Annotated in this window: 54 protein-coding genes and 1 pseudogene (2 of these 55 cut by a window edge); 37 read left to right on the top strand and 18 right to left on the bottom strand. The window is 37.5% G+C overall.

Annotated features, from left to right (window positions below; genetic code table 11):
* Positions 1 to 1,545, bottom strand: partial view of a TonB-dependent siderophore receptor gene (locus ACS125_RS12810; protein WP_443272488.1) — the 5' portion only. 555 nt of this gene lie to the left of the window's left edge; the window shows 1,545 of its 2,100 coding nt (coding positions 1–1,545); its start codon is at positions 1,543 to 1,545; its stop codon lies beyond the left edge, outside the window.
* Between the two features lie 220 nt (positions 1,546 to 1,765).
* On the opposite strand from ACS125_RS12810, the gene lpxB reads away from it, so the two are divergent.
* Complete coding sequence (lpxB, locus tag ACS125_RS12815) at positions 1,766 to 2,941, top strand: lipid-A-disaccharide synthase (RefSeq protein WP_443272490.1); 1,176 nt, start codon at positions 1,766 to 1,768, stop codon at positions 2,939 to 2,941.
* On the opposite strand, the gene ACS125_RS12820 is transcribed toward lpxB, so the two are convergent.
* Positions 2,938 to 3,585: a CerR family C-terminal domain-containing protein gene (locus ACS125_RS12820; protein ID WP_144730493.1), complete on the bottom strand. Its 648-nt coding sequence runs from the start codon at positions 3,583 to 3,585 to the stop codon at positions 2,938 to 2,940. The genes lpxB and ACS125_RS12820 overlap by 4 nt on opposite strands.
* Positions 3,586 to 3,703: 118 nt before the next feature.
* Between ACS125_RS12820 and ACS125_RS12825 the strand changes: the two genes are divergently transcribed.
* From ACS125_RS12825 to ACS125_RS12840, 4 genes are read left to right on the top strand one after another with little or no spacing between them, the layout of a single operon-like run.
* Entirely contained in the window at positions 3,704 to 4,723 is a 1,020-nt protein-coding gene (locus ACS125_RS12825; RefSeq protein ID WP_144730490.1) for an HlyD family efflux transporter periplasmic adaptor subunit, read from the top strand.
* A complete protein-coding gene (locus tag ACS125_RS12830) occupies positions 4,716 to 6,479 on the top strand; it encodes an ATP-binding cassette domain-containing protein (protein ID WP_443272494.1) in 1,764 nt (587 codons plus the stop codon). Before ACS125_RS12825 ends, ACS125_RS12830 begins: the two co-directional genes overlap by 8 nt.
* 10 nt (positions 6,480 to 6,489) lie before the next feature.
* On the top strand, positions 6,490 to 7,614 hold the full coding sequence (locus ACS125_RS12835; protein ID WP_443272496.1) for an ABC transporter permease: 1,125 nt from the start codon (positions 6,490 to 6,492) through the stop codon (positions 7,612 to 7,614).
* A 4-nt stretch (positions 7,615 to 7,618) separates the two neighbouring features.
* Complete coding sequence (locus tag ACS125_RS12840; protein ID WP_443272498.1) at positions 7,619 to 8,737, top strand: ABC transporter permease; 1,119 nt, start codon at positions 7,619 to 7,621, stop codon at positions 8,735 to 8,737.
* 35 nt (positions 8,738 to 8,772) lie between these two features.
* Here the strand turns inward: ACS125_RS12840 and ACS125_RS12845 are convergent, their stop codons facing one another.
* Positions 8,773 to 9,642, bottom strand: coding sequence for a DUF2797 domain-containing protein (locus tag ACS125_RS12845; RefSeq protein WP_443272500.1), 870 nt, complete (start codon positions 9,640 to 9,642; stop codon positions 8,773 to 8,775).
* Between the two features lie 39 nt (positions 9,643 to 9,681).
* Here ACS125_RS12845 and ACS125_RS12850 point away from each other — a divergent pair, with 39 nt between their 5' ends.
* Both ACS125_RS12850 and ACS125_RS12855 read left to right on the top strand, forming a co-directional pair.
* Complete coding sequence (locus ACS125_RS12850; RefSeq protein WP_016138231.1) at positions 9,682 to 10,143, top strand: DUF6231 family protein; 462 nt, start codon at positions 9,682 to 9,684, stop codon at positions 10,141 to 10,143.
* 99 nt (positions 10,144 to 10,242) lie between these two features.
* Entirely contained in the window at positions 10,243 to 10,836 is a 594-nt protein-coding gene (locus tag ACS125_RS12855; RefSeq protein WP_151962738.1) for a YidB family protein, read from the top strand.
* 110 nt (positions 10,837 to 10,946) lie between these two features.
* Here ACS125_RS12855 and ACS125_RS12860 read toward each other — a convergent pair whose 3' ends face one another.
* The 3 genes from ACS125_RS12860 to ACS125_RS12870 form a co-directional block, all read right to left on the bottom strand.
* Entirely contained in the window at positions 10,947 to 12,053 is a 1,107-nt protein-coding gene (locus ACS125_RS12860; protein WP_238611212.1) for a porin, read from the bottom strand.
* A 255-nt stretch (positions 12,054 to 12,308) separates the two neighbouring features.
* Positions 12,309 to 12,722, bottom strand: a complete 414-nt coding sequence (locus ACS125_RS12865) for an HIT family protein (RefSeq protein ID WP_111853820.1) — start codon at positions 12,720 to 12,722, stop codon at positions 12,309 to 12,311.
* A 17-nt stretch (positions 12,723 to 12,739) separates the two neighbouring features.
* Positions 12,740 to 13,009, bottom strand: coding sequence for a YARHG domain-containing protein (locus ACS125_RS12870; RefSeq protein WP_004792570.1), 270 nt, complete (start codon positions 13,007 to 13,009; stop codon positions 12,740 to 12,742).
* An 862-nt stretch (positions 13,010 to 13,871) separates the two neighbouring features.
* Here ACS125_RS12870 and ACS125_RS12875 point away from each other — a divergent pair.
* Positions 13,872 to 14,336, top strand: coding sequence for a hypothetical protein (locus tag ACS125_RS12875; protein WP_443272504.1), 465 nt, complete (start codon positions 13,872 to 13,874; stop codon positions 14,334 to 14,336).
* A gap of 154 nt (positions 14,337 to 14,490) precedes the next feature.
* Here ACS125_RS12875 and ACS125_RS12880 read toward each other — a convergent pair whose 3' ends face one another.
* Together ACS125_RS12880 and ACS125_RS12885 are read right to left on the bottom strand one after the other, a co-directional pair.
* On the bottom strand, positions 14,491 to 15,363 hold the full coding sequence (locus ACS125_RS12880) for an NAD(P)-dependent oxidoreductase (RefSeq protein ID WP_443272506.1): 873 nt from the start codon (positions 15,361 to 15,363) through the stop codon (positions 14,491 to 14,493).
* A gap of 10 nt (positions 15,364 to 15,373) precedes the next feature.
* On the bottom strand, positions 15,374 to 16,459 hold the full coding sequence (locus ACS125_RS12885) for an alpha/beta fold hydrolase (protein WP_443272508.1): 1,086 nt from the start codon (positions 16,457 to 16,459) through the stop codon (positions 15,374 to 15,376).
* Positions 16,460 to 16,594: 135 nt separating this feature from the next.
* Between ACS125_RS12885 and ACS125_RS12890 the strand changes: the two genes are divergently transcribed.
* The 5 genes from ACS125_RS12890 (at position 16,595) to ACS125_RS12910 (ending at position 20,876) form a co-directional block, all read left to right on the top strand.
* A complete protein-coding gene (locus tag ACS125_RS12890; RefSeq protein WP_443272510.1) occupies positions 16,595 to 17,782 on the top strand; it encodes an O-succinylhomoserine sulfhydrylase in 1,188 nt (395 codons plus the stop codon).
* A 194-nt stretch (positions 17,783 to 17,976) separates the two neighbouring features.
* Positions 17,977 to 18,210 (top strand): hypothetical protein, encoded by a 234-nt coding sequence (locus tag ACS125_RS12895; protein WP_004792560.1) that lies wholly within the window; start codon positions 17,977 to 17,979, stop codon positions 18,208 to 18,210.
* 281 nt (positions 18,211 to 18,491) lie between these two features.
* Entirely contained in the window at positions 18,492 to 18,821 is a 330-nt protein-coding gene (locus ACS125_RS12900; RefSeq protein ID WP_443272512.1) for a YbaB/EbfC family nucleoid-associated protein, read from the top strand.
* A gap of 9 nt (positions 18,822 to 18,830) precedes the next feature.
* Entirely contained in the window at positions 18,831 to 19,427 is a 597-nt protein-coding gene (recR, locus tag ACS125_RS12905; protein ID WP_009387101.1) for a recombination mediator RecR, read from the top strand.
* A gap of 324 nt (positions 19,428 to 19,751) precedes the next feature.
* Positions 19,752 to 20,876 carry a ribonuclease D gene (locus ACS125_RS12910; RefSeq protein WP_443272515.1) on the top strand — a complete coding sequence of 375 codons (1,125 nt, stop codon included), beginning with the start codon at positions 19,752 to 19,754 and terminating at the stop codon, positions 20,874 to 20,876.
* A gap of 454 nt (positions 20,877 to 21,330) precedes the next feature.
* Here ACS125_RS12910 and ACS125_RS12915 read toward each other — a convergent pair whose 3' ends face one another.
* Entirely contained in the window at positions 21,331 to 22,014 is a 684-nt protein-coding gene (locus ACS125_RS12915; protein ID WP_443272517.1) for an FMN-dependent NADH-azoreductase, read from the bottom strand.
* Between the two features lie 117 nt (positions 22,015 to 22,131).
* On the opposite strand from ACS125_RS12915, the gene ACS125_RS12920 reads away from it, so the two are divergent.
* From ACS125_RS12920 to ACS125_RS12930, 3 genes are all read left to right on the top strand, one after another.
* The gene (locus tag ACS125_RS12920) at positions 22,132 to 22,983 is read left to right on the top strand and encodes a LysR family transcriptional regulator (RefSeq protein WP_443272519.1); all 852 of its coding nucleotides are present in this window, start codon (positions 22,132 to 22,134) and stop codon (positions 22,981 to 22,983) included.
* 97 nt (positions 22,984 to 23,080) lie between these two features.
* Positions 23,081 to 23,347 carry a hypothetical protein gene (locus tag ACS125_RS12925; RefSeq protein WP_004792549.1) on the top strand — a complete coding sequence of 89 codons (267 nt, stop codon included), beginning with the start codon at positions 23,081 to 23,083 and terminating at the stop codon, positions 23,345 to 23,347.
* A 179-nt stretch (positions 23,348 to 23,526) separates the two neighbouring features.
* Entirely contained in the window at positions 23,527 to 23,862 is a 336-nt protein-coding gene (locus tag ACS125_RS12930) for a hypothetical protein (RefSeq protein WP_443272521.1), read from the top strand.
* A gap of 68 nt (positions 23,863 to 23,930) precedes the next feature.
* Here the strand turns inward: ACS125_RS12930 and ACS125_RS12935 are convergent, their stop codons facing one another.
* Positions 23,931 to 24,095, bottom strand: a complete 165-nt coding sequence (locus ACS125_RS12935; protein ID WP_002113596.1) for a hypothetical protein — start codon at positions 24,093 to 24,095, stop codon at positions 23,931 to 23,933.
* Positions 24,096 to 24,565: 470 nt separating this feature from the next.
* Here ACS125_RS12935 and ACS125_RS12940 point away from each other — a divergent pair, with 470 nt between their 5' ends.
* The 8 genes from ACS125_RS12940 to ACS125_RS12975 all read left to right on the top strand — a co-directional run bounded on the left by ACS125_RS12940 (position 24,566) and on the right by ACS125_RS12975 (position 31,981).
* Positions 24,566 to 24,871, top strand: coding sequence for a YcgL domain-containing protein (locus tag ACS125_RS12940; protein WP_004792546.1), 306 nt, complete (start codon positions 24,566 to 24,568; stop codon positions 24,869 to 24,871).
* Positions 24,864 to 25,250, top strand: coding sequence for a hypothetical protein (locus ACS125_RS12945; protein WP_443272524.1), 387 nt, complete (start codon positions 24,864 to 24,866; stop codon positions 25,248 to 25,250). The genes ACS125_RS12940 and ACS125_RS12945 overlap by 8 nt, the downstream gene beginning before the upstream one ends.
* Before the next feature lie 29 nt (positions 25,251 to 25,279).
* The gene (locus ACS125_RS12950) at positions 25,280 to 26,131 is read left to right on the top strand and encodes an AAA family ATPase (RefSeq protein WP_002113662.1); all 852 of its coding nucleotides are present in this window, start codon (positions 25,280 to 25,282) and stop codon (positions 26,129 to 26,131) included.
* Between the two features lie 15 nt (positions 26,132 to 26,146).
* The gene (locus ACS125_RS12955) at positions 26,147 to 27,334 is read left to right on the top strand and encodes a vWA domain-containing protein (protein WP_443272526.1); all 1,188 of its coding nucleotides are present in this window, start codon (positions 26,147 to 26,149) and stop codon (positions 27,332 to 27,334) included.
* Between the two features lie 37 nt (positions 27,335 to 27,371).
* The gene (gene trpB, locus ACS125_RS12960) at positions 27,372 to 28,577 is read left to right on the top strand and encodes a tryptophan synthase subunit beta (RefSeq protein ID WP_443272528.1); all 1,206 of its coding nucleotides are present in this window, start codon (positions 27,372 to 27,374) and stop codon (positions 28,575 to 28,577) included.
* A gap of 237 nt (positions 28,578 to 28,814) precedes the next feature.
* On the top strand, positions 28,815 to 29,819 hold the full coding sequence (prmB, locus tag ACS125_RS12965; protein ID WP_004792537.1) for a 50S ribosomal protein L3 N(5)-glutamine methyltransferase: 1,005 nt from the start codon (positions 28,815 to 28,817) through the stop codon (positions 29,817 to 29,819).
* A gap of 12 nt (positions 29,820 to 29,831) precedes the next feature.
* Positions 29,832 to 30,923 (top strand): chorismate synthase, encoded by a 1,092-nt coding sequence (gene aroC, locus ACS125_RS12970; protein WP_004792535.1) that lies wholly within the window; start codon positions 29,832 to 29,834, stop codon positions 30,921 to 30,923.
* Between the two features lie 332 nt (positions 30,924 to 31,255).
* Positions 31,256 to 31,981 (top strand): hypothetical protein, encoded by a 726-nt coding sequence (locus ACS125_RS12975; protein WP_443272531.1) that lies wholly within the window; start codon positions 31,256 to 31,258, stop codon positions 31,979 to 31,981.
* A 242-nt stretch (positions 31,982 to 32,223) separates the two neighbouring features.
* Here ACS125_RS12975 and ACS125_RS12980 read toward each other — a convergent pair whose 3' ends face one another.
* Positions 32,224 to 33,453 (bottom strand): GGDEF domain-containing protein, encoded by a 1,230-nt coding sequence (locus ACS125_RS12980; protein WP_005304984.1) that lies wholly within the window; start codon positions 33,451 to 33,453, stop codon positions 32,224 to 32,226.
* 320 nt (positions 33,454 to 33,773) lie between these two features.
* On the opposite strand from ACS125_RS12980, the gene ACS125_RS12985 reads away from it, so the two are divergent.
* Positions 33,774 to 34,526 (top strand): TenA family transcriptional regulator, encoded by a 753-nt coding sequence (locus ACS125_RS12985; protein WP_443272533.1) that lies wholly within the window; start codon positions 33,774 to 33,776, stop codon positions 34,524 to 34,526.
* A gap of 48 nt (positions 34,527 to 34,574) precedes the next feature.
* Here the strand turns inward: ACS125_RS12985 and ACS125_RS12990 are convergent, their stop codons facing one another.
* The gene (locus tag ACS125_RS12990; RefSeq protein ID WP_443272535.1) at positions 34,575 to 35,714 is read right to left on the bottom strand and encodes a transcriptional regulator; all 1,140 of its coding nucleotides are present in this window, start codon (positions 35,712 to 35,714) and stop codon (positions 34,575 to 34,577) included.
* A gap of 156 nt (positions 35,715 to 35,870) precedes the next feature.
* Positions 35,871 to 36,857 carry a lipoyl synthase gene (gene lipA / locus ACS125_RS12995; RefSeq protein WP_238611224.1) on the bottom strand — a complete coding sequence of 329 codons (987 nt, stop codon included), beginning with the start codon at positions 36,855 to 36,857 and terminating at the stop codon, positions 35,871 to 35,873.
* Positions 36,858 to 37,218: 361 nt separating this feature from the next.
* Between lipA and ACS125_RS13000 the strand changes: the two genes are divergently transcribed.
* Genes ACS125_RS13000 through ACS125_RS13025 form a run of 6 tightly spaced genes read left to right on the top strand, consistent with a single transcriptional unit; the run spans position 37,219 to position 44,065 of the window.
* Positions 37,219 to 38,181, top strand: a complete 963-nt coding sequence (locus ACS125_RS13000; RefSeq protein WP_004792523.1) for a thiamine pyrophosphate-dependent dehydrogenase E1 component subunit alpha — start codon at positions 37,219 to 37,221, stop codon at positions 38,179 to 38,181.
* Positions 38,182 to 38,194: 13 nt separating this feature from the next.
* Positions 38,195 to 39,214, top strand: a complete 1,020-nt coding sequence (locus ACS125_RS13005) for an alpha-ketoacid dehydrogenase subunit beta (protein WP_004792520.1) — start codon at positions 38,195 to 38,197, stop codon at positions 39,212 to 39,214.
* 1 nt (position 39,215) lies between these two features.
* The gene (locus tag ACS125_RS13010; RefSeq protein ID WP_443272538.1) at positions 39,216 to 40,751 is read left to right on the top strand and encodes a 2-oxo acid dehydrogenase subunit E2; all 1,536 of its coding nucleotides are present in this window, start codon (positions 39,216 to 39,218) and stop codon (positions 40,749 to 40,751) included.
* 10 nt (positions 40,752 to 40,761) lie between these two features.
* On the top strand, positions 40,762 to 42,165 hold the full coding sequence (gene lpdA / locus ACS125_RS13015; RefSeq protein ID WP_443272540.1) for a dihydrolipoyl dehydrogenase: 1,404 nt from the start codon (positions 40,762 to 40,764) through the stop codon (positions 42,163 to 42,165).
* 26 nt (positions 42,166 to 42,191) lie between these two features.
* Entirely contained in the window at positions 42,192 to 42,977 is a 786-nt protein-coding gene (locus tag ACS125_RS13020; protein ID WP_443272542.1) for an acetoin reductase, read from the top strand.
* 29 nt (positions 42,978 to 43,006) lie between these two features.
* Complete coding sequence (locus tag ACS125_RS13025) at positions 43,007 to 44,065, top strand: 2,3-butanediol dehydrogenase (RefSeq protein WP_443272544.1); 1,059 nt, start codon at positions 43,007 to 43,009, stop codon at positions 44,063 to 44,065.
* 47 nt (positions 44,066 to 44,112) lie between these two features.
* On the opposite strand, the gene ACS125_RS13030 is transcribed toward ACS125_RS13025, so the two are convergent.
* Both ACS125_RS13030 and ACS125_RS13035 read right to left on the bottom strand, forming a co-directional pair.
* Complete coding sequence (locus ACS125_RS13030; protein WP_289353370.1) at positions 44,113 to 45,024, bottom strand: bestrophin family protein; 912 nt, start codon at positions 45,022 to 45,024, stop codon at positions 44,113 to 44,115.
* A 69-nt stretch (positions 45,025 to 45,093) separates the two neighbouring features.
* Positions 45,094 to 46,362 carry a sigma-54 interaction domain-containing protein gene (locus ACS125_RS13035; protein ID WP_443272547.1) on the bottom strand — a complete coding sequence of 423 codons (1,269 nt, stop codon included), beginning with the start codon at positions 46,360 to 46,362 and terminating at the stop codon, positions 45,094 to 45,096.
* Between the two features lie 191 nt (positions 46,363 to 46,553).
* On the opposite strand from ACS125_RS13035, the gene ACS125_RS13040 reads away from it, so the two are divergent.
* The 4 genes from ACS125_RS13040 to ACS125_RS13055 all read left to right on the top strand — a co-directional run bounded on the left by ACS125_RS13040 (position 46,554) and on the right by ACS125_RS13055 (position 50,940).
* A complete protein-coding gene (locus ACS125_RS13040) occupies positions 46,554 to 47,249 on the top strand; it encodes an MBL fold metallo-hydrolase (protein WP_443272549.1) in 696 nt (231 codons plus the stop codon).
* 12 nt (positions 47,250 to 47,261) lie between these two features.
* Positions 47,262 to 48,917 carry a TIGR01244 family sulfur transferase gene (locus tag ACS125_RS13045; RefSeq protein ID WP_443272551.1) on the top strand — a complete coding sequence of 552 codons (1,656 nt, stop codon included), beginning with the start codon at positions 47,262 to 47,264 and terminating at the stop codon, positions 48,915 to 48,917.
* 117 nt (positions 48,918 to 49,034) lie between these two features.
* Complete coding sequence (locus tag ACS125_RS13050; RefSeq protein ID WP_004792504.1) at positions 49,035 to 49,826, top strand: sulfite exporter TauE/SafE family protein; 792 nt, start codon at positions 49,035 to 49,037, stop codon at positions 49,824 to 49,826.
* A 109-nt stretch (positions 49,827 to 49,935) separates the two neighbouring features.
* Positions 49,936 to 50,940 carry a homoserine dehydrogenase gene (locus ACS125_RS13055; RefSeq protein ID WP_443272553.1) on the top strand — a complete coding sequence of 335 codons (1,005 nt, stop codon included), beginning with the start codon at positions 49,936 to 49,938 and terminating at the stop codon, positions 50,938 to 50,940.
* Positions 50,941 to 50,971: 31 nt separating this feature from the next.
* Here ACS125_RS13055 and ACS125_RS13060 read toward each other — a convergent pair whose 3' ends face one another.
* Complete coding sequence (locus ACS125_RS13060) at positions 50,972 to 51,889, bottom strand: DMT family transporter (protein WP_238611232.1); 918 nt, start codon at positions 51,887 to 51,889, stop codon at positions 50,972 to 50,974.
* A gap of 166 nt (positions 51,890 to 52,055) precedes the next feature.
* Between ACS125_RS13060 and ACS125_RS13065 the strand changes: the two genes are divergently transcribed.
* Positions 52,056 to 52,910, top strand: coding sequence for a helix-turn-helix domain-containing protein (locus ACS125_RS13065; protein WP_151962760.1), 855 nt, complete (start codon positions 52,056 to 52,058; stop codon positions 52,908 to 52,910).
* Positions 52,911 to 52,928: 18 nt separating this feature from the next.
* Here ACS125_RS13065 and chrA read toward each other — a convergent pair whose 3' ends face one another.
* Both chrA and ACS125_RS13075 read right to left on the bottom strand, forming a co-directional pair.
* The gene (chrA, locus tag ACS125_RS13070) at positions 52,929 to 54,275 is read right to left on the bottom strand and encodes a chromate efflux transporter (RefSeq protein ID WP_443272556.1); all 1,347 of its coding nucleotides are present in this window, start codon (positions 54,273 to 54,275) and stop codon (positions 52,929 to 52,931) included.
* Between the two features lie 182 nt (positions 54,276 to 54,457).
* Complete coding sequence (locus tag ACS125_RS13075; protein ID WP_151962762.1) at positions 54,458 to 55,744, bottom strand: MFS transporter; 1,287 nt, start codon at positions 55,742 to 55,744, stop codon at positions 54,458 to 54,460.
* A gap of 526 nt (positions 55,745 to 56,270) precedes the next feature.
* Here ACS125_RS13075 and ACS125_RS13080 point away from each other — a divergent pair.
* A pseudogene (locus ACS125_RS13080) lies at positions 56,271 to 57,671 on the top strand (TonB-dependent siderophore receptor) (it continues 808 nt past the right edge of the window).

A 57,671-nucleotide genomic window follows, 5' to 3' on the forward strand; every position in this document is an offset into this window, starting at 1 on the left:
TAATTCATAGCTTTCACCCTCTACTGGTACAGCTGTTTGCTTAGTAGAAAGATCGATAACAGTTTGCGGCCTAAAAATAGAGGTGTAACTCATATAACCTGTGTATTCAGGAGTAAAGTTATATGTGATACCAGCATATGGAGAAACTTTATTCTTTTTATATTCTACAGTGTCGATTACAGTGTAATTGGCACCTAAGATAAATTTGAGATCCTCACCTAAATGAAGGCGAGTCGCACCATAAACAGACTTCATTGTTCTTTCTTCAGGGGCAGCAGAATTGAATTCTCCCCAGATTGGTTCCTCAGGGGTCCAGCTTGGTAAGTCAGTAGTAATAACACCTAAACTACTGCCATAAGAATAAACACTTTGAGCACTATATTTTGACCAGTTATAACCAATATTTGCTTCGTGTTGTTGCCCTAATAAATTAAAAGTACCTTGAATATCTGCATTAGCAGTAGTTTCTTTAAATTTTTGATTATAAATCTCTGGATAGAGCGAAATACCAGATGTATTGTCAGTATCAGAAGGAGAGCCACTGAGATAAAGCATTTTATCTTTAACATCTGATTTTTTTAGGTTATATCCTAATCTTAACTTCCAGTCTCCCCATAATTTTTGTTCAATATTGGCAAAATAATTATCTATTTCCCAATCATAGTATGTCCATGACGGTGCATAATTATAGTTACGAGAATAACTTAATGGTTCACCTTTGGAGTTAACCAAGGGTAGAGCACCCCATTGAGAACCATTAGCGTATTGACGAGTTTTCGAATATCCTGCTGAAACATTTGTGGTGTCTGTAACGTCAGCTTCTAAAATTCCTTGAAATCCATTTTTTTCTTCTGAATAGCGGTCTAGATAAGAATCACCTACTTTCTCATAACCTACAAGACGTCCTCGTACTCTTCCATCTTGTGTAAGAGAACCAGAGATATCCGCTTCATAACGTTGTGTATCCCATGAACCATAGCTCACCCCAGCATTTGCTTGAAATTCTTTAGTGGGACGTTTACGGATATAGTTAATTGTAGCGCCAGGATCCCCAAGGGCATTTGTTAGAGCATCAGCACCTTTGACAATTTCAACACGATCGTAGAAATAACTATCTGCATCACTATTGTTGTAATTATAGCTGTCAACTTGAGGGATACCGATTCCATCAACTAAAATGTTTGAAATATCAAAACCACGAGCAGTATAAGTTGTTCGGTTTGTTTCTAATCCCGTTACAGTTACACCTGGCGTATTACTTAAAATATCTCGGGTACTAGTAAGTCCGAAATCTTCAATTTGCTGACGAGTAACGACATTAATAGTTTGAGGAGTTTCTTTAGCCTCAATATTAAGCTTGGTTGCGCTACTCGAGTTTTTAACATTATATGCTTTGGTCTGTTCAGAAGACTGCTCAGCATTTGATGCTTTAACTTGGATCGTCTGTAAAGATTGTACCTCTGAGTCTTGAGCATAAGAGAGGTTCGCATAACAAATCGCGCAGGCGATTACAGTAAGCTTAAATGGTCGAGGTGGGATATTCATAAGATTAAAGATAATGTAAATAATTCTCATTTATTTTATTGTTTGTAAATGTAAGCTACAATTCAAATTGCATTGTTAATTTAGATTAAAAGATGGTGAATGAGTGTAATTTTAGATAGCTTGTGCTGTGGCTGCTCTTGGTGAGTGCATTTATATCAAGTTCAAGATTGATAAACCTCTATGCTAGAATGCATTATTTCAAATTCTTGGGTAAATCGCCTTGGCAAACCGAAAACTTAAAATAGGCATTGTAGTTGGGGAAGTTTCTGGAGACACGCTTGGTGTGAAACTTATGCGTAGCTTTCGTGAACAAGGAATTGATGCCGAATTCGAGGGAATCGGTGGTCCTCAAATGATTGCTGAAGGTTTTAACAGTTATTACCCAATGGAAACTCTGTCTGTGATGGGGATTGTTGAGGTATTAAAAGACTTAAAAAAATTATTCGCCGTGCGGGATGGTTTAATCAATCAATGGACTCAAAATCCCGTTGATATTTTTATTGGTATTGATGCACCAGACTTTAACCTCAGACTTTCAAAAAGTATTAAAGAAAAGAATCTTCCAATAAAAACAGTTCAATATGTCAGTCCTTCAGTTTGGGCGTGGCGCCAAGGACGTGTTCATGGCATTAAGCAAAGCATAGATTTAGTACTTTGCTTATTTCCTTTCGAAAAAGTTTTTTATGAACGATATGAAGTTCCTGCAGCATTTGTAGGTCATCCATTAGCCAAACAATTGCCACTTGAAAATCCAATCCAAATTGCCAAACAGCAATTAGGTCTTAATGAAAATCAAAAACATATTGCGTTATTACCAGGCAGCCGAAAAGGTGAGGTAGAACGACTTTTGCCTATGTTGCTTGGAACTGCCAATATTCTGCATAAGAAATATCCAGATATTCAATTTTTAATTCCCGCAATTAATGACGCGCGTAAACAACAGATTGAGCAGGGTGTTGAACAATTAGCGCCTAATTTAAAAACTGTAATTCATATTTTAGAAAATACAGATAGCGAATCTAAAGTTGGCCGTATGGTCATGAATGCAAGTGATATCATTGCTTTAGCTTCTGGAACGGCTACATTAGAAGCCATGCTCATGCATAGACCAATGGTCACTTTCTATAAATTGCATTGGTTGACCTATATAATTGCTAAGCTTTTGGTGAAAATTCCTTATTATTCTTTGCCTAATATTATTGCGGGTAAGAAAGTCATTGAAGAGCTGATTCAGGCCGATGCCACACCAGAAAATTTAGCCGCTGAAATAGAAAAGCTAATGAATGTTGAGACAGCTCAAATTCAGGTGATGCAACACTTAACCATGCATAAACAACTTATTTCTGGAAATACAGAAGATCCAGTACAGGCAATTCTGCAATGTCTCGCGAGTTAACTTTTAAGATTTGCTTGGCTAATTGCTTTTAAGCCAGCTAAAGAAAATTTCTTAAAATGTTCAACTAAACTGTGTAATGGCATCTGGGCAATATTTTTAAGCGGCTCAGGTGCTTGAACATTAGGTCCTGCAATAATGAGCATCATGCAAGGTGTCATCACGCTTAAAATACAAGGCAAAACAGCCGGATCATTTTCATCTAAACCAGCAACTTGACTAATGAGGTTACGAATAAGAAAAAATTTTCTCATACCTGCAAATTCAATAAAATTTAATAAATGCTCAGAAGGTGAAAAGAGTTCACGAATAAAGACTTTGCCATGCCAAACATCTTTTTCAGTTAACTTATGCAGCAAGGTCTCAAGTAATAAGCTTAGCTTTTCTTCTGGTGACCGAGTGCTTTCAACAAGTTCTAGTAAATATTTTTCATCTAGATAGTGAGCGTGAGCTTCCACTAACACAGCTTGATATAGTCCGTCTCGACCATCAAAGTGATAATTAATTGCAGCCAAATCGACATTCGCAACGTTAGCAATTGTTTTGTTCGCTGTCTTTGCAAAACCATATTGGGCAATTAAAGGTCCTGCTGCCTCAATAATTTTGGACTTGGTTAAGTCACCATCACTTCGTCTAGATCGGGACATGTTTAACCCTAATTTTCACTCACCATAAAAGTATATCTTTTATTCAAAGATTGGAGTAATTTAAATTTAAATTGAATTTAAACTAAGAAAATTTGAATTTAATAAGAAGGCCAATAAGATGAATAAAAAACTGATTGCCGTCGTCTTGGTTGTTATAGCTGTGGTTATCATCGGGTTTTGGGCATGGAAATATAATAATAAGAATCAAAAAGATAATATATTAACTTTATATGGAAATGTTGATATTCGCCAAGTTTCACTTGCATTTGAACAGTCTGGTCGTATAGAGAAACTGTTAGTACCAGAGGGTGATAAAGTTAAAGCTGGTCAAGTACTAGCGGCTCTTAACACTAATGCACTACAGATTCAGGCAAAGCAAGCTCAAGCACAACTTAAAGCTCAACAAGAGGCAATTGTTAAACAAGATGTGGGAGCTCGCCCAGAAGAAATTAGTCAAGCAAAAGCACAACTTGCATCTGCCCAAGCTGAGCTTGATAAAACCAACAAAAACTTGCAACGCTTACAAATTTTGGTGAGTAGTACGGATGGTCGGGCAATTAGCCAACAAGAGCTAGACTATGCTAAAAGTAATAAAGATAGTGCTGAGGCAGCGGTCCGTGAAAGACAAGCTAATTTAGAATTAATAATTAAGGGTGCTCGACAAGAAGATCGTGAAGCGACCAAAGCACAGTATGAAGTAACCAAAGCTAATTTAGATCTAATTAACTATAACCTTACTCAAGCTGAATTAAAGTCTCCTGTAAATGCAGTGGTACGAGCTCGGTTACAAGAAGTTGGCGATATGACAACTGCGCAAAAGGCCGTTTATACATTGGCTTTAACTGATCCAAAATGGATTCGTGTGTATGTAAACGAACAAGATTTAAGTTCTATCAAGATGGGTGGCACGGCCCAAGTTATTCGTGATTCTGATCCTAATCAGCCCATTAATGGAAAAATTGGCTATATATCTTCAGTGGCTGAGTTCACACCGAAAACAGTACAGACCGAAGAGATTAGAACAACACTAGTTTATGAGGTTAGGGTCTATGTAAATGATCCAAATGATCAATTGAAAATGGGCCAACCTGTGACTTTAAAAGTACCACTTGCTTCAGGTGAGAAAGCTCATGACTGATGAAAAAGCAGTGGTTCAAGCGCATAATTTATTCATGACTTTTAAGGCTGAAAGTAAAAAGGCAGCAGATATTAGTGCAATTATTGATTTGAATATTGAAATCAATAAAGGAGAACTTACGGCTTTAGTTGGTCCAGATGGTTCGGGTAAAACAACCTTATTAAGGTTAATTGCAGGACTATATAAAGCAACTTCTGGTTCATTAAATGTACTTGGAGTTGACGTGAGTAAAAATCCGCAGGCTGTACAGGACCGTATTAGCTATATGCCACAACGCTTTGGACTATATGAAGATTTAAGCGTACAGGAAAATTTAGATTTATATGCCGACTTACATGGCGTTCCAAAGGATGTACGGGGGCAAAGGTTTAAGCGGTTATTGGAAATAACGGATCTTACTCAGTTTACTCAACGTCTTGCTGGTCAACTTTCTGGTGGGATGAAACAAAAACTAGGATTGGCATGTACGTTAGTTCGTTCCCCAGAATTGCTCTTACTTGACGAGCCTAGTGCTGGAGTAGACCCTTTATCAAGACGAGATTTATGGATCATTATTGAACAGCTTGTTCAGGAAGAAAACTTAAGCGTAATTATAAGTACTGCTTATATGGGTGAGGCAGAAAAATGTGCCCGAGTTTATATCATGCATGAGGGCAAAATTTTAAAACAAGGTTCACCTAAACAATTAAAAGAAATAGCATGTGGACAAACATGGAATATTAAACCTTCAGAGCAGATTAAGGCTTGGACCTTACAAGCCCAGTTACTTGATAACGATGTAGAGATTATTGATGCTGTTCCAAAGGGTGAACAAGTGAACTTTATTAGTCGTCAAAAAGAGCTATTAGCCGATACTTTACCTGAAGGGCTAAAAGCAAATACGCGACCACCTGAACTTGAAGATGCATTTATGATGCTGTTACAGCAGACTCAAAAGCAACTAAAACATATACCTATTTCTGAGCAAGCTTTTCAATTAGAACAAAACAATAATTTAAAATCAGAGCAACCTATCATTGTAGTTAAAGATTTAGTCCGAACTTTTGGAGATTTTACTGCTGTTGCCAATACATCATTTACTGTACAACGTGGCGAAATATTTGGATTACTTGGGCCAAATGGCGCGGGTAAAACGACAACTTTTCGAATGTTATGTGGATTACTACCAGCAAGTAGCGGGTATTTGGAAGTTGCTGGGAAAAACTTACGGACAGCTCGTGCTGAGGCAAGAGCTAAAGTAGGTTACGTCTCTCAAAAATTTGCACTTTATAGCAATTTAACTGTCTTAGAAAACTTGAAGTTTTTTGGTGGAGCTTATGGGTTGTCAGGCAAAAAACTAAATCAACAAATTGATAAAGCCTTACAGCAATATGATTTAAAGCCTCATAGTAAAAGTGGTGATTTACCCGGTGGTTATAAACAACGGCTATCTATGGCTGCTGCACTATTACATGAACCAGAAATTTTATTTTTAGATGAACCCACGAGCGGAATAGACCCGCTTGCACGGCGATCATTTTGGTACAGCATTGGTGAGCTAGCAAATCAGGGCATTACCATCATCATTACGACGCACTTTATGGAGGAAGCAGAGTATTGCGACCGCATTGCCATACAAGATGCTGGAAAGTTATTGGCCTTAGGTTCCCCCCAACAAGTACGCAATTTAGCAAGTAAAGATAAACATATTAGTGACATGAATAAGGCTTTTATAGCAATTGTGGAACAAGCACGCGCGTTAAGACACGCTGGTTAGGAGGTCTACAATGAGCCTTGGATTTTGGAATCGGCTGACAGCATTAGTTCGTAAAGAAACTAAGCAGCTTATTCGTGATAAAAGCAGTCTCGGGATTGGACTCGTTTTGCCTGTTATTTTAATTCTACTGTTTGGTTATGGACTTTCCTTTGACTTGAATCAGGCACGAGTCGGCGTTGTCGTTGATCAGTCTTCACCGCAGATCAATCAGGCTTTAGCTGGTTTAAATGGTTCACGATATTTAACAAGTCAAGAGTTTCATAATTTGCCTGAAGCAGAGCAGGCCATTCGAGATGGCGAAATTGATGCCATTTTGCATTTTCCTTCAGATTTTGCCAGTCAGGCACAGCAAGGTAATGCCAAGGTTCAACTATTATTAAATGGGACATCTACCACCATAGCAACAGCCTTAGAAGGTTATGTTGCAGGTGCTTTAGCTACCGCACCGTCTATACAGTTTGACCGTAGCCCAATATTAGCAACGTCAAGCGCCGTTAATATTGAACAAAGAATATGGTTTAACGAATCTGGTAACAGTACTTGGTTTTTAGTCCCTGGCTTAATGGTGCTCATTTTAACTTTAATTGGTGCATTTTTAACTGGTTTACTTATTGCCCGTGAAAGGGAAAGGGGAACTCTAGAAGCTTTATTTGTTACGCCTGTACGGCCATTTGAAATTGTATTAGCAAAACTCATTCCCTATGTGGTGGTCGGCATGGTTGATATCGTGATCTGTATTGTTGCTGCATATTTTATTTTTGAAGTGCCTATGCGCGGTTCATTATTCTCAATTTTATCTGCTTCATTTCTCTATTTAATCGTCTCGTTATTACTTGGTTTAACTATATCAGGCTTTGCTCAAAGTCAGTTTCAGGCGAGTCAAATTGCCTTATTGGCAAGTTTTATGCCTGCACTTATGCTTTCTGGATTTGTTTTTGATACCCGTAACTTACCTTTGGTTGTACAAATTATTAGCCAGTTACTACCGGCTACACATTTTATGATTTTAATTAAAACCTTATTTATGGGAGGTAATGATTGGAAGCTATGGTTTAAAGAGTGCGGTTTTCTGTTGGGATATATCGTTATTTTGATATGTGCTGTGAATGTTTCACTGAAAAAACGGTTGAGATAAAGTTATGTGGCAGCAACTAATCGCTTGGCTAAAACACTTAAGTTTTTTGGTCAAAAAAGAATTTTTAACCATTTTTAGTGACCCTGCAAATAGAGTCATTTTATTTGTACCAGCCCTCATGCAAGCGCTTTTATTTGGTTATGCTGCCACTTATGATGTTAACCGTGTGGATTATGCAATTTTAGACCAGAGCAATGGGCAGGTTTCACATGAACTCATCTCAAAACTAGATGGCTCTGGTATTTTTAAGCGAGTTGCAACACTTGAATATACTGGTCAAATCAAACAGGTCATTGATAACCGTCAGGCATTGGCTGTGATTACGATACCACCAGACTTTGAGATCAAATTAAATAATAACCAGAGCTCTCCTGTACAGGTGATTGTTGATGGTAGGAACTCATCAACTGCGGTCGTGGCAGGTTCATATCTAAATAAAATTATTGGTCAGTTTAATCAGCAAAAATTTAACTCAGCTTTGCCCATTAGCCTTGAAACAAGAACATGGTATAACCCAAATCAAGAGTCTCGATGGAGTTTAATGCCTTCATTAATTGCGGCACTAAGTATGATGCAGACATTACTGCTATCGGCTTTATCAGTTGCGCGTGAACGAGAGCAAGGTACTTTTGATCAGTTATTAGTGACACCATATACACCATTACAAATTATGATTGGTAAAGCCTTACCACCAATTTTTGTAGGGCTGATGCAATCGACCATTATTTTATTGATCATTTTATTCTGGTTTAAAATTCCTATGAATGGCTCTATTGGACTGCTTTATTTTGGTTTGTTGAGTTTTAATGTAGCTGTCGTTGGGGTGGGCTTATCTATTTCAGCATTATCTTTAAATATGCAACAAGCCATGCTTTTTACGTTTTTATTGATTATGCCTTTAATGTTGCTTTCAGGTTTACTTACACCAGTAGAAAACATGCCGGAAGCATTACAAATAGCAACGTACGCAAATCCCTTAAGGTTTGGAATTAACTTGGTACAACGAGTTTATTTGGAAGGTGCAGGCTTTGCACAAGTCAAATTCAACTTTATTCCAATGATCATACTTGGACTGGTCACTTTACCTTTGGCAGCGTGGCTATTTAGAAATAGATTATCTTAATTAAAAAGCCCCATTTTAGGGGCTTTTTAACTTACTTAGGCACGTATAATAAGCTCGTAACCCGTATATTTACGGATGTTAATAACACCAATATCAAAAATTAAATATTGACCTTTAATGCCCTGTAATACACCACGAATTTTTGGTGTTTTATCTAAGTTTAGAGACTTAATTTTTTCAGGATATTGTTCAACTGGATAAACAAACTCACGTGGCAATTCATTTTCTAGTAGTTCAACCGTTTCGTTAAATTCAAGATTTTGACTAAATTCTTCACGAATAGATTGAATTTTAGGTGCAAACTCTTCGATTAACTGATCACGTTGTTCTGTTAGTTTCAGAGGTTCAGCTTCGCCTTTAAGGAGTTTGCGCCAATCCGTTTTGTCAGCAACTAAAGAACCAAACATAGTTTCAAGTTGACCAGATAAACGGCGTGATCCAACCTTTAGAATAGGTAGGGCTTGGGTTGCCCCTTGATCTAACCAACGACCTGGCATATGACTAACACGGGTAATACCTACTTTTAGAGCACTTGAGTTTGCCAAATATACAATATGAGGTTGGAAACACACATTGTGGGCAAAATCATCTTCACGACATGTACCTAAATGATAGTGGCATGTTTCAGGTTTCATAATGCATAGGTCACATTCTGCTTTAGTTTTAAAGCATTTAAAGCAGTGGCCTTGAGAATAAGACTTTGGTGTTTTAGTGCCACAAGAAGTGCAATAAATATTACCTGTCCATTCGATTTCTAGTTCTTGTCCTAAATTAAAAGGAAGATCAATTTCTGAACGGTCTAATACAAATTTGTATTCAACATTTGCCTTGGTTGTCTGTTGATCAGTTACACTAGCATCTTTTAGGCCTGCATGCATTTTATGGCAAATGCCTTGTAGTTCCATAAAGTTTAAACTCACATCTTTCAATTAAGGGTTGCAGTTATGGCTGAACAAAATGTCATCACTTCTATGCTAGACGATTTATCAAACGAACAGCCCATTCATACTGCACTTTGTATTGGCCAGAAAATTGACCAGAATAACGCAATTCAATGGCACTATTTTACCGTAACTGAGCTTTTAAGTCTGCCTTTTACTCAGCGTTATGATTTGGGTTTTGTATTGTTTGATACAGATGAAATGCAGAACATAACTGAAGTACAAAAATCACAATTATTAGTGAAGCTAAGAGATTTATTAGCAAAACGAATTGTTGTGGTAAGTAAACGCAGTGATGAACAGTTATTGCGTTCGCTAGGTTTCACTCAACTTATTGATAAAACGTCACATGATAGTGATTTCGCTTTATGGCAATTTAACATCTTGACCTATAAGCATGTTCCAGATTGGTTTAATTCAAAGTTTTGGGCGAACCCGGAAAACTGGAATAAATTTCGCTGGTAAGAGACCACGAAATCTCTTTCAAAATTTAACAATTTGGCTTTTGCTGTCTTAACAAGAATCCGCGTATGCTCATGTGTAAACCATACATAAGAGTTTTACATGACAAATTTAAGCAACATTGTAGAAATTTTGGCTCAGCAGGCTTTAGGTGGGAACCAGCAAGCATCAGGTCAAGGTGGTTTAGGTGGAATTTTAGGTTCAGTACTCGGACAAATGGGGGGCAATACTTCTTCTGGCACACAAGGTGGTCTTGGAGGAGTACTAGGTTCTGTATTAGGTCAAGTGACTGGAAATAATAATAACGCACCTCAAGCAGGTGGTGGCGTACAAAGTTTATTAATTGCAGTTGTACCTTTAATCTTAGGTTGGGTTCAACAACAAGGTGGTTTGCAGGCTGCTTTAGAAAAGTTAAAAGGTGCGGGTTTAGGTAATCAAGTTCAAAGCTGGGTTGATCCAAATCAAAGTAATAGTGAAGTTCCTACCCAGCAATTACAAAGTCTATTTAACCCAGCAGATATTGAGCAAGTTGCCCAGCAGGCTCAAGCTCCAAAAGAGCAAGTTTACGGTGCAATTGCTTCGGTCTTACCTCAAGTCATTGACTCATTAACACCTCAGGGTGACAGTACCGATCATCAAGAAGCAAACCAAGACATTCAAAACGTCATGAATCTTGTAAGTGGTTTCTTAAAGTAAGCTACAAAGTTAAAAAAAGCCGATAATTTGTATATCGGCTTTTTTAATCTGAACAATAAAATAAAAGGGCATTAGCCCTTTTATTTTAGATATGAATCAAAGATAACTAATTAGAAGTTATATTCGATACCTGTACCTACAACAGTTTGCTTGTCATCATCATTCAACCAGTCACGTTTTTGTTGAGCAACGATACCGTAGAAGCGAGCTTGTTTATTGATTTGGTAATCAAGACCTAAACCGTACAAATCAATTTTACGATCTGCTTGACCACTTACTTGTGTTTCAGCAGAAGCATATTCTGCTTTCACTTTAAGTTTAGTGTTAGGAATTTTATAAGCAGCTGTTACTGCATATGCTTCTTCCTCTAAACCACGGTAAGCTTTACCAGCTTTATCGATTGAACCATCAGATTTATATGATTGACCATATGCAGTCAATTCATCAGTAGGTTCAGCATGTTGCCATAAAGCACCTACAACAAAACCTGATTTTGCGATGTCATAAGAACCAGTTACACGGTAAGCATCTGTATAAACATCTTTCAGACCGTAAGCCGCATATTTACCTTTAATACCAAAATCACCAGCAGCAGCTACTGCTAAACCAAGGTCTTTGTTTTCATAGCCAAGTGCAGTAGACACAGAGTCAAAGCTGTCATTCTTGCTGTCTTTACCAGTTTCACCTTGTTTGCTGTCAGAGGTGCTTTCACCAGTTTGAGCCATAATGTTGAAAGTTAAACCAGCTAATAATTTAGGGTCTAATTCAAAACCAACTACGTTATCTAAGCGGTTTTCACCGTACATGATATTGGTAATATCTAAACGTGTATCGTCATTAAAGATGTCTTGGTTACCACCAGCGGCAGTCTTAAAGTAAGAGTCGTATTTACCTACTTTTAAAGTACCAACACCTTCAGTTTTTAAACCGATGAAACGGTTACGAGCGCTCAGGTCAGTATCAGAACCTGAACCATCAGTAGAAATTGCCCATTCAGCTAAATAAACAGCAGATAACTTGTCAGTTAATTTCTCTTCGCCTTTTACCCCAATGCGAGAAGAGTTTGAGTTAACTTCGGTAACATCACTTTTACCATCGAAATTTTTATTATCAACTTGGTTAATAGAAACATTTAGTTTGCCATACAAAGTTGGCGCTGCTTGCACCGCGTTCATGCTCAAAGTTGCAACTGCGGCAGCGAGTAGCAATTTCTTCATTGAGATTTCTCCAAAAGGTATTTAAAAATGGCGTATGCCTAGTTAACTATTTATTTTGTAGTTGACTTATGTACAAAAAGTTACAAAAGCTCACCAACTTGCTAAGCAGTATCGGCAAACTTTGTGACAGGGGCGTGAAAAATAAATGACAGTTTTATGACGATTAAAATTTAGAAATAAATTAATTATTTTAGGTTTTTATAGTTTTTAGACGAAAAAAAGCGGAGTAAAAACTCCGCTTTAATAGATTAAAAATCAAAGAGCTGCTTTAATTTTCTCAGCTAAAGCTTTGATTTTTTCTTGATCGCCTAACTCTACAGCATGTCTTCCAAGTTGATGCACATTTGTAGGAATAAGGTGAAAATGAACATGCGGCACAGTTTGTCCTGCCGCTGCTCCAGAAAGTTGCATCAATACGATACCTTCCAAATTGAGGGCTTTTTCCATTGCTTTCGCAATTTTCTGAACAATTTGGATGGTATATGCAGCTGCTTCTGGGGGTAAATCAAGTAGCGTTACAGCAGGTGTTTTTGGAATAACTAATGTATGACCATCGGCTTGAGGCATAATATCCATAAAAGCTAGAACTTGATCATCTTCATAGATTTTTATCGCTGGAAGTTCATTGCGTAAAATTTTTGCGAAGATATTTTGATCATCGTATGCCATGTATTATTCCTTTAAAATTATTTACATTTCAATTCTTTCTGACGCTCTTTAATAGCATCAAGACGTTGTTGCTCTTTGTCAGAAAACTTTGGTTTTGTCGTATGACAGTTTTCATTACCATATTTTTCTTTAGCATCAGGATCTTTAAAACAAAAGCCTTTTGATGCATAAATCAAATTATAGTCGTCTTGCAATTTCTGACATTCTTGCTCAGGCGTTGCAGCTTGAACGCTTAAACCAGCAATGCTCACCATGCCAGTAAAGACTGCAACCATAAATTTATTCATGAGCGTTTCCTCAGTTAAAGGTATGAACCTGTACTCAATATAAGGTTTATTACCAATATTTCAATGATTATTAATTACTCAAATGTCATTTTGGGTGATAATTTGTTCATAGAATAAATAAAAACATTAGATATCAATAATTTATAAAAATCAAATAAAAACATAAACTTAAGATAAATTATATATATTTTTTTAGAATTTGATTCTTTTTAATTCACTTTTAACTTTTATTGAAGATATAAAAATATGCTGCTGATTGAGGTCATCGGATATAAAACTTTTAGAAAAAGATGAGATCTTATAGCCTTTTCATTTGCTAAATAGACAAATGAAGTTTGAAATTAGGTCAATGAAAAAGGGGATGAGCAATGACATTATCAAAAACACAAAACGTGATAATTATCACAGTTTTTGTTTTTAGGATTAAGTGGAATTCACTGGGCCCATTTTAATTTAGACGGAAATGGGCTTTTTCTTTTAAGCTGTAAAATATAAGCACGTTAAAAGTAATCTTATTTTACACTTCAATTGAAAGATGTATTGATTTTGCATGTTTTAACTTCTATTATATGGTCCTTAAATTGCTGCGTTTGATAGTTTTTTATTTTTGTAACCCATTTCTAAAATTGAGATGGGTTTTTTTTATTTAAGTTATTTCGAAATATATTAATTTAACCCCATTCTTACGAGTTATATTTGGCTATATGTTTAATTAGTGTGATACGTTTCGCATACAACTTTCACTTTTACTATTGTGGTTACTTTTTAGTCTAACCTACTTACATATAGCAATGTTATATTCATCATACTTCCTTAAAGGATCTGATGATTCATCGGAGACAAGATTAAAAGGAAATAGAGAATGTCACAGTTTTTACTCGTTGCTGAAAGCATTTATAAAAAATCTGAAGAAGAAAAGCTTTTCTCAGAAGATATTATTGAACACTTGAATCGCTTAGTTAGTATGATCCGACAAGAGATAAAAGATACTTCATATAAATTAAAATATAACTTTATTGATTTTGAAGAATGTTTAAATAAGCCAGCAAATGAATGTTCAGCTAAACTCGATATCAGTTTAATGCCAACATATAAAAATAAAGGAGAATATATTATGTGGTTGGCTAGTTTTATTGAAAAGATTACTTTGGGAGGAAGAGAAAAGTTTCCACCACTTGCTAATACTTTGCTTCCCAGCTGTATGCTTGCCAATCCTTATTCAGCAAAAATGAAACAAGCTAAGGTTATATCCGAGAAAAGTGCGCAAATGATTGTAAACTATTTTAACTCCTCCGATTATAAAAAGGTAAATAAAGCACCTGCTTAGTGTAAAAAATAATAATATTTCAGATGCTTAATGCTTTTATATAGAAAATTTTTCGTAATGAATGACATGAGTTTGCTATATTTGAGGTTTCATACTATTCATTATTGAGCCTATTAAAATTAAGTTTAATAGGCAGTCCTCTAAAAGATTAAATTTACTCTAATGTAATCTTTGTCCATGCTTCATACATTTTAACTGCCGCAGAGAAGTCACTGTTGTCTTCAGCAGTTAAATGAGCAGCTTGGATCAAACTTTGTGTTAATGACAAAAGCGGGGCAGGAAGCTTTGCTTGCTGGACTAAATCCAAAGCAATTCCTGTGTCTTTGGCAAGAAGAGGCAAGCCAAAGGTTACTGGAAATTCACGACTCAATACACGCTGTGGAAAGATAGTCTCTGTCACCAGACTTTTACCACTTGAAGCGTTAATACACTCTAAAGCTTCGTTCAAGCTTACCCCATGCGCTTTTAAAGCACTGAAACCTTCTGCAACAGACCAAAGATTGACCGCGAGTAGCATATTATTAACTGCTTTCACTGCAAATCCAGCACCTGACTCACCCACATGTTTAATTAATTTTCCTACCGCTTCTAGAGCTGGTAATGCACGTTCGAAAGCTGCTGCATCGCCACCCACCATTACAGTCAAAGTTGCATTTTCAGCTCCTACGGTTTGACCGCTTACTGGAGCATCTAGAAAATCAACATTTAATTGCTTTAATGAGCTAGCTAAGATGCGGGCAGAGTCAGGAACCCCGCTGGTACAGTCTATCCAGATTGCTCCAGATTTAATTTCTACACTACTAATAAGCGCTTCTACATCAGTACTTGTCGGTAAGCATGAAAAGATAATATCTGCTTGTACGGCTTGCTCTAATGAGACAGCCTGAGTGCCATAGTCTGCTGCATGTTGTTTGGCTTTTTCAAAATTTCGATTCCATACATAGACAGTATCGAAGTGTTTTGGTAAATGCGCTGCCATACGGTAGCCCATTGCACCCAAACCAATAAATGCAACAGATTCACTCATGACCTTATCCTTAAATTTGTGTTGAACGTTCGGCTAGCCATGCAGCCAGTTTCGGCCAAAACTCCAGAGCACTTGTTTGACTCGACATTAGGCCTAAATGACCACCGGGGATGAGAGTAAACGTGACATCTTGGCTGCTTGTCAATTGACTTAATGGCGAAGCAGCGTCAGCAGTGACCAATTGATCACTACGACCCGCGCCAACTAAGAGAGAACAATCTATATTTTTTAATTCGATTTTCTTATCTTTTAACTGAATAAAGCCACGTTTTAACGGATTTTGTAGCCAGACATTAAACAACATGTCCTGATTAATACCACCCGGATAGTCAATCATATTATTTAAAAAGTTACTTAGAGTGGCATGCTCTTGTACAAATTGCAGGTCATCAAGATTCTTTAGCAATTGCACATGTCCCTCTAACCATCCTTTAGGGTCGAGAATTTTGAAACCTAACGAATTTAAAATTCCGGGACTGTGGATCAGACGTTTTGGTAATCCAGAGTAAATACGTTCCTTAATTTTCTTATTACGACTAATCAAATGATTTATGGTTTGATAGAGCTTGCCAATATGGCCAGATGCATAACTATCTATTGGACTACCAAGAACAATTAAATTTTTAATGTAGTTGGGTTGATTCAGAGCAGCATATAAAGTAACGAATATGCCTGCCATACTCCAGCCATGGAGCGAAATTTGCTCACTTCCTGAATGTACGCGAACGTGTTCTATTGCTTTAGGAATGAAATCTTCAATAAATGATAAAAAGTTAAGGTGTCTATCTTTAAACTTTAAATTACCCCAATCGACCAAATAGACATCAAAACCTGCATTTTGAAAGTATTTAATAAGTGAACGATAAGGATATAAATCGTAAATCGCCATATTAATTGCGAGTGGGGCAACAAACACTAATGGTTCTTTAAATTTTTTTTGTGTTGCTGTGTAATAACGAATACGCGTTTGATTGAATTCGCCAATCACCTCAAAGGGAGTGCTTTGAGATAGTACTAATGTTTTTGAATGAAATAGTCGGGCAGAAAGGTGCTTGATTTGGCTTTGTTCTGAGACAAGGGACTTTAAGCGTTTCATCTTGCTTTACCAACTATTTACTAAAATTAAATAAAGTCTAAGCGATAATTTTAAGGTTTACCTTGACCTTAAATACCTTAGACACTCAAAATGATGATAGTTTTTTAGTACATGACCAGTAAAGGCGAACATTTAATGAACCAGTCTGATGATTTAGAATACCAACTTGATACTTTAGCCATTCGTACCGGACATACTCGTAGTTTTGAAGGTGAGCATGGCGAACCGATTTTTTTGACATCATCTTTTGTATATGAAAATGCAGAAGAAGCTGCAGCAAAATTTTCTGGTCAAGTTCAAGGAAATATCTATTCTCGTTTTACCAATCCGACTGTATCGATGTTCGAAAAACGCTTAGCAGCTTTAGATGGTGCTGAACGTGCTGTTGCGACAAGCTCTGGAATGGGCGCGATTTTGTCAGTTACTATGGCTTATCTCAAAGCGGGTGATCACGTTATTTGCTCAAGAGCAGTATTTGGTTCAGTTGTTGCCTTGTTTGAAAAATATATTGCTAAGTTTGGCGTAGATATTACATTTGTCGATTTATGTGATTTGGACGATTGGAAAAACGCAGTACGTCCAGAAACTAAACTTTTATTTGTTGAGTCACCGTCTAACCCTCTAGCAGAGATCGCAGATATTCAAGCGCTTGCAGATATTGCTCATGCGAATGGTGCATTACTTGCAGTTGATAACAGCTTCTGTACGCCTGTTTTACAGCAACCATTAAAGTTTGGAGCAGACCTTGTCATTTACTCTGCGACTAAATATTTAGATGGGCAAGGACGCGCCTTAGGTGGTGCTGTAGTCGGTAATGCTAAGTTATTAGAAGAAGTTTTTGGTGTTGTCCGTACGCTTGGACCATCAATGAGTCCATTTAATGCATGGGTTTTCTTAAAAGGTTTAGAGACTTTACGTTTGCGTATGAAGGCACACTGTGAGAGTGCTCAAATTCTTGCAGAATGGTTATCAACTCATGAAAAAGTAGAAAAAGTTTACTACGCTGGTTTACCAGCTCATGAAGGCCATGAACTTGCCGCTAAACAGCAAACTGGTTTTGGTGGAATTGTTTCTTTCGTTGTTAAAGGCGACCGTGAAGGCGCTTGGAAGGTTATTGATAATACTAAGTTTATTTCAATTACTGGTAACCTAGGTGATGTGAAGTCAACAATTACCCATCCTGCAACGACTACACATGGCAAACTTTCTGCTGATGCAAAAGCTGCGGCCGGTATTCAGGAAGGATTAATCCGTGTATCTGTAGGCTTAGAAGATATTAATGACATTATTCGTGATATCTCACGTGGTCTTGATCTGATCTAATTATCCTTATTGAAATAATTCTTTTGGGTTGTTTTTTTCATGAAACCATCTCTTTAATCGAGATGGTTTTTTTATATTTAAATGTTACTCAAATTTCAGAATTACAATAAAAAAACTACATTTTGTTTAAATTAGAGCTAAGAGTACAAGGTATAAAGACTGTAAATTTAATTAAAAGAAATGTGAGTTTTAAAATGCTTAAGCCTATTGCTATTGTCGTTGTAGTGGGGGTAATCGGGGTGGTTGGATACAAATTGCTGACCAAGCCGAGTCAGAACCCTGTAAATGAGACAACTTTATTGATTAACAATGCAGAGAAGTCTGTTGAAGAAGCAGATAAATCTATTCAAGAAGCAAATACCTCCTTTAAGAAAGTTCCCTTAAGTGAATATAAAACAATTGATAAAGGTCTACAGGCATCTCAATAGGGCTATGAGTTTTTATAAGATTTTAATGTATGCCATCTAAGTATTTAGGAAGTGTACCTAAGTATGAGCATGTTACGCATGTCGCTACGTAAAATAGAGCGAGAGATACTGATAGAAAACATTAGCCTATTGTGTCAGAATTACGGATTAATTTGAGTTCAATGCACTAATCTGTATGTATTTTAATCGCATAGGTTGGTTCAATGAGATTAAGTTTTTATAAAGTATTACCAGATGACGCATAATACTTTAAAGATTTGATAGAGATACGGAGTAAAGTTATGAATATCAATATGCTCATGCAGCAAGCGCAGCGCATGCAAAAAGATATGGAAACAAATATAAAAAAGGCTAAAGAAGAGCTTGCTCAAACTGAAGTTCATGCAGAAGCTGGTGGCGGTTTGGTTAAAGTAACCATGAATGGTCGCTATCTTGTAAAACGTATCGAAATTAACCCTGAATTACTTCAAGATGAACCAGATATGATTGAAGACTTGATTGCTGCAGCGATAAATGATGCTGTACGTCAAGCTGAAGTTATTTCTGAAGAAAAAATGCAAAAAGCGAATTCTGGTATGGGCTTGCCACCTGGCTTAGCGGGCATGTTCTAAGGAAATTCTGTGTTTAGCGATAGATTTGAACAACTCGTTCAAGCTTTACGTATATTGCCTAGCGTTGGACCGAAGTCGGCTCAACGTATGGCATTACATCTTTTGATGAAAAATCGAGAAGGTGCGTTTGCATTAGCGCATGCTTTACATGAAGCTTCAAGTTATATTCATGAGTGCAGCATTTGCCATTCTTTAACTGAACATGAAATTTGTGATATTTGCGCCTCAACTGAGCGAGAAGATCAACTATTGTGTGTGGTGGAATCACCAGCAGATGTAATGGCGATTGAGCAAAGCGGAAGTTTCCGTGGTAAATATCATGTTTTAGGTGGGCATCTTTCACCTTTAGATGGTATTGGTCCAGAAGAAATTGGTATTCCTTATCTGATTCAGCGTTTAAGCCAAGGCACTATTGAAGAAGTGATTTTGGCAACAAATGCGACTGTAGAGGGACAGGCGACTGCTCATTATTTGGTAGAGGCGACTAAGCACTTACCTATACAAATGACACGTATTGCTCAAGGTGTACCGCAAGGTGGTGAACTTGAGTATGTAGATAGCCATACCTTAAGTCAGGCAGTTCATAATCGTATGAGAATGAAATAAGCATTTCGATGCTTGTTTCATTGATGTCATATAAAATTGAATTAGATTTATTAATTTAGTTATAAAAGATGAATGTTATTTTGTCTTTAATTAAAAAAGTTTAAATAAAATATGAAAGCCGATAAGAATGAAAAAGATCTTATAGATTTTAAACAATGAATATTTGGAGTTAACTTTAAAAATATAAATAAAAGATCAAAAAATTATCTATTTTCGAAAAATTGTTCAAAAATAGAGTATTCATAAAGGTTTAAGTGGTAATTTCCCACTTCTATGTTATATATACCAGAGTTCTAAGCACTCTTTGCATTTACTTGAGAAAGCATGTTTCAGTTTATCCAACAGCAAACCGATTTGGTTGATGTTCTTCAAAAAATGGATCAATGTTCGATATATGGACTTGATACAGAATTTATTAAGGTTGACACACTCTGGCCTAAACTTGGAGTATGCCAAGTTAATGTAAATGGCGATGTCTATCTGTTGGATGGTGTTTCATTAGATCTAAGTCAGTTTTGGAAAAAAATATTTCTCGCTCAACAGAATATTTTTCATGCATGTGGGGAAGACATCGATTTAATCTACCATTACGCTGATGAAGAAGATCTGCTTAATGTGTTTGATACTCAAGTAGGCCTTTCTTTCTTGGGCCATGGGCTGCAAGTAAGTTACCAAGGCGCGTTGAAGCTTTGCCTCGACATTGACATTGAAAAAGATCAAACAAGATCTGATTGGTTGGCTCGGCCTTTATCGCCTCAGCAACTCTGTTATGCAGCCAATGATGTTCTATATATAATGAAGTTAGCGCATCATATTCAAGAACAGCTTAAGCAGAAAGGGCTTTATGACTTTGTTCTTGAAGATTGTCGTAGTTTAACTAAAGAAATTATCAGTGAAACGCCGACAGAGTTACTCTATTCCGATGTTGGTAATTATCGTCATTCGCGCCGTCAATTGATGCAACTGCAAAATTTAAGTGAATGGCGCGAATACATTGTTAAAGCAACGAACCAGCCACGTAGTTTTATTCTTAGAAACTCAACCATGATTGATATGGTTGAAAAGAATCCACGTAATAGTTTTCAACTCTCGCAAGTTAGAGATATTCGCCCAAATGTAGTTCGTGAATATGGAAAAACTATTTTAGAATTACTTAAAGATTTACCGATTGAAAGTGAATGGCCAACAAGAATAGCCAAACCTTTTAAAGTAACATCTAAAGAAACATTGCATAAAATGGATATGGTACTTGCCCATGCAATAAGTGAAACTTCTATTCCTAAAGAAGTATTGCTTAGAAAGAAATGGCTAAATGCAATTCATCAACATGTTCTTTCTCAAGGGGATGAGCAAGATTTACCTGATTATCTTTTGGGTTGGCGTTACGAGCTATTAACTCAACCATTAATTCAGTTATTTCAAGAAGAAAAACAAAGTCTATCCATTTAAAATGATGTGATAGTTAAAATTTAAAAGCTCATCTTTGTGATGGGCTTTTTTAATGAAGAGTAATGAATAATTTAAATTGAGTAGTTTTTATTTATAAATAATAGATATTCAATATTAATAGTTAATAAAGTAAAAGTTTATATTAGTTATATTAAATAATTAACTTTATTAAAAAGCTAATAAAGTGATGGGTTGAAGTCATTTTAATTTGTAAAATTGATAATGAATTAAATTAACTCCTTAAATGAGAAAAATTCAATTGATTAAACATACAGGTCTGTATATTCTTGGTTGTAAGAAAAACAATTTCAATATAAATAATATATAACTATAAGTTTGTTTCGGTGCAGAAATAAAAAAGCCAACCCAATTGGGTTGGCTTTTTATTTTTAATCATACAACTCAGTTGAAATGTCAGTAGATTATTAAATTTTAAATATTAAGGATTCATATTTTACGAATTTTCAGTATATGAAGCGGAAAGTTCAGCTACGAGTTTCTCAACTTTTTGAAAAGCATTTTCTAATGATTTTAGATGTCTTGCATCTCCAAACTCTTGATATTCAGAAGCAATTTCATAAATTTTCTTTACGCCTAAATATTTGCTGAGCGTGCGAAGGTGAGGTACAAGATGATTCATGTGATGGCGGATGCCTTCTTTCTCAAAACCAAACTCTCCACTAGAGGTGATAATGATTAAAATTTTTCCAGATAGAAGCGGTTGTAAAGGAAAGTCTCCTCGAGCGAGATCAAAATCAAATGTTTTATTAATCCTAATAATTTGGTCAAACCATGCTTTAAGTTGAGCAGGCATACCATAATTGTACATAGGTGAAGAAATTAGAATAATATCTGAACTCGAAACTTCTACTATTAACTGATCTGATATAGATAAAACATCACATTGAGCTTGAGTTCTTTTATTTTCAGGTGTGAATACAGCATCAATCCAGTCTTGATTAATAAATGGTGGGGGATTCATTCCTACATCACGATAGATATATTCATCTATAGCCAGTTGCTTTTTCCATGAGCTGACCAATCGGCTGGCAATATTTTTAGAAATCGAATTATGGTTTGGATTAGGGTTAATTGCAGCTCTTACACTAGCATCTATATGTAATATTTTACTCATCATAAATTCCAAAAAGTTAAGGTTTAATTTATTTTGAGTTTTAAAAGATAAGTAGACAAACGAGAAAATTACATTTATAGATGAGTTTAGATCACCTATAAATATAACTTTGGAGAAAGCATGCAAGTCTCTTTGCAAGCACTTAAGGCATTTGAATCAGCCGCTAGATTGGGTAGTTTTAAATTGGCTGCTGAAGAACTTTCGCTAACACCAACTGCGATTTCACATCATATTACTAATCTAGAAAGCAGATTAAATGTTGACTTGTTTCATCGACAAGTAAGAAAAATAACGCTTACAACCATCGGAGAGAGGCTGGCTGGGGCAATTTCTGAAGGGTTTCGTAAAATTGAGGATGCATTAGATGAAATAACAGTAAATGGGAATGTAGTGAGAGTGGCTAGTACGTCTTCACTCGCTGCAATGCTGTTAATTCCTTGTATAAATGAATTTTATCAATTGCACCCCGATATCTCAGTTGAATTCTCTACAGGCGAAGCTTTAGAAAGTCACTTATATACATTGCCTATTCGATATGGTGATGTATCTTTAGTACCTTCTAAAGATGTCCTTAAATATGAGTCTTTTAATGTATTTGGTGCATCTAACCTTACTCTGTCCAAAGATAGGAGTGAGCCAATAACGTTATTCACCACAGAATGGAAAAATAAAGTATTACCAAGTCCACCATTAGAGACATGGCTTGAGGTGAATGGATGGGACCAAAAGAGGCTGATAATTAAGAAATTTGATCAGGAAATTTTTGGCATACATGAGGCTTTATCTGCCAATGGATTAGTATTTTGTTCTGATACACTTACCCATAGGTTCGTTAAGACGAACCTTTTACAGGAGTTTAAAACTAAACCCATTCAATCAGAGCTGTGTTACTACATTCCAAATAAGGAAGATTTTAAAAATAGAAATGCGAGAAAATTTATTGAATGGGTAGAAAGTTTATTCAACCAATAAACTTATATCTTTGATTGGTTTTAACTACACAACACTAAAACTCATATAGCCTTTTTATGCTATAAACTTAGATAAATTAATAATTAGAGAGATAAATATGCTTAACAACTTTAATGCTGAACAAGCTCGTCAAAATGCTAAAAACTTTAAAATAAATCAAGATGTCATATTGGAAAAAATTTTAACTGGTACTGAGTCAGAATCTAAGGAGGGAAAGAGAAAAGCAACTTTCTGCTTTCCTGTTGATGCTATAAGCCCTGATCATCTTACTTTGGTTGAAGAGGAGCTTAAAAACAGAGGGTTTAATGTCTCAACTGATATTGAGCACTCTGGTACTACGATCACAATTGAAATAAGCTTCTAATTATTGCTGCGTTTTAACCAAACCATCCTTAAAACAAGGGTGGTTTTTTGTTGCATGTTTTTTCGTAATCCAGAGAAAGTAAATATAAATTTATTTACAATTAAATTTATATTAATCAGGATATTATTTGACAGCTTCCATCTTCTTCTATAGCTTTACTTTTTGAGTGGAATATGGATATGAACTTCCAAACAATACTTTTATCTTTCAAAAATCAATCTACTGGTACAGATGCATTTAAAGATTTAAAAAATGCTTGTGAACAGTCTCTTAAAGAATCTCAAAATACAAAAGAAAAAGCAGCCATCTATTTAATCTATGGTTTTGCGCGTAGCTACGTGATCTTATATGAAGATGAAGCCATAACCTCTGAATTTGCCAACACCTCTAAGTCTAAGCTTATAGACTACATGGAAAGTTTAAATGAAGCTCTATTAAGTCAAAATGATAGCGCTATTTTGAATGCCTTAAATCAAGTAAGCGATGACTATATAAAGAGCTCTCGAGTTTTCTAAACACTATTAATTTATTTTTGATGAAAATACTTCTTTAGCCCAAGCTAAAGAAGTATTTAATGTTTGTTTTAGTGAGACTTTTTCTTCCCGCCACCATCTTGTTTATTGACAGTAGACCATGCAATTCGTTCAGCTTCTTCTTGAGAATGACCTCTATCTACTTCACTCTCAACAATATGTTTAGCCTGACGTTTTTGCTTTGCTGTGTAGGCTGTTTTATCACCTCGAGGCATAGGTTCATCCTCCCTATTTATATTAAGATACTTAATATTTAAACATGCTGAGAATTTAAACCAGTTAAGTAATGTCTCCCAATGTGTATTAAGTGGTTAGAAGTTTTACTTAAATGTGAATTTGAAAATGTAATAACCCCCTTTAATATCATAAATTTCATAGTATTAATGGGGGAATGTATTAAGGATAGATCACAAAAAGTACTCAGTAACGAACATTTTTTCTTTTTTCCTAAAAATTGTTTTTATTTTATTAAAGTGAAAAATTATGTTTAATGTTTAAAATCAAATATTTATTAATTTATTGTAAAAGCCAGCTTTTATCTGGAACAAAGTTATTATCGACCTTAATCAATGTTGTAGGTTAATATTTCTCAAGAATTAAAAAAACGACTGATGCGTAAACAAACCTGCGTGTGTGAGTCGTTTTTTTTCATGTATGCTGTCCTTAGTTCAAGAGTTGATTTGAAATGCACTGTGATATTTATAGATCGAGCAAAAAAGATGAAATGTACATGTATATTGCTCGTCCAAACTATCCTGACGATGCGGAACAAGCTGATCCGTTTGAAAATGTTCCTGAAGCTGTTTTACAAGCGTTTGGTCGTACAACGTTTGTCATGCATTTAGAATTAGCTCCAACACGTAAATTGGCGCGTGTTAATGTTTTACATGTTTTAGACTCATTACAAACAAAAGGTTTCTTTATTCAGATGCCGCCAGAAGGATTAATTAATCCGAATGCGGTTGAACCAGAGGGCTTACGTGGTGCGTGAAGATCAAACTGGAATAATGAATCAATTATTCTCTTTTTTGGATGTTGTTCCTGAAGGTGTTATTGCTTTAACAGCTTATGGAATAGGCGCTATTATTGCTTTATGGTGTTGGTGGCGATTAATGCGTCGCCTTCCTACAACTTTTGGTGCAATTAGCTGGCTTATTGTATTTGCTATTTTAGTTACCCCAACAGTGTCTGAAGGACCGAATGCATCTGTAGCACCTGCTATTTTTGGACTCCTTTTTGGTGTTTTAACTAAAGATAGCCCTCTAATTTGGTCAAATTTATCTTTAATTCTGTTTGTAGTTGGTCTAGGTTTGATTGTTGGCTATTGTTGGTCAAAATATTCAACAAACAAAAGCATGCGTTCCATCTAACCATTGAAATAGAAAAATAAGGTCTTTACATGTCTGCTGATACCCAACATTTTACCGGTACAGATCAATATATCGCGACTGATAGTCTTAAGCTCGCTGTAAAAGCAGCTCGTGCTTTACAAAAGCCTTTACTAATTAAGGGTGAACCTGGCACGGGTAAAACTTTGCTTGCTGAACAAGTAGCACAAAGTTTGGGTTTAAAACTGATCACTTGGCATATCAAATCGACAACCAAAGCGCAGCAAGGGTTGTATGAATATGATGCGGTTTCTCGTTTACGAGACAGCCAGTTAGGTGATGATCGAGTTTACGATATTAAGAACTATATTAAACCCGGTAAACTGTGGGAAGCTTTCACGAGTGAAGAGCGTTGTGTTTTGTTAATTGATGAAATTGACAAAGCCGATATCGAGTTTCCAAATGACTTGCTGCATGAACTCGATAAAATGTCTTTTTATGTTTACGAAACGAATGAAACAATTACCGCAACACAACGTCCAATTGTAATTATTACTTCGAATAATGAAAAAGAATTACCCGATGCTTTCTTGCGTCGTTGTTTCTTCCACTACATTGAGTTTCCAGATGAAGCGACCATGCGAGAAATCATTGCGGTTCATTTCCCCAATATCTCTGCAACATTGGTGAACGAAGCTTTACAGGTGTTTTTTAAACTACGTGAAATTCCTAATTTGAAGAAACCACCATCAACCTCTGAGTTAATTGATTGGTTAAGCTTGCTCATGGCAGACGATATGCCAGAAGATGTATTACGCAATCGAGATACATCAAAAGCTATTCCACCTTTATATGGAGCGCTGATCAAAAACGAGCAGGATGTACAACTCCTCGAACGTTTGGCTTTCATGTCTCGACGTTAAAGGAGGGAATAACCCATGTTTGTGCGGTTATTTTACACCTTACGTAAATACGGTGTTCCAGTTACAACTCGTGAACTCATTGACTTAAACCGTGCTGTGAGCGAAGGCTTAGTTTTTGCTGATCAAGAAGAGTTTTATCAACTTGCTAAAACAATTTTAGTTAAAGATGAGCGCTTTTTTGACAAGTTCGATCGTGCCATGAAAGATTACTTTGATGGCATTGAAACCTTTGATCTGGACGAGTTACTCAAGCAAATTCATAAGTTACCAAAAGACTGGTTTGATTTAGAACTTCTAGAAAAGCATTTGACCCCTGAACAACGAGCAGAACTCCAAAAAGCAGGTTCCTTAGAAGAACTGATGAAAATGCTGGAAGAGCGGTTACGCGAACAGCATAAAAAACATCAGGGTGGTAACCGCATGGTGGGTACTGGAGGCACTTCACCTTTTGGAGCCTTTGGAGATCATCCAGAAGGCGTCAGAATTGGTGGACCAGGGCGTAAACGTTCGGCAGTTAAAGTCTGGGAACAACGTAAATATCAAAATCTGGATGATGACCAAGTTCTTGGTACTCGCCAAATGCAAATTGCTTTACGTCGGTTACGTAAATTTGCCCGTCAAGGTGCAGCTGAAGAATTAGACGTTGACGGTACAATCCGTGAAACAGCCAAGCAAGGTATTCTTGATGTTCAAATGGTACCTGAGCGTCGAAACCGAATAAAAGTGCTGATGTTGTTTGATGTGGGCGGTTCGATGGATGCTCACATTGCTCAATGCGAAAAACTGTTTAGTGCTGCTAAAAGTGAGTTTAAGACACTCGAATATTTCTATTTTCATAATTGTCTCTATGACTATGTTTGGAAAGATAACTACCGCAGAACAGCAACCCGCATGAACACATGGGATTTGTTTCACACCTATGGACGCGACTATCGTGTAATTGTAGTGGGTGATGCCAGTATGGCACCGTATGAGTTGAAATCGGTGGGTGGCTCGGTTGAATATATGAATGATGAAACAGGCGAGGTTTGGTTACGTCGCCTACGTCAACATTTTGATAAAACAGCGTGGTTAAACCCTGAAACAGAAGGGTATTGGCATTACACTCAAACCATTGGTTGGATTAAAGAGATTTTTGAAAATCATATGTATCCAATGACGCTAAAAGGCATTGAGGATTTAACGCGTTACCTTTCTCGATAAGCTTAATAACTTTAATAATTTAAAAAAGAGGAATGATATGCAACATCAAATTAACGGTATTGCTTTGCCGAATGAACAAGGATTTTTTGGTGAATATGGCGGACAATTCATTCCTCCACATTTAAAAGAAGCAATGGATGAAATTAATGTTGCCTATGAAGAAATTCGTCATACAGCTGAATTTCAAAATGAACTATCAGACCTTTTTACGAATTATGTAGGCCGTCCAAGTCCCTTATTTCATGCGAAGCGTCTATCTGAACACTTAGGTGGCGCACAAATTTACTTAAAACGTGAAGATTTGAACCACACGGGCGCCCACAAAATTAATCACTGCTTAGGTGAAGCTTTACTTGCTAAATATATGGGCAAAAAGAAAGTTATTGCTGAAACAGGTGCTGGTCAGCATGGCGTTGCTTTGGCAACCGCTTGTGCATTAGTAGGAATTCCGTGTGAAATTCACATGGGGCAAGTAGATATTGAAAAAGAACATCCAAATGTGGTCAAAATGAAAATTTTGGGTGCTCATTTGGTGGCAGTTACACGTGGTACAGCAACATTAAAAGATGCTGTAGATAGTGCGTTTGAAGAATATTTAAAAGACCCAAAAAACTTTATATATGCCATTGGTTCTGTTGTGGGTCCACATCCATTTCCTAAAATGGTTCGAGATTTTCAATCGATTATTGGTCATGAAATTAAAGATCAAACGCATCAGCGATTTGGAAAAAGTCCCGATTATGTTGTGGCATGTGTAGGTGGTGGTTCAAATGCAATAGGTGCATTTACTGCATTTTTAAATGACTCAGACGTAAAACTTGTTGGGGTTGAGCCAGCTGGACATGGTTTAGAAACCAATATGCATTCGGCAACGCTAACTTTAGGTAAGCCAAGTCAAATTCACGGTATGGCGTGTTATGTACTTGAAAATGAGGCGGGTGAACCTTTACCCGTGCATTCTATTGCTTCAGGACTAGACTATCCGGGTGTTGGGCCACAACACAGCTTTTTAAAAGATTTAGGGCGTGTTGAATATAGCACTGCAACTGACCAAGAATGTTTAGATGCTTTTATGACACTTTCTCGTGTTGAAGGCATTGTTCCTGCACTTGAAAGCTCACACGCTGTTGCATGGGCAATTCGTGAAGCGCCAAAACTGCCGAAAGAAACCATGATTGTGGTGAATCTATCGGGCCGTGGAGATAAAGACTCTGATTATGTAGCCGAAAAGCTTAAGCTTTAAGCCGACTAAACTCGAAAAGCGGTCAGTATTTAAAGGCCGCTTTTTTATTTTAAAAATTTAAATCAATCTCTAGTTAAAAGTTCATTATTTCTTAATTAAAACAAAGTATTCTGATTTTAATGTGTGATTGTTAGAGATCGGCATGTAAAACTCCTGTTCACAAGGCAAAGCGTTGCTTTGCTGTACCTCACTCAGTAGAATAGTCACTTTGCAAAATTTGCCTTTGGAGACGCCTAAGTGGAGCGACCGACGATTAGCCCTGAAAATTTACAGGAAGCAGCTGAAAATTTATCAACAATTCGAGATTTTATTCGTTTTGGGGTATCAGCATTACGTCAACATGATGCACATTTAGGACAAGGTACTGAAGATTATTTTGCAGAAAGCTCTGCATTAGTTTTACAAACCTTATCTCTTGAATGGTCAGCAGACGCAGAAATTCTAGATGCGAAGTTATTACCAAGCGAAAAAGCAGAATTTTTAAGCTTATTGGAACGCCGTATCAATGACCGTATTCCAACATCTTATTTATTAAATCTTGCTTATTTCTTTAATAAGCCATTTTATGTAGATGAGCGTGTCCTCATTCCACGTTCACCAATTGCAGAATTAATTGAACAACGTTTTGCACCATATTGTTTAGATGAAAATGGTCAAATGCGTGAAGCTCTCAATAATTTGCCAGAAAATGCAAAACCTAAAACTCCACAACGTATATTAGATATGTGTACAGGTTCTGGATGTATTGCGGTTGCTTTGGCTTATGCATATCCAGACGCTGAAATAGATGCAACTGACATTTCTAAAGAAGCTTTAGAAGTTGCTTCAATTAATACTGAACACCACAATAAGCAATATCAAGTTGCATTACTTGAATCTGACTTGTTTGCCAAGATTCCAGCTGAAAATCAGTATGATTTGATTGTAAGTAATCCACCGTACGTTGATGCTGAAGATATGGCTGACTTACCAGAAGAATTTTTACATGAACCAGAACTTGCATTGGCAGCAGGCCAAGATGGTTTAGATTTAGTTCGTAAAATGCTTGCACAAGCGGCAGATTACTTAACTGAAGATGGTCTTATTGTCATTGAAGTAGGTAATTCTGAATGGTCGATGCGTCAGAACTTTAATACGATTGATTTCAACTGGCTCACTTTCCAAAAAGGTGGTTCAGGTATTTTTGCTTTGACTGCTGAACAATGTCGCCGTTATAGAAAACTATTTGAAGAGCAAATATAAGGAGTTGGGCATATGGCAGGGAATAGTATTGGACAACTCTTTCGTGTAACCACTTGTGGTGAGTCTCATGGCGTTGGCTTAATGGCAATTGTTGATGGTGTGCCACCAGGCCTTGAGCTAACTGAAGAAGACTTGCAAAAAGATCTTGACCGTCGTAAACCGGGAACTTCTAAATTTGCGACTCAACGTAAAGAGCCAGATCAGGTTAAAATCATTTCAGGTGTTTTTGAAGGTAAAACGACAGGAACACCAATTGGTTTATTGATTGAGAATACTGATCAGAAATCAAAAGATTATGGCAATATTGCCCAAACTTTTAGACCTGGCCATGCCGACTATACATATACGCAAAAATACGGTTTCCGTGACTATCGTGGCGGCGGACGTTCTAGTGCTCGTGAAACTGCTATGCGTGTTGCAGCGGGTGCAATTGCTAAAAAATATTTGGCAGAAAAATTTGGCATCTTGATTCGTGGTCATGTTACTCAAATCGGCAATGAAGTTGCCGAAAAACTGGATTGGAATGAAGTTCCGAATAATCCATTTTTCTGTGGTGATGTAGACGCTGTTTCACGTTTTGAAGCTTTGGTGACTTCTTTACGTGAACAGGGAACAAGCTGTGGCGCGAAGCTAGAAATTTTAGCTGAAAAAGTTCCTGTAGGTTGGGGTGAACCTGTTTTTGACCGTTTAGATGCTGATATTGCTCATGCGATGATGAGTATTAATGCGGTTAAAGGGGTAGAAATTGGTGATGGTTTTGCAGTTGCTGGACAGTTTGGTCATGAAACACGTGATGAATTGACCAGTAATGGCTTTTTAGCGAATCATGCTGGTGGGATTTTGGGTGGTATCTCAAGTGGTCAATCCATTCGAGTTGCTATTGCATTAAAACCAACAGCGAGCATTACGACCCCAGGTAAAACGATTAATTTAAATCGTGAAGATACCGATGTGTTGACTAAAGGCCGTCATGATCCATGCGTAGGCGTACGTGCAACACCGATTGCAGAAGCAATGTTAGCTATTGTTTTAATGGATCACTTCCTACGCCATCGTGCTCAAAATGCAGATGTTATTCCGCCATTTGCGCCAATTGAACCTTAATCATATTTTTTGATTATATTACATGAAACCCTGTATTTAATTTAAATATGGGGTTTTAATTTTTTATTACATCGAAGTTTGATTAAATTTTAAATTATTGTCTTGTCTTATAATATTTATATAAATATAATATTCTGCGATTTATTTTTGAATATATTTATCTGTAAAATCAGCAATTAAATATTGTTGATTTTTACTACACCAGATTTTTATATTTATCAAATAAAGTTAACTTAATCAAATTGCTTTTATATAAGCTTACTACATATTTAAATTTTTATTACTTTAAGCAAAGAATTTTCAGAGTCATCATTGAAATTGGGGAAATATCAATGAATCAATGCACATATAGAATTGGCTGTATGTCAAAGGATAGGCTATTGCCTAAAAATTTAGAGGCAATGATAAAAGTTATTCATGACTTATCTTTGTCATCTCATCTTTTAGGGAATTGGATATATAGCGAAGACAATCCAGACATACATATTATTGATTTAGATAGTGGTTACACCAATATACTTATTCCAAAAAAAATTAAGATCGTATTAAGTAATAATCCTGAACTTTTAAAAGGTTACCAATATGGTTTGAAGAGACCTATAAGGTATCAGGAGCTTCTCAATATTTTACAAAATATTGAGAAGAATGAATATTTTAAAATTAGTCATCAAGAACGTATAACAAATAATGAGAATATCGTTTCTAAAGATCATTTAGAGACAAAGATTCTTTATAAACTTGTGTGTTATCCAAACTTTAAAAATATTCATGCAGAGCAGATTGTTAATGTTACTAGAGTTTGTGCTTTATTATCTATTGAGTCAAAAACAGCTCAAGAAATTAAGAGGTTTTTGAATTTATCCCTTGATGAAATACAAAAAATTATAGAAATAATAAAAAAAGAAGCTTATCCAAATTATGAAACTATACATGAAAATATTGTTTCGATTTTACCATTTTCGGCGGAAACCATTTCTACTGTGCCGCAGAGAATAGAACAAAATTCATTTTTTTATTTTTTAATTAAATTTTGGAAGAAACTGAAGAGAGGGTTCTAATGAAGTGGAATTTTTCTACATTATATGGATTGGAGCCTATAATTTTTATTATCTAATATAAAAGTTGTTTAATTGAAAGTCGCTAAATTTATTAAGTTTATATAAGCTATTTTTAACGGATGGTTTAAAACTTAAATAAAAGAGGTTTTCGTATGTACTGATTCTAAATTATTTTTTAGCTTTGCCACGGATGGAAAAGCTAATTATTTATATTGAGTCATTTCAAATGGAAGTCAGACTTTTTAAGTTAAATCTACAATTTGTTCTTCGTTTACAGCAATCTTATATTGATTACGCCCATTCGTTTTTGCCTTATACAAAGCATGGTCAGCGCGTGCTACGAAAGCAGAAATTGAATCGTTTAGGCGTGGAATCGTGGTTGCCACTCCAACACTAATAGTGACTTGTGGTGACACGTCACTACATGGGTGCTTAATTGCAATTTTATCAATAGCATTCATTAAACGTTCAACTTGGATCAAGGCTTGCTGTGAATTTGTCATTGGAAATAACAATAAAAATTCTTCGCCACCATAACGAGCAACTAAATCACCACTACGTGCAGCAATAGAGGAAATAGCAATAGCGATTTCTTTTAAGCATTCATCACCCTTTAAATGTCCTAAAGTATCGTTGTAAGCTTTAAAATAGTCGATATCGACCATCATGATGGTAAGGGGTGTTTCATGTCGTAAAGCACGGCGCCATTCGTTATCCAGTGTTTCATCTAGATAGCGTCGATTGGCTAAACCAGTAAGTGCATCTTGCTGGGAAAGCAAAGATAATTGCTGTGCTTGCTGCATCAGTTCAATGCGATTCAGCTCGATCATGCAGTTTTGTAAGTAGTTTTCTCGATGTTGGCGGTCAGTTGCATAGGCAAGGGTCATGCCCAAGAAACTACTGAAGGTGTAAGTTCGGTTCAAGAAAGTCCAGTCGATCACCCCATTTAAGTAGTTACTTACCAAAATTCCAACAAGTCCTCCAACCCATCCAGCAAATATGGCTGTGTAAAAACGCATACCTACTGCACCATAGATAATCACAATCGCATACATCATCGCCGCATGAAAAAGAACGTTCTCTTGGCCATTTTCTATAACGTTAATTAAAATAAAAGTAATTGCGACTGCTAAAGCTGAGCCAATTCCTACATAATAATCAAAATACTGATTTAATTTTTTAATAAACGATAAAATCCAGGCAAGAAAAATAATTACACCCACCCAAGAATAATAACTAAACCAGGGTAAAACTTGTTCAGTTGGCAATACTTGATATATACCAAAGCTTAAAAATATATATAATATTAAAATAATAGGCGCTCTATAGCGGAACTCATAGGCAGCACCGTTTTGGTATTGAAAACGATAAATCGTTTCAAGCTGCTTTGGAAACCATACGAAATTTAATCCTCGTGTGGTTAATAAATCTATTTGTTCCTGTCCCAATATATTGGAACCCTGCAACTTCATAATTAATGCTCTCTATATTGGAAGTTGTCATAAAATGAGACTTATTTTTAGTAAAGTTCCATCTAAAAATATTGATTATATAATGTGTGATTTATTTAAAATAATAATACAGATTTTTTAAAAAAGTAATGATTTTTATCTGAGTTAAATGTGATAAAAATCACGACATTTCAATGATTAGCGTAACAATTATCTAAAGTATCGCAATCCATCGAAAAAAGTTACAAATGGTCGATTAACGATTGTATCTTTATCGTTTTCGGATAGACTTGTAGCGTGAAATACAGATGATTGCTGTCATATAAATAGGAAAATTAGCAATGACTGCTCTAAATCAATATGGAATGAATTTAGAAATTACGCCGCATAATGAATGGTCACAACGGTTCTGGGATGACCTGTTACCAGCAAAAGAACGGGTGAGTAAACATCCGTTTTTTACGGAAATGGCCAATGGGGGATTGAGCCTAGATAGTTTCCGATATGCGTTACTTAATTTCTATCCATTAGTCGCGCATTTCCCGTCATATATGGCTGGGGCGTTAGGCAAAGCAACTGGGTTTTCTGAACCTGGCGTTACAGAAGCACGAGATTGGTTAATCCAAAATATTAAGGTAGAAGAGCGACACTTAAAATGGTATCGCGATTGGGCTGGAGGTTTTGGTTTAACTGTCGATCAACTTGATAGTGTGCGGCCACCAGCTGCGATGAATGCAGTAAACCATTTCTTATGGAACATGAGTTATCGTGGAAATTTGGCAGAATGTCTTGCTGCAACAAATTTAGCAATTGAATGGGCAACAGGAGATTGGTCAATTCAGGTTTATAAAGGTATTCATACCTATACTAATCATCCTGAAGTCACGATTGATAAACGTTCTTTAGCTTGGTTGCGTGCGCATGCGCATTATGATGATCTTCATCCTTATGAAGCCATGGAACTGATTAAGCGCTTATGTAATGATCGTCCTGATTGGCAGCAAAAAGCATTTCATGCTGCCGAAGAAGGGCTGCGGTATTATGAATTAGCCCTAGACGATTGCTATAAGGTACAGCTTCAGGCTTCTGCTTGATCTCACTTAAAAAAGGGAGAATATCGTTTGGATATTCTCCCTTTTATTTTATTCAAGCAATTTTAAAAGTTTAGTTCGATAAGGTGTTTCTTCAGGTAATAATTCAAGTAAACGTTCAACAGCATCTACGCGGTCTGGAACTCGACTGACTACTCGTAATAATTGATCAATATCTTCAATTTGGTAAATCACATGACTCAAGCGAGCATCAAAGCAATCTCTCCATGCACATAAAAATGGACTTTCTGATTTAGCTAAAAAGCTCCCTCTATAAAGAGTAAGAGTAGTTGATGTGAAGCCTAGATTTAATGCTTGTTCTGCCATTAAAAAATCACATTGAATTTCACAGTTAAGTCGATAAGGCCGTGACTCAATGACCCTGGGTATTAAGTTTCTAAGTTGAGAAAGTTCTGCTTTTAAGGTAGTGGTACTTACGGGCCGGTCACCATATAACGCATAGTGAAGTTCTTCAAGATTAATCCCTTCTGGACAAAGTGTCAGAATACATAAAATCTCGATTTGACGCTGTGTTAGTGTAAGGCTGTGTTGGTTATATTGAACTTTAGGTGTGCCGAAGGCTTTAATATATAAAATATTTTTCTGATGAAGCTGAATTGCTTGCTTCACAATATCAGCACATCTTTCAACAGCTAAAAGACCAAGAGAATTATGCTTTTGATATTTAGTTGATAAATTCATAATTCCATAAAACTGGCCAGTCTGAGTGTCTGTAATTGGTGCTGCATAACAGACCCAGTCTCTTACACTATTCATTTGGTTTTCGTGTGAGTAAACGCAGTTAGCTGAATGAGTATTTAATGCTAGACCAATTGCATTTTGTCCCACTGCCTGAGTTGACCACTGACCACCTTCAACAAAATGAACTTGCTCTGCCGATGAGCGCATCGGTGTACTACTCCATGTCCAAAGTAGAGTGCCATGTGGGTCGGTCACACCAATTGCCATATCGGCATCTTCGGCAATATGCATTAAATTCCGATGACACTCGTGAATCGAACGACCAAACAATGAATGTTCCCATTCTTCGGTTAGATCAAATAATGGAGCCGCATCGAGGTCAACTGGTGGTTTTTTTCCTAATTGTTGAGAATGAGATAACTTTTCTGGCCGGAATAATGACGGCGTAGTATCTAAAGAAGGTGATGATAATTGTTTTGACATATCCATATCGAAATTCCTTTATCATTGAAATGGCGTATCCGTAGCCGCTCAACAGTTATAACTTTTTTATTGTGACTATTTCCTCGTTATCTGCTTACCTTAAATAAATTTATAGGTCTTGACCATTATCCTATTGGATAAGTTTTGTTAATTGTCTAATCCTTACGATAAGACATCTTGTCGGCTGAAAGGTTTTGGTACTGCTTCTCCAAAATATTGTCGATCAGCAAAATAGCTAGAACGAACCATCGGTGCACTCCAAATATTTTTAAAACCTAATCGTTTACCATGTCGAGTATATCGTTCAAATTCTTGTAAATTTACAAACCGATGAATAGGTGCATGTGATTTTGAAGGCTGAAGATATTGACCAATCGTGACAAGATCTACTTGATAATCTTTTAAGTCATTAAGTAGAGCAAGTACTTCTGCCTCAATTTCTCCTAACCCAACCATTAAACCAGACTTGGTTTTGATATCGGGACAATATGCTTTAAAGCGTTTTAGTAGCTCTAGTGAGTGTTGATAGTCTGAGCCCGGACGCATCGCTTTATATAAACGAGGAACTGTCTCAATATTATGATTAAACACATCTGGTGGAGATAAACTCAAAGTTGTAAGCGCTGTCTCTAAACGACCGCGAAAATCTGGAACCAAAATCTCAATCAAAGTTTCTGGGCAACGTTTTCGGATTTCTTCAATGCACTTTACAAAATGTGCAGCGCCGCCATCGTGTAGATCGTCGCGGTCAACAGAGGTAATCACGACATATTTTAAGTTTAGGTTTGCGACCGTTTCTGCCAAATGTTTAGGTTCATCTTCATCTAAAGGTTTTGGGCGACCATGAGCAACATCACAAAAAGGGCAGCGACGAGTACAGATGTCTCCCATAATCATAAATGTAGCCGTACCGCCACCAAAACATTCGGGTAAGTTTGGACAGGCTGCTTCTTCGCAAACGCTATGCAACTTTTGTTGGCGCAGCAAATTTTTTATCCGTTTGATTTCTTCAAAATCGGTTATTTTTGCTCTAATCCAATCCGGTTTAGTGGGTAACTCTTCTGTAGGTAAAATTTTAATAGGAATGCGAGCGACTTTATCTGCTCCTCTTAATTTAATACCAGTTTCTGCTTGTCTTTTAAAATCCATATTAATAATTCCATTTTGTTTAAAAATTATTTAAACTCCTGTTTTTTTAATTTAACAACTTATTTAAACCATATTAATAAGTCGCAATTAATTAAATACACAGGGTGTGGCGAGTATTATAAAATAAGAAAGGTTGGTTAAAGGTTTGTTTTTTAACTCAATGAAAATTATAAAAATTTTTTTAAATTATTTTTATGGGTTAAGTTTTTGAAATTAAAAAATTAATTAATTTTATTTTAAATAAAAACTTTTTAGTCTAATAGATTAATTCTTGATTTTAGATTTAAGTATTTATAGCGAATTAGATTTTCGCTTGAAACTTGGTTGAACTTTTAAAATCAAGATAATAAAGGAAAAGGATATGCAATTAACGGAAGAGCAATTACTCGCAGCATATAAACGCATGCGTGATATTCGTGAATTTGAGGATCGACTTCACGAAGAAAATACAAATGGTGATATTCCAGGTTTTATTCACCTATACAGTGGAGAAGAAGCTGTTGCAGTTGGTATTTGTGAAAACCTAACCGACAAAGACTATATCACTTCAACCCATCGTGGACATGGGCACTGTATTGCAAAAGGTTGTGACATTCACGCCATGATGCTGGAAATTTTCGGTAAAGATGACGGACTGTGCCGTGGAAAAGGCGGTTCTATGCATATTGCCGATTTGGATAAAGGTATGCTCGGTGCCAACGGAATTGTGGGCGGTGGGCCTCCTTTAGCAATTGGTGCAGCATTGACAGCAAAAACCTTAAAAACTGGTGGCGTTGGACTGTCTTTTACAGGTGATGGCGGTTCAAACCAAGGCCTGACCTTTGAAGCAATGAACATGGCTGTTGTTCTTAAACTTCCAGTAATTTTTGTTTTCGAAAATAACGGTTTTGGTGAAGGAACGGGCCATGATTACGCGGTAGGAAGTAAGGATATTGCGGGTCGTGCAGCTGGTTTTGGTTTACCAGCAGTTAAAGTGGATGGTACCGATTTCTTTGCAGTTTATGAAGCGGCCCAAACTGCTATTGATCGTGCACGCCGTGGTGAAGGTCCAAGTGTGATTGAAACCATTACGAACCGCTTTTATGGCCACTTTGAAGGTGACCCAGGGCTCATTCGCTCTAAAGAAGAAGTCGAATTCATCAAAGAAAATAAAGATCCTTTGAAAATTTTCCGAGAAAAAGTCAAAGGCAAAATTGATGAAGCCAAACTAGACGAGATTGATGCAGCATCTAAAGCAAATGTTGATGATGCTGTTGCTAAAGCTCGTGCTGCGGCATACCCACAACCAGAACAACTCCTTACCGACGTCTATGTCTCTTACTAAAGGAATAGTAAAGATGCCAAATAAAAGTTTTCGTAATGCGATTAAAGAAGCCATTGAATCAGAAATGCGCCGTGACCCAACTGTTTTTGTGGTTGGCGAAGATGTGCGCGGCGGCCATGGTGGCAAAAATACCGAAGAGAACGAGCTTGAAGGCTTCGGCGGGGTACTCGGTGTAACCAAAGGTTTGTGGACGGAATTTGGTTCAGAACGTGTGATTGATACCCCAATTACCGAATCAGCGATTATTGGTATGGCCGCTGGTGCTGCGGCTACAGGTTTACGTCCTGTTGCTGACTTAATGTTTATGGATTTCTATGGCGTGTGTCATGACATGCTCTATAACCAAGCCGCTAAGTTCCGTTATATGTTCGGCGGAAAAGCAAAAGCGCCAATGGTTGTACGTGGCATGATTGGTGCAGGTTTTTCTGCGGCAGCCCAGCATTCTCAGTCACCATATAACGTATTTGCTGCGGTTCCAGGCTTAAAAGTTGTAGTTCCATCTAGCCCATATGATGTGAAAGGACTATTAATTCAGGCTATTCGAGATGACGACCCTGTGGTGTTCTGTGAGCATAAAATGCTTTATGACATTAAAGGTGAAGTTCCAGATGATGCCTATACCATTCCATTTGGTGTAGCAAATTACACCCGTGAAGGGACAGATGTGACCATTATTGCTTTAGGGTTGATGGTACACCGTGCCAATGAAGTAGCGGATAAATTGGCAAAAGATGGCATTTCAGTTGAAGTGGTAGACCCTCGTACAATTTCACCTCTGGATGAAGAAGGAATTTTAGAGTCTGTTGCATCGACTGGACGTGTGGTTATTGTGGACGAATCAGCGGCACGCTGTGGCTTTGGGCATGATGTTGCTGCACTAGTTGCACAAAAAGGTTTCCACTATTTGAAAGCACCTGTTGAACTCGTAACGCCACCACATACGCCTGTTCCATTCTCTCCAGTTTTAGAAAAAGAATGGATTCCAAGTGTAGAGCGTATTGAGCAAGCTGTGCGAAAAACATTGGAGGCTTAGGATGAGCGAAATTAAAACGCTGGAGATCCCGAAATGGGGATTATCCATGGAAGAAGGCACGATTGCCCAATGGTTGATTAAAGAAGGTGATAGCTTTAATAAAGGCGATGAAATTTGTGAAATTGAAACCACAAAAATCGTCAATGTATTAGAAGCGCCTTTTGCAGGAACGCTCCGTAAAATTTTAGCAAAAGATGGTGAGACTTTACCGGTCGGTGGGCTTATTGCGGTATGTGCTGAAAGTGAAGATTCTGATGCAGAAATTGAAACGTTTATTGCATCACTAGGTAGTTCAGCAGCTAAAGCCCCTGAAGCATCTTCGGAACAGAGTAAAGCAGAAACATCTGCATCTGTTGCTGAAAAAGCAGAACAACCACAGACTGTGGCTACAAGTCCATCGGTTCCTGCAAAGGCTACTAAAGGTGACTATGCTGTACCCGAGTCATTACAAGGCTATCAAACATCTGATGAGTTGTTTACAACACCGCATGCGTTAAAACTTGCTGAAAAGCATAATGTGAACTTAGCGAAAGTCACAGGTTCTGGCCGTGAAGGACGTATTAGTGTTCAAGACATCCAGAAAGCTGTGCAGGCTGCTGGAGGTCAGTGGCCTGACGTTAAACAGCAAACTCAAGCTAAAGTAGTTAAATCTACTGCCGACGATAGCCGAGTTTCAGCGACGCCTGTAGCACGTCGTTTAGCAAAACAATGGGGCATTAATTTAAATGACTGCCGTGTTTCTGGTACTCGTGGCCGTGTCTGTAAAGAAGATGTTGAGGCAGTTTACTATCGTAATAACCCAACATCGGTAAATGAACAACCTGTGCAATGTGCAGCTCAACCACAATCGACGGTTACGACTGTGGCGATGAATGGGATGCGTAAAGCGATTGCTTCACGGTTACAGGCTGCAAAACGTAATGCACCGCATTTCCGCTTGGTGGTCGATCTCAACGTAGAAGCTTTGCAAAAACTACGTAAGCAGATTAATGAGACTATTCCACAAGTGAAACTTTCTATTAATGACATGCTAATTAAAGCAGCTGCCGCCGCGCTGATTAAAGTACCTGAGGTGAATGTTCAATTTGATGAGGCGACTCAATCAATTTTACAGTTCTCTCAAGCGGATATTTCGGTGGCCGTAGCGATTCCAAACGGTTTAATTACACCCATTGTAAAAGCAGCAAATCAGAAGTCTTTAGCACAAATTTCCGATGACATGCGTGATTTGGCAACGCGTGCCAAGACTGGCAAGTTACAACCTGATGAGTTTCAGGGAGGCAGCTTTAGCATTTCAAATTTAGGAATGTTAGGCATTAAACAGTTTGATGCCATTATTAATCCACCGCAAGGTGCAATTATGGCATTAGGTGCTTCTGAATCACGTGCTGTTGTTGAAAATGGCAATGTAGTGGTTCGTGAGATTGTCACAGCGACGTTGTCATGCGATCACCGAGTCATTGATGGCGCAGTTGGGGCGAAATTCTTGGCCAGCTTTAAGCAGTTTGTTGAAAACCCTGCTTTAATTTTGGTGTAGGAGAACCCGCATGTCAGAAGCTCAATTTGATTTAATTGTGATTGGCGCGGGACCGGGTGGGTATGTGGCTGCAATTCGTGCAGCCCAGCTCGGGTTAAAAACCGCAATTGTAGAAGAGCGACATTTAGGCGGAATTTGTCTAAATTGGGGCTGTATTCCAACCAAAGCTTTGCTTGCAGGGGCAGAGCTCGCAACCCAGTTTAAACATGCTGGACAGTTTGGTTTTCAAGTTTCTCAACTCGATTTTGATATTCAAAAGCTTGTGCAACATAGCCGACAAGTGTCAGCTCAATTAGTACAAGGCATCGATTACTTGTTGAAAAAGAATCAGGTCACTGTTTTTAGTGGTCGCGCTCAACTTACAGCGAAAGAAAAAATTGAAGTGACCGATGCTCAAGGTAATAGGCAGGCTTTGAGTGCACCACATATCATTTTGGCAACTGGAGCTAAAGCCCGACATGTTCCTCAACTTCCTGTCGATGGAACATATGTCTGGAGCTATAAAGAAGCGCTTGTTCCAGTGCAGTTACCAAAAAGTTTACTGGTTGTAGGTTCAGGTGCAATTGGTAGTGAGTTTGCTAGCCTTTATCAAGATTTGGGTTGTCAGGTGACATTAATTGATTTAGCCAAGCAGATTTTACCAACTGAAGATGCGGAAGTTGCCCAATTTGTCAGAAAACAATTTGAACAAAAAGGTATGAAAGTCTTAACCGATGCTGTCGTTCAAAGTATTCAAATTGAAAATGGTCAAGTTCACTGTGTGGTTGAAACGACAAATGATATTCAAACGCTTGTTTTTGACCGCGTGCTTTCGGCAATTGGTGTACAGCCTAATACCACGGGGCTAGGACTAGAACGTTTAGGTGTAGAACTCAACCCACAAGGTTTTGTGGCAATTGATGACTATTGTAAAACCAACGTAGCAGGGCTTTATGCCATTGGTGATATTGCTGGAGCGCCTTGTCTCGCTCATAAAGCAAGCCATGAAGCCATGATATGTGTCGAGAAAATCGCTGGTGTGGCAAACGTCCATTCACTCGACCGTAGCCAGATACCCGGTTGTATTTTTACACATCCACAAGTGGCAAGTATTGGTTTAACGGAAAATGCAGCAAAAGCTAAGAATCTACCTATACGTATTGGTAAGTTTTCTTTAACTGCAAATGGTAAAGCTTTAGCAATTGGAGATGCGTCAGGTTTCGTTAAAACGGTGGTACATGCAGAAACGGGCGAGCTGCTGGGTGCACATATGGTGGGTCATGAAGTGACCGAACATATCCAAGGATTTGCCATTGCGAAATATCTAGAAGCAACTGATGAAAGTTTAGCTCAAGTGATTTTCCCGCATCCAACATTATCAGAAGCCATGCATGAATCTATTTTGGCTTCAATGCAACGAGCGATTCATATGTAGAAATTCTACATTTACAGGAGTTGAACATGGTTAAGGGATTACAAAATAAAGTCGCTTTAGTGACTGGGGCAGCCCAAGGCATTGGCCGTGGGATTGCCCTGCGCTTGGCGCAAGAAGGGGCACATATTGCATTAGTTGATATGAAACAAGATCGACTAAACGATGTGCAGCAGGAAATTCAGGCTTTATGTGTAAATGCGAGCACTTTTATTGCTGATGTAAGTGACCGCGAGCAGGTGTATGCTGCTATAAATCATGCTGAGCAGGCCCTTGGTGGGTTTGATGTCATGATTAATAACGCTGGAATTGCACAAGTTCAAGCGATTGCGGATATCACACCTGATGAATTTCAAAAAATTGTTGATATTAATATTGGTGGAGTACTGTGGGGAATACAGGCTGCTGCTGCAAAATTTAAACAACGCGAACATAAAGGTAAAATCATTAATGCTTGCTCAATTGCAGGCCACGATGGGTTTGCTTTACTCGGTATTTACTCGGCAACCAAATTTGCGGTACGAGCACTTACCCAAGCTGCGGCAAAAGAATATGCCAGTCACGGTATTACGGTAAATGGATATTGCCCCGGAATTGTCGGAACGGACATGTGGGTTGAAATCGATAAACGTTTTGCTGAAATTACCGGTGCTGCAATTGGTGAAACTTATAAAAAGTATGTGGAAGGCATTGCTTTAGGTAGAGCCCAAACACCAGACGATGTAGCCGCATTAGTTGCTTTTCTGGCAAGTGAAGATTCAGACTATATTACGGGTCAATCCATTTTAACGGACGGCGGAATTGTCTATCGCTAAAACAACATCCTGATTTGAGGGAGATAATAATGAAAGCAGCGCGTTTTTATGACAGAGGTGATATTCGTATTGAAGATATCCCTGAACCAGAAGTCACTCCCGGCACTGTAGGCATTAAGGTAGCTTGGTGTGGAATCTGTGGTACAGATTTGCACGAATTTATGGAAGGGCCAATTTTTATTCCACCTTGTGGACATCCGCATCCTATTTCAGGTGAATCTGCGCCAATTACCATGGGACATGAATTTTCAGGTGTAGTCTATGCCGTAGGTGAAGGTGTTGATGATATTGAAATTGGCCAGCATGTAGTCGTAGAGCCTTATATTGTGGCCGATGATGTACCGACTGGACCGGGAGATAATTACCATCTTTCCAAAAATATGAACTTTATTGGTTTAGGAGGTCGTGGCGGTGGTTTATCGGAGAAAATTGCGGTTAAACGCCGTTGGGTGCATCCAATTTCCAATAAAATCCCACTCGATCAGGCGGCCTTAATTGAACCGTTATCAGTGGGTCATCATGCTTTCGTACGTAGTGGTGCAAAGGTTGGTGATATTGCACTGGTAGGTGGTGCGGGCCCAATTGGTTTGCTGCTTTCAGCAATTTTAAAAGCGAAAGGTCTTAAGGTCATCATTACCGAACTAAGTGCCAAACGTAAAGAAAAAGCCAAAGAGTCGGGAGTTGCAGATTATATTTTAGACCCTTCAGAAGTTGATGTTGTTTCTGAGGTCATGAAAATTACTAATGGAGAGGGTGTCGATGTCGCGTTTGAATGTAGTAGCGTTAACAAGGTATTAGATACTTTGGTTGCGGCAGTGAAACCAACAGGCGTCATAGTTATCGTTTCGATTTGGAGCCATCCAGCATCAATTAATGTGCATAGTGTGGTAATGAAAGAGCTTGATGTACGAGGCACAATTGCCTATGTAAATGACCATCAGGAGACTATTAAACTGGTCGAAGAAGGTAAAATAAATCTGGAACCTTTTATTACCCAGCGTATTCAACTTGATGATTTGATTTCACAAGGTTTTGAAACCTTAATTCATAACAATGAATCAGCCGTTAAGATTATTGTACATCCATAAATAGACACTTAAGCCTATAAAAAAGAGCGATGATTCGCTCTTTTTTATTAAAGTAAATTGTTGTCTTGGGCTTCAATAATGGGTGGTAATGGCTGCCCTAAAGAGCTTAGAGACTCTCGCTCAATTAAGCGAACAATTGAATCGAGCGGTAAATCATTTTCTTGTAAACCAAAAGGTTCTTCAATTTGAGCACTTAAAGCATCTAGCCCTAAAAACATATAAGCGATTAAGCCAACAATAAGCGGTGTCCAAATACCTAAAGCTGCTTCAAGGCTAAACGGTAAAATAAAACAGAAACAATAAACAGCGCGATGTAAAAGTACTGAATATGAGTAGGGTAAAGGTGTACCGGCAATACGGTCACAACCCGCTTGAATATTGCCTAGCTCAACAATATGACGCGTCAGAGTGCTATAGATAATGTCACTAATTTCGCCGTCTTTTAGAGATTTGACTAAATCTTTTTGAATATTTTCGAGTACAAATTGTGGTGCATTAATATGCTCATTTAAATAATCAAGTGAAGAGTTATTTAAATACGCATGTTCAAGAAATTTGGTTGGTTCGGCGGTTTGTTGGCGTAAGCGATCACGCAATAAATTGCTAAAAATTAAGACCTGATGAATTAAATGTTCACGTTGTTCATTGGATAAAACATGGCTGTCTCTAACAATATGTCTGGCATTGGCAATTAAAGCACCCCAAAGTTTGCGACCTTCCCACCATCGATCATAACAGGCATTATTTCGAAAACCCGTACAAATGGAAAGAATCACACCAAAGATAGTAAATCCAATCGCGGGTACAGTAGGAATTTGAATCCAATGATAATAAGAGAGCCAGACCACACATGCTGAGATAAGTACAACAAAACTTAATGCTGGCAAAACCTTGGGTAGAACAGTTCCTTTCCATGCAAATAAGAGTTTAAAAACGCTGCTTTTATCGCGAACAATCATAGAAAGCCTTTGAACTAACGGACCTAACCAACTGCAATATGATACGCCTTAGATGAGTTAAATACCTAGCTAAAGCTTGTGCTTTTGTCTGTATCGCCAAAGAGTAGTGCGGCTAATTCCAAAAATATTCGCGACCATATTTAAGTTATGGTTATATTTTTCTAAAGCAGCTTGCACATTTTCTGGACTCAGCTCTGTATTTGTCTCGGGTAATTTAACGTATTCGTCTGCATCTAATAGTTCATTTGGTAAGTCTTCAACTTCAATTTCATCCTTACCATTTGCCATGGTTAAGGCGTAAAGTAGGGTGTTTTTAAGCTCACGAACATTTCCCGGCCAGTCATAATTCAATAAAACTTGCATGGCTTTTTGATTGACATGACGAGGCATTGTGTCGAGTTGAGTGGAGCTTTCTTTTAAAATCTGATCGACAATCAGTGGAATATCGATTTTTCGCTCTCTGAGTGGTGGTATAAAAATTGGAATTACGCGTAAACGATAGAGTAGATCGTGACGGAAACGTCCAGCCTTAGCTTCTTCGCGTAAAGCTTTATGTGTTGCTGTAATAATTCGGACATTGGCTTGAATCGGTTTTTCACCACCGACAGGAGTAAATTCACCTGTTTCTAAAACCCGTAATAATTTAGCTTGAAGCTCTAAAGGAATCTCGGCAATTTCATCTAAAAACAGCGTTCCACCAGCGGCACGTTCAAACACACCTTTATGGTCACGAATTGCTCCAGTAAAAGCACCTTTCACATGCCCAAAGAGTTCACTTTCTAAAATATTAGAATTTAAAGCTGCACAGTTAATCGCTACAAAAATCTTATTTTTACGTTGGCTATAATCATGAATTGCTTTTGCCACAAGTTCTTTACCGCTACCAGATTCGCCGCGGACGAGCACAGGAAACTCAGTAATTGCCACCCTTTGAATAATTGAAAACATACGGGCCATTTCTGGTGAGCAACTATTGAAAACTTTAGCCAAGTCTTGCAATTGGTCTGTTAGCTCTGTTTCAGCGAGGTCATTCTCTATGCTAACGGGCTGTAAAATATGTAGCTTCCCGATAATGCGATGCTCTGCGATGTAAATATCATTTTCCTGATAGATAAATCGCTTTCTCAATTTAGGAGTATTGATTTCGAGATATCGATTGTGATGATCTTGAGTAAGCGCTGCCATGCTCTCAACAGAAATGTCATCTGTATTAAATTTATAGTGAATTGCTTGAGTCGTTGTATCTGCTAAAAATAGACTCGCATTTGGGAATAAAGCTTTTAATTGCTCAAATAAAATAAAAAAATCTTGTTCTGACTTAAAATTTAGCTTTGCCATTTCATATGTTTCAATATCGTTTCATTGAAACATACTTGAGTTGCATAGAAACATCAAGCAAAGTTTATATTCTCATCTCAATTTTAAATTTTTAATTAAACAACTGATTTTTATATTTATTATTTAATTTTAAATAATTGGCATCTTATTTGCAAAATATAGGAAAGAAATAAATTATTGGGGTATAAATCATGTTCTTTAAGCAGTTTTTTGAGCAGGAAAGTTCGACTTATACATATATGCTTGGGTGTGAAGAAACACGAGAGGCTGTTTTAATTGACCCAGTCGCATCAGATATAGAGATTTATAAAAATGAATTAGAGCAGCATCAATTTACGCTCATCTATACCTTAGATACTCATGTTCATGCAGACCATATCACTGCTGCGAATTTGCTTCGTGAACGTTTCCATTGCAAATCGGTTTTACATAGAAACTCAGATGTAAGTTGCGGAGATATTTTAATTACAGATGGTTGCATGCTTAAAGTTGGCATTCTCAGTATTGAAGCGCGTTATACACCAGGTCATACCAATGCTTGTACGAGTTATTTAGTTGGAAACATTGTTTTTACCGGCGATGCATTGTTAATTGATGGCTGCGGTCGAACTGACTTTCAGCAAGGTAATGCAGGCACACTTTATGACAGTATTCATAAACAACTTTTCAGTCTGCCTGACGATACTATTGTATATCCAGGACATGACTATAAAGGTCGTCTGTCTTCAACCATTGGTTATGAACGTTTAAATAACTCACGTCTGGGCCAGAATCGCTCGCGCGAAGATTTTATTCAATTGATGAATAATTTAAATCTGCCATATCCAAAACAAATCGATAAAGCACTACCTGCTAATCAGGCCTGTGGCTCAACTTCACAATCATAAGAAGGTGGCAATATGGAACTTAAACGAGTTAACCAAGATTTTTATGTTGCTGGCCAGATTACTGCCGACGATATTGCGAAAATTGTAGATCAGGGCATAAAAACTCTGATATGTAATCGTCCAGATGGAGAAGGTGCAGATCAACCCAATATAATTGAAATTGAAGAAGCAGCTCTGCGACATGGCCTAAAGGTAATTTATCAGCCTGTTAGCAGTGGCAAAATTACCGATGAGCAAGTTGCCGAATTTAAACAGCTTTATCAGAATGCCCAAAAACCTGTTTTAGCGTATTGCCGTTCTGGTATGCGTGCAATCAGTTTATGGGCTTTGACCGAAGTAGACTCAAAAGATGTGGCTTTGTTAGTGGAATCAGGTAACAAACTTGGTTTTAACTTAAAAGGCCTGGTTCCACGTATTTTAAAACGTGATCATGAACCAGCCACAATTCCTTGTTATAGCGTTGTGATTGTTGGTGCTGGGGCAGCTGGAATTTCTGTAGCATCGAGCTTACTGTCTCGTGAACCTCATTTAGATATTGTCATTATTGATCCAGCCGATACTCATTATTATCAACCCGGTTGGACCATGGTAGGGGCTGGTATTTTTAAACCACAAGTAACCGCACGCTCTATGGCAAGCGTGATTCCTTCAAAAGTGAAATGGATGAAAGCCGCAGTTGCTGGATTTGATCCTGAGCACAATCAGGTTATTTTGGAAGGATGCCAACCGATTCAATATAAAGCTTTGGTCGTCTGTCCTGGTTTAAAACTCAACTGGCATGGAATTGATGGTTTAGCCGAAACCTTAGGTAAAAATGGGGTGACGTCTAACTATCGTTATGATTTAGCACCGTATACATGGGAACTTGTGCAACAGCTAAACGGTGGTAAGGTAATTTTTACCCAACCGCCTATGCCGATTAAATGTGCCGGTGCTCCTCAAAAAGCGATGTACCTTTCAGCCGACTATTGGTTAAAGCAAGGCAAACTCAAAGATATCTCTATCCATTTTTATAACACCGGCGGTGTTTTATTTGGTGTGAAGGAATATGTACCTGCACTAATGCAATATGTCGAAAAATATGGCTCTGAACTGCACTTTAACCATCAACTTGTCAAAGTAGATGGACCTGCAAAAAAAGCATGGTTTAAGGTAGTGAACGATGAAAATGCAGCATTGGTCGAAACTGATTTTGATATGTTGCATGTTGTTCCACCGCAACAGGCACCAGACTTTATTCGTGCTAGTACACTCACTGATGAAGCAGGCTGGGTGAGTGTGAATCCTCAAACCTTACAACACACACAGCATGCCAATATTTTCGCTTTAGGCGACGTGATGAATGCGCCTAATGCCAAAACGGCTGCTGCTGCACGCGCACAAGCTCCGATCGTCGCTGTGAATGTGATAACGCAGCTCAAAGGCGAGCAGAACTTCTGTGAATACAACGGCTATGGATCATGCCCACTTACTGTAGAGCGTGGAAAAATTGTTCTGGCTGAGTTTGGTTACGGCGGTAAGCTTCTTCCAAGTTTTCCAAAATGGGTGATTGATGGGCAAAAACCATCTCGTTTGGCTTGGCTGCTTAAAGAACAGATTTTACCGCCTATTTACTGGCAAGGCATGCTCAAGGGCCGTGAATGGATGGTCAAACCTGAGCGAGGATAAATAAAGCAACGCTTTGTCCTGAGAAGCGGCTAAAGCTTCGCAAGAAGATGAGAATTTGCTCACTCATCAAATGGCAGTTCACAGCAAATGAAATATATGCAACTTTAGGCTTTTGATATGTTACTACTTGTCGTTGAAGGCATCGTGATTGGCTTTTTACTTGGTCTAACTGGGGCGGGTGGCGGTATTCTTGCCGTACCCGCACTTATGACCAGTCAAGGCTGGACAGTGGCTCAAGCAGCGCCTATTGGTTTGCTCGCTGTCGCACTCTCTACACTCATTGGAACTATTGAAGGCTTATTTAAAAAGATAGTTCGTTATCGTGCTGCTATTTGGATTGCCTTAATTGGTGCCCCTATGGCACATATCGGTATTTTAATAGCCAATGCGATTTCACCTGTCTGGCTCATGTTAATGTTTAGCTTGGTCATGTTTACAGTGGGCTATCGACTCATCAGTAACCGAGTTTCGGATTTCCACAACCCGCCGTGTCAGGTCAACCCAAGTACAGGACGCTTTATCTGGAATTTAAAAACGGGAAGCGTTCTTGCCAGCATTGGAATTATCGCGGGGCTTTTAACTGGTATGCTAGGTGTTGGTGGCGGCTTTGTAATTGTGCCAGCGCTTAGAAAAGTCACAAATTTGGATATGCATAGCATTGTTGCAACCTCACTTATGATTATTTTCCTCATTAGTGGGATAAGCATTGTGATGCATATTGCAGAGGGTTTTCATTATCCAGTAGGTATTACCAGTGCGTTCGCACTTGCATGTGCATTCGGTATGTTGTTAGGACGCCGAGCTATCCGTTTTATTCCGTCTGCAATTGTGCAAAAAGTCTTTGCTTTAATGGTTTTTGCTGTCGCAATTTATATGGTCATTAAGATAGTTAATCTAACAAGTATCTAAGTAATATAGTATTTTAACTATCTCTATAGTTAGCAATTTTCTAAAGATGAGATGTTAAAATTATCTTGGGAAAATTGATTTAAACCATTTAAATTTTTGAGAAAGCGAAATGAAGCGAGTTAACGTGGCAATTTGTGGTTTTGGACGGATTGGGCAACAAATTGCAGAGCTTCTTTTAAATCGATCGGCATACTATCAACAAAAATATCAAATTGATGCCCGTTTAGTGGGTGTCTGCAACTCATCATCAGGCTTAATTGATCAAGAAGGTTTGCAAGCTGCCAAGTTGCTAGATAAAACACAGTATCAAGCAGGCCTAACGGAGCAAAAGTTTTTAGAACAGATTCAAGCAGATGTCATTATTGAAACTGGCCCCAGTGATTATGTTACCGGTGGAAAAGGCCTATTTTATTTAAATTATGCTTTAACACATAACATGAATGCGATTGCAGTATCTAAAGGTGCTCTAGTCGTAGATGGTAAAAAATTAATTAACTTGGCACATCAGCACAATAAAAAATTATTTTTTAGTGGAGCGACGGCTGCAGCTTTACCGACTGTTGATTTGTTTGAATATAACTTAGCAGGTTGTCAGATTTTAGAGATAGAAGGTGTTTTTACGGGCACCACAAATTTTATTTTAAATGATATGTTGCAACATGAATGCGCATTTGCTGAATCTCTTGGAAAAGCTCAAGCAAAAGGTATTGCGGAACCTGATAGTTCTTTCGATGTAGATGGATGGGATACTGCTGCCAAAATTACGATATTGGCAAATACTGTTTTGGGAGCTGATGTAAAAATTCAAGATATTCCAAGACAAGGAATCAGTCATGTTACTGCCGATCATATTCGTGATTGGAAAAAAGAAAATCTAATTCCTCGTTTGGTGGGTTTTATTCATAATAAAAATCAGCAAGTTCAAACAGGTGTTGAGTTAAGGCTAGTTCCAACACATCATCCTTTTGCTCATCTGCAAGGTTCTAATAAATGCATTCGAGTGTTAACTCAAGAAATGGGTGAGCTTGTTGTAAGTGGAGGAGCATCTGCGCCCTTAGCTACAGCAGCCGCGGCTTTAAAAGATTTCGAGTTGATGCTAAAAATGAGCTGCTAAAATTAATTATGATTTATAAAAAAGCAGGCTTTTAAGCCTGCTTCTCACAATTTTTTTGACTATTAAATAACTTTTTTCCAATTTCAAACTTACTAAACATTAGGTAGTTGCCAAGTAAGATTAATAAAATTCCAAATAATGCATTTAAGGTCCACTCATATCCTTCAAAGAAGGTAGAAACAGTTAGAGCCACTAAAGGGAAGAGCAACGTGCTATATGCTGCTTTTGAAGCACCAATTCTCCCAACCAGAGAAAAATAAGCAGAGAACCCAATAACTGTGCCAAATACAGCCAAGTAAAGTACCGAACTTAAAAATGGAAAATTCATTGGAGGCATTAAATCTTGGCCAGTAAATAAAGCTAAACTTAACATCACTAACGACCCATAAGTCATGGCATAACAATTTGTTGAAAAGATATTTAGACCACGTTTTTGATGTCTAACACTGATCATATTCCCTAAAGAAAAACCGTAAGTGCCTATTGCACATAATCCAATACCCATTAATAACTGTGCATTAAATTGGCTATTTATGAGATCATGCCAAAAGAGTAAAACAATACCACCTAGGCCTAAAAGTGCAGCTGGAGCAAAATTTGGTGAAGGTTTTTGCTTAAAAAAGATAAGCGCATTAATGGCATTAAAGAAAACAGCCATCGAAAAAATAACGGACTCTAAACCGCTGTTTACATATTTAACTGCGGTATAAAAACAAATAAAGTTTAGGCCGAAAACACATAGACCTTGCAGCATACAAAACAAGTGATCTTTTAAAGCAATTCGCTGTAATTTTCCTGAAAATAGTAAAACAACCCAAAGTAATAAGGCTGAAATAGCAAAACGCCATAAAATTGCGACGACGGGTGTTGCATAATGGCTCTGAACGGCAATTCCAATCCATGTTGTCCCCCAAATCAACACCACCGCAACATAGAGTAAAATATTCATAAGTTCATCCTCGATTACTAAACTTAAGTATCTAGGAATGCTTAATTTTTCACGTATATATTCTTGTGTTCTACATGCAAGATCTTGCGTTTTTTATAGAACTAAACTAGCTCAATTTTGCTGAATATGGTTAACTTAAGCTCAATGAGATTCATTTTAATTTTGCATGGCCTATCAAACTTTAGAACAGCTACAGCAATCTAAAGCCAAGCTTCACGAAACGGTGGTGCTTGATGAAAATATGCAACTTGCATTTTGGTCTAATCAGCAAGATCGTGTAAGCGTCTGTAGCGATCACCACACTTTAAGTCTTTATATTCAAGATGGCTATGAAAGCTATCAAAAAACCCCTGCGGGCTGGAAAAATGGCGGTGGGCCGGGTCGTTTTTGCTTATTGCCTGAACATCAGGAATCGACCTGGGATATTCGAGGTGGGCTTAAATTCGTTCACTTGTATTATACCGATCAACATTTGCGTGATGTTGCTGAAAAAATATGGGACAAAGAACCGAATCAAATTGAACTGAATGAAGTTGTTTTTAATGATGACGAAAAGATTCGTGCGCTATATCAATTTTTCCTACTAGATTGTGACTGGAATGATTCAGCAAACCATTTACAAATGAGTACCACTGCCAGCTTATTGCTCAATCATTTAATTCGGAGATATAGCAACGTTAAGTGGCAGCAGCCTGTCATTAAAGGTGGATTGGCACCTCATAAACTAAAATATATTCAAGACTGGATTGAAGGGCATTTAGACCAAGCACTCACTCTGTCTGATTTAGCAAATGTTGTGAATTTAAGCGAATATCATTTTGCTCATATGTTTAAACAGTCCATGAATATGGCACCTCACCAATATGTCATGCAAAGACGCTTAACTAAGGCAAAAGGTTTAATTCAGTCATCTCAGCTTTCTTTACAAGATATCGCGCTGGTGTGTGGTTTTAGCTCAGCGAGCCATTTAAGCCATCGCTTTAAACAGTTTTATGGTATGAGTCCTTCACAGTTACGTTAAAGGGCTCATGACTAATTTTTATAAAATATAAACACCTAAACCAATCAGTGCTGATGCAAAAATGACATACAGCACGTTAATGTTAAAGCGGAATAACGCAATAAATGCAGCAATGGTAATTAAGGCTGCGATAACATCAAAGTGACCAGAAAAACCGTGTGGCCATAGCACGTGATAACTAAAAAATAATGCTAAATTTAAAATGACACCGACCACAGCCGCGGTAATTGCAGTGAGTGGTGCCGTAAACTTAATTTCATTATGTGTAGATTCAATAATGGGCGCACCAGCAAAAATAAATACAAATGAAAAAAGGAAAGTAAACCAAGTCACAATGACAGCACCAAGTGTTCCAGCAAAAAATAGATAATCAGAGCCAAGTAATGAATGATTGACACCACCTAAAAAACCAACAAAGGCAACCACCATAATGAGGGGGCCAGGTGTCGTTTCTCCAAGTGCCAGTCCATCAATCATTTGAGTTGGTGAAAGCCATCCAAAATGATTTACAGCACCTTGATAGACATAAGGTAAAACTGCGTAAGCCCCACCAAAAGTGAGTAATGCAGCTTTAGTAAAAAACCATGCCATTTGAGTATAAGAATGATGCCATCCAAAATATGCGCCTAACGCTAAAATTGGCAATAACCATAAAATGATTGCCACAAAAATAAGTTTAGCTAACCGCAACCAATGGAATTTAGCATGCTCTGGTGTCGGGGTATCATCATCAATAAATGCCGGACCATAATCCTTTTGACTGGCTTTATGCCCAGCGACTGAGGAAAATAGTTCTGGGTACCTTTTACTGCCTAAATAGCCAGCAATACCAGCTGATAGAACAATAAGAGGGAAAGGAAGCTTTAAGACAAAAATGGCAAGAAACGCCGAAATTGCGACGAACCATAAAAATTTATTTTTAAGCGAACGGCTACCTATTCGGTACGTTGCATGAAATACAATTGCGGTAACGGCAGGTTTAATCCCATAAAAAATTCCCGCAATAACCGGAACATCTCCAAATTTTATGTAAACCCAAGACAGTCCAATTAAAATAAATAAGGAGGGTAATACAAATAGAATACCTGCAACTAATCCTCCAGCAGTTCTGTGCATAAGCCAACCAATGTAGGTTGCTAATTGCTGTGCTTCAGGACCGGGTAACAACATGCAGTAGTTGAGGGCATGCAAAAATCTTTTTTCAGATATCCAGCGCTTTTGTTCAACGAGTTCTTGATGCATGACAGCGATTTGTCCAGCTGGCCCACCAAAACTAATAAAACCCAGCTTGAGCCAAAATAAGAAAGCTTGCCAAAAGCTGACTTGAATAATATTTTCAGGTGAAGGGGATTTTTCGTTTTCCATTTTTATCCCATCAAAAAATTGATTCATAAGGACCAAGAACATCAAAAACTAGTAACTTTTAATCAATTAAATAAGTTAGATGTACTATGCAGTTATAGAATACAGAACAAAAATGACTTTCTTATTATTTTAAAAAGATATTCTTCTAAAAAATCTCTAGAAGAATATCTATCTTTTACTTTTTAATGATCATGTTCTAAATAATCTGGTTTTTTCGGAAGCGCAAGGCTACACAAGAAACAGATAATGAGCATGACAATGACATAAATAAAGAAGGTATTTTCAATTCCAGCAGCTTTGAATTGCAAAGCAACCGAAGGTGCAGAACCACCAAAAATGGCATTACCTACCGCATATGAAAATCCCACCCCGAGTGCACGTACGTGAGGTGGGAACATCTCAGCTTTTACTAGGCCACTAATAGATGTATAGAAACTCAAAATCATCATCATAAAAATGAGTAGCAAGGTAATAATGATTGGAGAATCTATATAGTTAGGCATTCCGATCGCCATCACTGGATAGATAAAAATCGCAGATAATAAGCTAAATGCCAGCATTGAAGAACGTCGCCCAATACGGTCTGAAATTGAACCAAATACTGGTTGAGCACACATATAGACAAATAGAGCGAAGGTCATAATATAACCAACGGTTTTTCCATCCATACCTAAATTAGTTAAATAGGTTTTTGAATAAACAGTTTCTACATAAAACGTTAATGAACCAGCAGAAGTGTATCCGACCACCAATAAAAAAGTTTTCCAATGCTTTTTAAAGAGTTCTCTTAAGCTACCAGACTCTTTGCGTTCACTGTCTTGATGAGAAAGCGTTTCTTCTAAACGACTCCGTGCCAGTAAAGATAGAATGGCAGCAATACCACCAATAACAAATGGAATACGCCACCCGCCATCAAGTAATTGTTGTTCACTTAAAAACGTTAATAATATTACGCCAAGTAGGCTGGCAAGTAACTGGCCACCAGAAAGGGTGACATATTGGAAAGAGGAATAAAAACCACGTTGACCCTTTAAGCCTAATTCACTCATATATGTTGCTACAGCACCATATTCACCACCTACCGATAGACCTTGAAGTAAGCGTACGACTAGTAAAAGGAAAGGGGCAAATAAGCCAACTTGTTCATAAGTGGGTAGGGCTGCAAATAGAAAAGAGCTTAAAGCCATTAAGCAAATTGAGACAATCATTGATTTTTTTCGACCGTGTCGGTCTGCAATACGCCCAAATATCCAGCTACCAATAGGGCGCATAAAAAAGCTTGCTGCAAATACACCCCAAACATAAATCGATTTGGTCGTACTATCCATGTCTGGTGCAGTCAGAGCCTGAGTAAAATAAGCAGCAAATACTGCATAGATATAAAAGTCGAACCATTCGACCAAATTACCTGAAGCTGCGCCTACAATCCCTCGTATTCTGCTGCTCTTTTCTTCCTTAGTATATGTCATAGATATTCCGTCAGTTAGCAGAAAAAAATAGAAATTTTCAGATGTATTGAACAGGAAATAGAATGAATCTTTAGATATCACTCAATCCTGAGTACTTTCTTAGAATTCCTCTCCATTTATTTTTTATAATTTTAAACTCCCATTCTAGTGATTCTATGATCTTTTGTTCGATTTAAAGATATTTTTACCGATTATCGAACAATTCCCTAATTTAGTGAGTTGATCAAGCCACCATAATCTTTATTTAAAATCAAAAATTTAATTTATTAACCATCTTCTCTATTGTATCCCTCCTTGATCTAGACCTATTTCTGAGCTTAGTTTTACTTTGACTATTTGGTAATACTTAAAAAGTTATAGTCCCAATTTCAAAGAAAATAAATGAAATTTATATAATGATGATGCTTTATTACACAAAATTTACTTAATCTAAAAAATATATAATTTGTTGTTTATGGCTATTTGTAGCTGTATTCTTGCGTGGCTAAAAATATGGAATACTTCCGATTTTTAGCACACTTATATTATGCACGGTATGGGCAGGTAGTTATTCAATGGACAGACACACGCTAAATCTTCACTTCATTACATGCTCTAAAACAGCATTGGCTTCATCTATTGCACTAATGACATCTGTGGTCTATGCAAATGAAGCGGAGGTTTCCCAGCTCCCAACCATTACTGTGAACGCCACCCAAAATAATGATGCGCTATACACATCAAAGAAAGTTAATTTATCTGGTTTTCAAACTAGCGATGTAAAGAAAGTTCCTGCATCTATTACCACCATTACTTCTGAACGTATAGCAGATCAACACGCAAAAACCCTAACCGATGTTATTAAAAATGACTCATCATTGGGAGATGGCTACGCTGCTATTGGCTATTATCCAAACTTTGTAGCACGAGGTTTTGCACTCGATTTAGGTTCAAGTTATCTCATTAACGGTCACACCATACGTGGTGAGCAAAATATTGCTTTAGAAAATAAAGAACAAGTTGAAATTTTAAAAGGTATTTCTGCGATTCAAAGTGGAATGTCGACTCCGGGCGGCGTTGTTAACTATGTAACCAAAAGACCTGCCAATATTAAAAATATTACTATAGATGCAAATTCGGAAGGTGGTTATACACTGGCAACGGATGTAGGTGGCTTTTTAAATGATAATTTTGGCTATCGAGTCAATTTAGCGCATGAAAGTATTCATCCTAATGTTGATCATGCAAATGGTAAACGTGAGTTTGGTTCAGTAGCTTTAGACTGGAAAATTAATGATCGCTCTAAACTAATGTTTGATATTGAAGCTCAGCATCAAAGCCAACGCTCAGTACCGGGTTATCAACTGCTTGATGGGCAAGAAGTACCAACAAATGTAGATCAAGACCGTTTATTGGGGTATCAGTCTTGGAGTAAACCAGTTGTAAATAACAGTGTAAATGCAAGTTTAAAATATCAATATGCATTTAACGATCAATGGAATGGCAGCTTAAGTGCATCGCAAAGCCGTGTTGTGATTGATGATAATAGTGCTTTCCCATGGGGATGTTATAACGATAATTGTGAAGTTACTGGTTTAGGCAATACTTTTGATAAACACGGTAATTATGATATTTACGATTTCCGCAGCCCAGATGACACGCGTATTACTAACCAGTTTGCAGCTGGATTAAATGGACAATTCAATACTGGCAACATTCAGCATCAAGTAGCTTTCGAATTACAACGTACTTATAAAACCTTAAAGCACCATACACCACTGAATGTAGCGGTAGGAACAGGAAATATCTATGAAGATACGATTGACTATAGTCCATCATCAGAAAGTCCTGGTGATCGTTACAAAGCTTTAGAAAGTGATCAGACTGCTTTCACCATATCTGACCGAGTTCAATTTAACGATCAATGGTCAACTCAACTCGGTGGAAA

It is taken from the genome of Acinetobacter sp. PFS20, assembly GCF_052261015.1.
Lineage (GTDB): Bacteria > Pseudomonadota > Gammaproteobacteria > Pseudomonadales > Moraxellaceae > Acinetobacter.

What these genes read in the sequence shown, in the direction of transcription:
- ACS125_RS12820 (WP_144730493.1), bottom strand. Translation starts at nt 3,585, where the DNA reads ATGTCCCGATCTAGACGAAGTGATGGTGACTTAACCAAGTCCAAAATT.
- ACS125_RS12825 (WP_144730490.1), top strand. Translation starts at nt 3,704, where the DNA reads ATGAATAAAAAACTGATTGCCGTCGTCTTGGTTGTTATAGCTGTGGTT.
- ACS125_RS12830 (WP_443272494.1), top strand. Translation starts at nt 4,716, where the DNA reads ATGACTGATGAAAAAGCAGTGGTTCAAGCGCATAATTTATTCATGACT.
- ACS125_RS12835 (WP_443272496.1), top strand. Translation starts at nt 6,490, where the DNA reads ATGAGCCTTGGATTTTGGAATCGGCTGACAGCATTAGTTCGTAAAGAA.
- ACS125_RS12840 (WP_443272498.1), top strand. Translation starts at nt 7,619, where the DNA reads ATGTGGCAGCAACTAATCGCTTGGCTAAAACACTTAAGTTTTTTGGTC.
- ACS125_RS12845 (WP_443272500.1), bottom strand. Translation starts at nt 9,642, where the DNA reads ATGGAACTACAAGGCATTTGCCATAAAATGCATGCAGGCCTAAAAGAT.
- ACS125_RS12850 (WP_016138231.1), top strand. Translation starts at nt 9,682, where the DNA reads ATGGCTGAACAAAATGTCATCACTTCTATGCTAGACGATTTATCAAAC.
- ACS125_RS12855 (WP_151962738.1), top strand. Translation starts at nt 10,243, where the DNA reads ATGACAAATTTAAGCAACATTGTAGAAATTTTGGCTCAGCAGGCTTTA.
- ACS125_RS12860 (WP_238611212.1), bottom strand. Translation starts at nt 12,053, where the DNA reads ATGAAGAAATTGCTACTCGCTGCCGCAGTTGCAACTTTGAGCATGAAC.
- ACS125_RS12865 (WP_111853820.1), bottom strand. Translation starts at nt 12,722, where the DNA reads ATGGCATACGATGATCAAAATATCTTCGCAAAAATTTTACGCAATGAA.
- ACS125_RS12870 (WP_004792570.1), bottom strand. Translation starts at nt 13,009, where the DNA reads ATGAATAAATTTATGGTTGCAGTCTTTACTGGCATGGTGAGCATTGCT.
- ACS125_RS12875 (WP_443272504.1), top strand. Translation starts at nt 13,872, where the DNA reads ATGTCACAGTTTTTACTCGTTGCTGAAAGCATTTATAAAAAATCTGAA.
- ACS125_RS12880 (WP_443272506.1), bottom strand. Translation starts at nt 15,363, where the DNA reads ATGAGTGAATCTGTTGCATTTATTGGTTTGGGTGCAATGGGCTACCGT.
- ACS125_RS12885 (WP_443272508.1), bottom strand. Translation starts at nt 16,459, where the DNA reads ATGAAACGCTTAAAGTCCCTTGTCTCAGAACAAAGCCAAATCAAGCAC.
- ACS125_RS12890 (WP_443272510.1), top strand. Translation starts at nt 16,595, where the DNA reads ATGAACCAGTCTGATGATTTAGAATACCAACTTGATACTTTAGCCATT.
- ACS125_RS12895 (WP_004792560.1), top strand. Translation starts at nt 17,977, where the DNA reads ATGCTTAAGCCTATTGCTATTGTCGTTGTAGTGGGGGTAATCGGGGTG.
- ACS125_RS12900 (WP_443272512.1), top strand. Translation starts at nt 18,492, where the DNA reads ATGAATATCAATATGCTCATGCAGCAAGCGCAGCGCATGCAAAAAGAT.
- ACS125_RS12910 (WP_443272515.1), top strand. Translation starts at nt 19,752, where the DNA reads ATGTTTCAGTTTATCCAACAGCAAACCGATTTGGTTGATGTTCTTCAA.
- ACS125_RS12915 (WP_443272517.1), bottom strand. Translation starts at nt 22,014, where the DNA reads ATGATGAGTAAAATATTACATATAGATGCTAGTGTAAGAGCTGCAATT.
- ACS125_RS12920 (WP_443272519.1), top strand. Translation starts at nt 22,132, where the DNA reads ATGCAAGTCTCTTTGCAAGCACTTAAGGCATTTGAATCAGCCGCTAGA.
- ACS125_RS12925 (WP_004792549.1), top strand. Translation starts at nt 23,081, where the DNA reads ATGCTTAACAACTTTAATGCTGAACAAGCTCGTCAAAATGCTAAAAAC.
- ACS125_RS12930 (WP_443272521.1), top strand. Translation starts at nt 23,527, where the DNA reads ATGAACTTCCAAACAATACTTTTATCTTTCAAAAATCAATCTACTGGT.
- ACS125_RS12935 (WP_002113596.1), bottom strand. Translation starts at nt 24,095, where the DNA reads ATGCCTCGAGGTGATAAAACAGCCTACACAGCAAAGCAAAAACGTCAG.
- ACS125_RS12940 (WP_004792546.1), top strand. Translation starts at nt 24,566, where the DNA reads ATGCACTGTGATATTTATAGATCGAGCAAAAAAGATGAAATGTACATG.
- ACS125_RS12950 (WP_002113662.1), top strand. Translation starts at nt 25,280, where the DNA reads ATGTCTGCTGATACCCAACATTTTACCGGTACAGATCAATATATCGCG.
- ACS125_RS12955 (WP_443272526.1), top strand. Translation starts at nt 26,147, where the DNA reads ATGTTTGTGCGGTTATTTTACACCTTACGTAAATACGGTGTTCCAGTT.
- trpB (WP_443272528.1), top strand. Translation starts at nt 27,372, where the DNA reads ATGCAACATCAAATTAACGGTATTGCTTTGCCGAATGAACAAGGATTT.
- aroC (WP_004792535.1), top strand. Translation starts at nt 29,832, where the DNA reads ATGGCAGGGAATAGTATTGGACAACTCTTTCGTGTAACCACTTGTGGT.
- ACS125_RS12975 (WP_443272531.1), top strand. Translation starts at nt 31,256, where the DNA reads ATGAATCAATGCACATATAGAATTGGCTGTATGTCAAAGGATAGGCTA.
- ACS125_RS12980 (WP_005304984.1), bottom strand. Translation starts at nt 33,453, where the DNA reads ATGAAGTTGCAGGGTTCCAATATATTGGGACAGGAACAAATAGATTTA.
- ACS125_RS12985 (WP_443272533.1), top strand. Translation starts at nt 33,774, where the DNA reads ATGACTGCTCTAAATCAATATGGAATGAATTTAGAAATTACGCCGCAT.
- ACS125_RS12990 (WP_443272535.1), bottom strand. Translation starts at nt 35,714, where the DNA reads ATGGATATGTCAAAACAATTATCATCACCTTCTTTAGATACTACGCCG.
- lipA (WP_238611224.1), bottom strand. Translation starts at nt 36,857, where the DNA reads ATGGATTTTAAAAGACAAGCAGAAACTGGTATTAAATTAAGAGGAGCA.
- ACS125_RS13000 (WP_004792523.1), top strand. Translation starts at nt 37,219, where the DNA reads ATGCAATTAACGGAAGAGCAATTACTCGCAGCATATAAACGCATGCGT.
- ACS125_RS13005 (WP_004792520.1), top strand. Translation starts at nt 38,195, where the DNA reads ATGCCAAATAAAAGTTTTCGTAATGCGATTAAAGAAGCCATTGAATCA.
- ACS125_RS13010 (WP_443272538.1), top strand. Translation starts at nt 39,216, where the DNA reads ATGAGCGAAATTAAAACGCTGGAGATCCCGAAATGGGGATTATCCATG.
- lpdA (WP_443272540.1), top strand. Translation starts at nt 40,762, where the DNA reads ATGTCAGAAGCTCAATTTGATTTAATTGTGATTGGCGCGGGACCGGGT.
- ACS125_RS13020 (WP_443272542.1), top strand. Translation starts at nt 42,192, where the DNA reads ATGGTTAAGGGATTACAAAATAAAGTCGCTTTAGTGACTGGGGCAGCC.
- ACS125_RS13025 (WP_443272544.1), top strand. Translation starts at nt 43,007, where the DNA reads ATGAAAGCAGCGCGTTTTTATGACAGAGGTGATATTCGTATTGAAGAT.
- ACS125_RS13030 (WP_289353370.1), bottom strand. Translation starts at nt 45,024, where the DNA reads ATGATTGTTCGCGATAAAAGCAGCGTTTTTAAACTCTTATTTGCATGG.
- ACS125_RS13035 (WP_443272547.1), bottom strand. Translation starts at nt 46,362, where the DNA reads ATGGCAAAGCTAAATTTTAAGTCAGAACAAGATTTTTTTATTTTATTT.
- ACS125_RS13040 (WP_443272549.1), top strand. Translation starts at nt 46,554, where the DNA reads ATGTTCTTTAAGCAGTTTTTTGAGCAGGAAAGTTCGACTTATACATAT.
- ACS125_RS13045 (WP_443272551.1), top strand. Translation starts at nt 47,262, where the DNA reads ATGGAACTTAAACGAGTTAACCAAGATTTTTATGTTGCTGGCCAGATT.
- ACS125_RS13050 (WP_004792504.1), top strand. Translation starts at nt 49,035, where the DNA reads ATGTTACTACTTGTCGTTGAAGGCATCGTGATTGGCTTTTTACTTGGT.
- ACS125_RS13055 (WP_443272553.1), top strand. Translation starts at nt 49,936, where the DNA reads ATGAAGCGAGTTAACGTGGCAATTTGTGGTTTTGGACGGATTGGGCAA.
- ACS125_RS13060 (WP_238611232.1), bottom strand. Translation starts at nt 51,889, where the DNA reads ATGAATATTTTACTCTATGTTGCGGTGGTGTTGATTTGGGGGACAACA.
- ACS125_RS13065 (WP_151962760.1), top strand. Translation starts at nt 52,056, where the DNA reads ATGGCCTATCAAACTTTAGAACAGCTACAGCAATCTAAAGCCAAGCTT.
- chrA (WP_443272556.1), bottom strand. Translation starts at nt 54,275, where the DNA reads ATGGAAAACGAAAAATCCCCTTCACCTGAAAATATTATTCAAGTCAGC.
- ACS125_RS13075 (WP_151962762.1), bottom strand. Translation starts at nt 55,744, where the DNA reads ATGACATATACTAAGGAAGAAAAGAGCAGCAGAATACGAGGGATTGTA.